The following is a 49,446-nucleotide window of genomic DNA, read 5'->3' as shown; positions in this document are numbered from 1 at the left end:
CTCCCTCGCCCGTCGTTTAGCCAGTCTCATCACTTGTTCACGCTGCCGAGGTTCCGTGCACAGATACCTTCTCGTTCCTGCCGGTGTTGGCGTTGGTGTTGGTGTTGGTGTTGGTGGGACTCTGTTGTCGACCGGGCATTCATCAGTACATGACTTGTCCTTGATGTCCACGCACGGCAGAACGATGACGTACGTCACAGTGCTACCCGCACGGTGTACTGCAGGATTAGCTCCTGACAGAACCTGATCAGGCGGCCATCCCAAACACCGCGGGCACTTCATCGAGAGCGTTAAGAATGCTCTTGGCAATCGGCCGGCCCAGTGACACGCACCCATGATCGTTTTGCGAGGCTGGTTAGCAGAATTTGGGTGAGAGCACGTTTGTGGGCGCTCACCCGCGGCGTACCGAAGCGCGTCGGGCAGTCCCAGGCCTCGGCCAGGCCGACTGCCTGCGCAGCTACCGGGACATCCGTCTCGAAGTATTACGGCGGAGCGGTGTAGATCGAACCTTCCAATCGGGCGAATTCGATCATCAAGCCCCGGTAAGGAATGGGAGCATGGCTTCCAAGAGAACGTAGCGGCCCACAACCTGTCCAAGGCTGCAGCAATGCATTTTTCGCGGTGAGCGCGATGCCGTGACCACCGATAAAAGAGTTCGGCCGTGGTGTGAGTGCGTCCCGTTGTGCGGGATCGTGACGCGGCGAGACTGTTCAGCTCGTTGATCACCGCTTGGCAGCGAAGGGCCCACCGGTGCACGATGGCTGCGTCGGTAGTGAACCCCATTCGCGGCCACAAAAGCGCGATACTACCCTGCCCGTTTCCGCGCAGGGTATCGGCGGAGTGTGGGTGCATCTTCCTCTTCGTGTCAGGGACGTTGTCGGCAAGAAGTAAATTCCACTGGTGACACAGGCTCTTACTTTCGTCGGTCACGATCGGCGCCGCTTTCGTTGCTGGTTCTGACGCGCGGTTTGTGCCACACGGACTCGACGCGGGCGATTTCGTCGTCAGTTGCCATCCGGAACGGTCCGGCGCTTGTCACCTCGACCGAACGCCGGGATTGACCGCGGGTAGCGACAAGGCTGGCGACGATCGACACGGTCAAGATGGAGGCTATGACGAGAAGCGATACCGTGGTGGGGATGTAAAAGACTTCGAGCAGCAGCATTTTCACCCCGACCCAGACGAGGAGTACAGCGAGACCGATCTTCAGATATACGAAGCGGTGCATTAGGTCGGCGAGGAGAAAATACATCGCCCGGAGCCCGAGGATCGCGAACGCGTTGGCGGTGAAGACGAGGAACGGTTCGGAGGTGACGGCGAATATCGCGGGAATAGAGTCGACGGCGAAGACGATGTCGGTGACCTCGACGAGCACGAGTACGGCGAGCAACGGGGTCGCCAGAAGAATCCCGCCTTTCCTAATGAGGAGGCGCTGTCCGTAAAAGGCATCGGTCATCGGTACGTGCCCGCGGAACCAGGTGTAGGTGCGTGATTTCTCGGGGTCGAAGTTTTGATTCCGATGGCGGAGCATCTGAATGCCGGTGAAGACCAGGAACGCGCCGAAGATGTAGAGCACCCAGCTGAAGTTCTCGATCAGGGCAGCGCCTGCTGCAATGAAGATCCCGCGAAAGACCAGCGCTCCGAGCACGCCGAGAAACAAGACGCGGTGCTGAAACTGTGGTGGTACGGCGAATGCGGTGAAGATGATCGCCCAGATGAATACGTTGTCGACCGCGAGTGACTTCTCGATCACGAAGCCAGCGAAGTATTGCTGCCCGAATTCGGCGCCGAATAGCCACCAAATGATTGCGCCGAAGGTGACGCCGGACGCGACCCAGAAGATCGACCATCCCGCGGCTTCCTTCACACCGATGATGTGCGCCGTGCGATGGGCGATGAGGTCGATGGCGAGCATGGCCATGATGACACCAAGAACAGTCAGCCAGGCCCATAGAGGAACAGTCATTGCGGATGCTGCCTTCCGAGGTAAATTCACTCGGAGGTCTGGTCCAGCCTGGTCGGGCCAACTCCGCCGAACCCCGATGACGGGATCGAATTGACGACGAAGCTTCTAGGGATTACTCCCCTCCTGGGGGTAGTAAACCAGACTTCAGCAGCAAAGTCGATAGGTTCAGGCCGGATCCACAATCTTTGTGGAGCTTCCTCGACACCATGCGACTCAGAGGTTTCAGTGTCTGCGGCGGTGAGTTCGGGGAAGATCACCCCTCGTCGAGGGTGTCGGTGGGGTTGTTCATGGTGGCCAGCTAGAGCATTGAGTCGGTGGAGGCGTCGCGGCGTTTGCCGGCTTCCCGTTCGTCGTGCTGCTCGATCAGGATCGATCGGCTTAGGCATAACAGGGCCGCGGGGTCGAGGCACACGCCGACGACGGCGCGGCGCGGCGTTTGACCTCGTTATTGACCCGTTCCGCTAACTGGCTCTTGTTATCAGGCCAAGTTCTCTGCCGCGGTTCTGGTTAGCCTGCTCGCCAACAGGCCCCGACCCCGTTGTGTGGACATCTCACAACGCGGTCGGGGCCACAGCGGAACCTGTTCCCTATGACGGGCCGTCGGAACTCCGAACCGGTCAGTAGGCGCTGCACGATGGGTGTTTCAACGCGACTGGCCCGATTCCCCAGGCGCCGCGTCGGCTGTGTCGCATGAACGGGTCATTTGCCGCGAACGCGCCAGGTCTTGGGCGAATTGTGGCTAGGACCAGCGCAGCAAGACCCAGACCGAGAGCAACCTCGGCGTCAGACCCTGATGCGCTGGTCACGGGCGATTTGATCGCAGTGGAGTCCGCGCTCGCATCACGGTAACCAACCTTTCACCTCTGTCCGACTTCCAGCCCGGTCAGGCTAGCCCGGTGTCCCATTGTGCTGGGGCCGCTGTTATCGGATTGTTCGTGATGGTGTCAACTGCGTCTTCGGGTCCAACCCGATATTGAACCATCATGTCGTGATCTTCGTGCACGGTGTTGTGGCAGTGAATCATGTACCGGCCACTGTGTGGCCCGAACTTCATCAGTACCTTGACGTTTTCATTCTCGCCGACGTAGACAACGTCCTTCGGACCCTTCTCATATGCGAACGGAGCCTGCCCGTTTCGGCTGAGAATCTGAAAGTCGATCAGATGGACGTGCATGGGGTGGTACCAGCCGCCAGCGTTGTTGGCAAATTCCCAAACCTCAACCGAGTTCAGTTCCGGATTCGCCAATACGTCACGGTATCCACTGGCAACGACTTGATCCCACGTACTGCCGTTCACGGTCCACAAACCGTTGTTGCGGTTGACCCGGAATGAGCGCTGGACCGTCGCTGCGGAAGGTTTGAGCGACATCGCCTCACTCGGGGCCAGTTGCACGGGAATCGTGTTCCAGGTGGGATCTTTCGTGTCGACCGGGTCCGGAACGACGTCGAAAGCCATGATCGAATTTGTGAACTCGTAGTCGACGTTGTTTTTGTTAGACAGGTTGCGCAGCTCGATCCGTTGGCCCGCCTTGTATTTACGGAAGTCGATCAGAATTTCATAGCGCTCGGCCGGAGCGTGGCGCCAGCTCGCCACGGACTGGGATACCGGCATCAGTCCGCCGTCGGTGGCGACGACTGTGACGGGATCTCCCGTGCTGAGGGTTGGACGCAACGATCGGGAAATGCAGGCGTTCACGACGCGGAACCGGTAGACGCGCTTCTTGACCTTCATGACCGGCCACGGCCTGCCGTTGACCAAAATCACATCGCCCCAGAGCCCGGAGTGGTCACTGTCATCAAAACCGAGCGATCCATCGACGGCGAACATGGCGTCATTAATGGTCAGGGCTACGTCGAATTCTCCCTGGGGAAGGAGCGCCCGTTCCAGCGGATCGTGCAGGTGGTACTGCGCGGCCAGGCCGGAGTAAACGTTGATCGCGGTGTGATGCACCGCATGATCGTGGTACCACAAGGTGCGGGCCGGTTGGAAATTGGGGTGGCGGTAGTCCTTGCGAAATCCCGGGTTCGTAATGTCATTTGCGTAGCCGTCATATTGTGGCAGCGAGGCGGATCCGTGCAGGTGCGTGGACGTGTAGAGCGGGTGACCGTCGAACGGATGCTTGGCAGGGAGCTGGTTCCGCACGCGCAGCACAGCCTTCGTCCCCTGTTCGACGCTGATGGTGGGGCCAGGAAAAATACCGTTGTACCCAAGAATTGGGGTCTTCAGCCGGGGAAGGATAGCAGCGGTGGCCGCCACCTCCGCGACAGTGAAATACTGCACGGGCGCCCCATCAACGGGATCAATACCCGATCGATCAGGCCGCAAAATGGGCGCCTGAACGAACGGTGTTTGATACGGTCGGGGCAATTCACTTGGAGCAAGAGCGCTCGCGGCTCCTGCTTCCGCATTCCGCAAAGGCAGCGTCAACAAACCCACTCCCACCGCTCCTGCACCACCTAATAACAAAACCTGTCGCCGAGAAATAGTCATGCTTTCAATCCTTTTATATGCTGTTGGATTCAGAACGGTATAACGCATCGGGGCGGGTGACTATGGATCTTTTCTTACAGAAGTGTGACGTCTGGAGCCGGGAGAAAATCAGGCTTTGTGGCTGTTCTCTGGTGCCAAAGCAATAGCTTCATCATGAAATTCAGATAACCAAGGTGGCCCGAATGGTTTCGCCCTGTGCGGCGGTCTGTCTGACCGGGGACGACCATGGTGCCGTGGGAATCGTCAGGCCCAAACCCTCGATCGAGTACTGCGCAGCGGTAAATTTCAAGCCTTGAGGCTCCAGCGCCGTCACCCCGACGACCACCCGCACCCGGTGGATTACCGGGGAATCTTTCCAAGCAACTCCGCTGCAGGCTCGGCCAGCATCCAACCGTGACCCACCAATGAGTCCACGTCGATAATGCGCGCCACGCCCCCATCAGCAGTGACCACAGATACTCCCAGCGGCGTGCGGAGCTCCGTCCTGCTGATGGAGAGAACAATGACCACTGCGACTCCGAGCAGCAAGAGAAGAAACGAACTTACTGCCACCAAACGGCCCCGGTGCTATCAACGCCGACTGAGAAGAGAACCAGTATTGCCAACAGTTTCAAGCGGTCAATGCAACAATTGCATAACATTATGACCGTATCGCCCAGGAATTTAGAATTTGTTACATGGTTTGTCAGACGGTCTGCGTGGTGCGAAAGATCACCGTGCAAGCCAAAGCGACGTGAATTAATCCTGTTCTGCGGATTCTGAAACCGTGGCTTCTTAGTCGCAGTGGTCATTAACGTTATCTCGACAGCTATGTGACCGATTTCTTGTCTATCAATTGTCTTGACATGCCCCATTGAGATCGCATAGATTTTAAGCGCTGCCCTGGACCTTGTCAGTGGATTCAATTACCACGTCTGGGGAGTCCCTTGTCTGCAGTTACTATTCGATCGTTCCGGCCCGCATCGTGACCGACGCCGAGACGGAGCCGCGTTCTCCGGAAAGCAGTATTGGCGGTCATCTGCTACTCGAACGGGTGGCCGCGGGTGACGCACTCGCCTTCGGCTCCTTGTATGACGCCTTCGTCGCCGACACCTATGCAATCTGCCTGAATAAGTGTGCAAACCCGTTACTGGCCGACAAAGCCATGGCAAAAACATGGATCTTCATATGGAGTCACGCCGCCGCCCTCAACGAACAGGCGGGTTCAACGAAATTCATCGTGCTATCTGCTACTTGGACCGTCACCTCGCAGGGCGGCAGATACTTTCCCAGCTGATTACCGGACAGTCAGGGTGATGCATTCCTTCCCCATTCTGAGACTTCTTATGCGTCTGGTCGGATTCTGGTGGACCGTGCTGTTGACGGCGATGTTCGAGCGTTCGAGGTGCTCGTACGGCGGCACGGGCCACTGATACGCATGTACATCATGCGCATCTTGGGCGCAAAAAGCGAGGTGGACGACGTCGTCCAAGAAACATTCATCACGGCATGGGCGAAACTGCCGAATCTAGAGAACCCTGCTGTGGTCAGGACACGGCGTCGGCGCGGCTCATTCGTGGGGGCAACCCGCATAAAGACGGTCCTCGAGTGCTGGGCACTGCTCACTCTTGCCTACTGTTTAGGTGGCCGTTCAGGCTGTCAGGTGCTTTGCGCGGCCGTGAGCGCCTTGGCCTTGCCCCGGTGAGTGGACACCTCACAAAAGAGAATGTTCTTAGCCTGGCGCAGCCACCGGAGCCCCCGTGTCGATCGTGTGCACCGACGGATGCTGAAGCAGACTGACGGTATCGGTGAGCCGGCCCGAGGCGATGGTGGCGTATAGGGCCCGCTGCTAGTCCGAGTCCGTAAATAACGGAGTTGGCGCTGAGCCCTGCAACGACAAAGTCGACCAGCGCGGCAGTTGATGAGTTCAGGCTTGGGACGCGAATTTGCCGGTACCGGCGGTTGCGTATACTCGGTCCCAGCGACACGGGGTGCCGACTGGATGACGGTCGGCTGAGATGACACCCGTTGAACCTGATCTAGTTCGAACTAGCGAAGGGATGTCACGGAGAATTTCGTGTACCAGAGTGGTGCCGAATCTCGTCCTTTCGCCTTACCTAAGGTGAAGAAAATCATGCAAATAGCAGAACAGATTGTCCTGGTCACCGGCGGTGCACGCGGCTTGGGTACAAGCATCGTGCACGCTTTCGCGGCTCAGGGCGCCCGGGTGGTCATTAACTATCGCAACAGCGCCGCAGCGGCGGAGACCCTGGCTGCCAGCTACGGCCCTGAACACGCTTTTGCTGTGCGGGCCGACGTCACCGACCGAGCCCAGGTCGCGGCAATATTCACGCAGGCTCAGGCACATTTCGGGGCCACCGTGACGACGGTGGTCAATAACGCGTTGGCCGATTTCCAATTCAACGGCGATGCCCGCTCCGGCGCTGCCGACATCAGTTGGGACGAGTTTGAGGCGCAGTTCTCTGGCAGTGTCCGCGGTGCCCTGAACACGACCCAGCAGGCGCTGGCCGGCATGCGCGAGGCCGGGTTTGGCCGCATTATCAACATCGGCACGAACCTATTCCAAAACCCGGTGGTGCCGTACCACGACTACACGGCCTCCAAGGCCGCACTGCTCTCGTTGACCCGCACCCTTGCCTCAGACCTTGGCCCGCACAACATCGCGGTGAACATGGTCTCCGGGGGGCTGTTGCGCACCACGGATGCCAGCGCAGCCACCCCCGAGGACGTGTTCGACTTCATTGCCGCGTCCACCCCGCTGCGCAGGGTGACAACCCCCGCCGAATTTGCCGATGCGGTACTTTTTTTTGCTTCCCCCTGGGCGCGGTCGGTCACCGGGCAGAACCTGGTGGTCGACGGCGGCCTGGTGATGAACTAGGGGCGCGCCGCTCATGTCAGCTCCGCGCCAGCTTCACTTCAATGCATTCCTCATGGGTTGTGGCCACCACGGTGCCGCTTGGCGGCGGCCGCAGTCGCCCGCCGACCAGTTGGGAGACATCAGTTTCTATGAACGGCTCGCCCAAAGCGCTGAACGTGGCTTCTTTGACGCCGTGTTCTTCGCCGACGGGCATGCCGTCGGTGATGTGAGTACCGGCCCGCGGTGGTTTCTTGAGCCGTTGACCGCGATGGCCGCGATGGCGCGGGCGACGAGCCGCATCGGGCTGGTCAGCACCGTCTCGGCATCCTTTTACACGCCGTTCCACGCGGCGCGCATGCTTGCATCGTTGGATCACATCAGTAAGGGGCGCATCGGCTGGAACGTGGTCACCTCCATGTTTGACGCCGAAGCCCGCAACCATGGAATGGACGTGCTGCCCTCCCATGATCAGCGCTACAGCCGGGCAGCGGAGTTCATCGAGGTGGCACTGAAATTGTGGGATTCGTGGGAGGACGATGCTTTGGTCCTGGACCGCGGAGGTCTCTACGCTGACCCGACCCGGGTGCGAGCGATCGGCCACTCCGGCGAACACTTCCGGGTGGACGGTCCGCTGACGGTGCCGCGCCCGCCGCAAGGTCGACCGGTATTGTTCCAGGCTGGCGCCTCCGACCCTGGCCGGGCGCTGGCCGCCCGTTATGCCGAAGGAATCTATGCGGTGGCCTATGACCTCGCCAGCGGGCAGGAGTATTACCAAGATGTGAAGAAGCGCATTACCGAAGCCGGCCGCGATCCGGATGCGGTGTTGATCATGCCCGGACTCGTCACTTATGTCGGGTCCACACAAGCGCAGGCGCAGGCGAAGCAGGCGGAGGTCGACGCCCTCCTGCCGACCGAACAGTCGCTCGCGCAGCTGGGAACGTTCGTGCAACAGGATTGCAGTAACTGGGACTTGGATGCGCCGGTGCCGCCGCTGCCGCCGCTGGCAGGCTTCACCGGGCCGCAGGGCCGGTATGCGACCATCCTACGAATTATCCAGGCTGAGCAGCCCACGGTCAGGCAGTTACTGGGCCGGCTTGCCGCCGGCGGTGGGCATTGCACCATGGTCGGTACGCCGGAGCAGATCGCCGACCAAATCGAATTGTGGTTTCATTCCGGTGCCGCAGACGGCTTCAATGTCATGCCGCCGCTGCTGCCGGAATCCTTGGACGAGTTCGTGGACCGGGTGATCCCTGTGTTGCAACGGCGCGGTCTGTTCCGCAACCGCTACACCGCCGATACCTTGCGTGGGCATCTGGGGCTACAACGCCCCACGGTCGGCGCTGACGCTTAGGGTGCCCTGGACGAGCGGGTTTCCTCGTGCAGGGTCGCCAGGAGTGTGCGTTCGTATCCGGCGAACTCTGCTGAGGTGGTCATCGACAGCGCGCGCGGCCGTGGCAGGTCGATGGTCAGGTTCAGCCGCACGGATGCCGGCCGCGCACTGAGAACGACCACCCGGTCGGCGAGGTAGATCGCCTCACGGATGTCGTGGGTGATCAGCACCGCAGTCCAGGCGTTTTGGGACCACACCCCCTGCAACCAGGACTGCATGTCCGTGCGGGTGAGGGAGTCCAGAGCCCCGAAGGGTTCGTCCAGCAGCAGGACATCTCTGCCCTGCACCACGGTGCGCAGCAAGGCCGCGCGCTGGCGCATGCCCCCGGAGAGTTCGAAAGGATGTGCATCTTCAAAACCAGACAGGCCGAAGGCTGGAAAGAGACTGGCCGCCCGTGCTCGGGCGATCTTCTTAGTTTCTCCCGCAACCTCGAGGCCGAGGGATGTGTTCTCCAGAATGCTGCGCCAGGGGAACAACAAATCCTTCTGCGGCATATATGCGAAGTGTTCATGTTGACCGGTGACGACATCCCCGTCGACGAGAATCTCACCGGAACTGGCCGTCTCCAGGCCGGCCATGATGTTGAACATGGTGCTCTTGCCGCATCCGCTCGGACCGATCACGGCAACGAATTCACCCGGCTGCGCCGAGAAGGCGACGTCGTCGAGGACCGACCGTACCTGCCCGTGGCCGAGCGGAAACGACTTACATATTCCGCGCAATTCGATCTTCGGGGGCGTTGCCTCAACCATGCCGGCTCCTACGTTCCTTCGAATGCCAAGGGATGATCGCCCGTTCGGCGACATAGGTCAACAGAAACAGGCACACGCTCACGAACGCGGTCACCGCAACGGCAGCCAACACAAGATCGGTGCGAAACGAGTTCTTCATCATCGCCATATAAATGCCCAGGCCTCGCTCGGCGCCGACATACTCGGCAAAAATGGCACCGGTGACGGCGTAGGCGATTCCGATTCGGAGGGCTGTGAAGAACGAGGGAAGCGCCGACGGAAGACGCACGTACACGAACTGCTTCCACCGGTTGGCCCCCATGCTGCGCAGCAGATTGATCGCGTCTCGATCGGTGCGGTTGAAACCGTCAATCAGTCCGACCGTGACCGGAAAGAAGGTCACCAGGGCGATGACGATGACTTTGGGCAGCATTCCGAACCCGAACCAGATAACTATCAGCGGCGCGATCGCGATGATGGGTATGGCTTGGGATGCCACCAGCAGTGGTACCAGCGCTCGCCGTAGCCCGGGCGAAAAATCGATCAGGATCGCCAGCGTCCAAGCGACGGTCAGGGAGACGGCGAAGCCGAGAAACGTTTCTTGCAGGGTAGGGAGCGTATTCTCCCAGATCGCGGTGCGGGCCTCCCAGCCCTGCTGAAGAATGCGCTGCGGGGAGGGCAAAATCGCCGGTTGCACTCCACCGACCGTTACCGCCACCTGCCAGGTGATCACGAGCGCGGCGAGGATCGCGGCAGGAGGCGCGAGCGCCGAGAGTACCCTCGTGCGGGGCGCTGGAGCCGGCTTCACGGTGATGCTATTTTTCACTAAGGTAGCGCTCGGTGAACAATGTCGACGTGTCCAGCGATGCCGTGAGCGGTTTGCCGTCTTCGTCGGCCAAGAGGCCGGCACCGTAGAGGAAATCGGCCAGGTCCTGCCAAGTGTCTGCCGACTGAGTGCCCACCTTACCGTTGGCATCTTTGAGGTAGGAAGCGCTCAGTTTTTTCTGGCTTTGGTAAACGAGTTCCGTGTTTTCGAAGGCGCCGGGATTGGCATCGATCAAAATCTTAGCCGCGGCATCTGGATTATCGGCCGCGTACTGGTAGCCCTGTTGCAGGGCCTGAACGAACTGAGCAGTGGCGGTGGGGTGCTTGGCTGTCCAGGCCCGGTTTGCCTCGACGATCACCGAGTATTGGTCCGGTACGCCATAATCCTGCAGAGCGAAGAACTTCATCGGGGTGCCACGAAGAGCGGCATCGATACCCTCCCAGGTGGTGAATGCCGAGGTGAAGTCAACTTTGCCGGCATAGAGGGCCTCATAGGCGGAGGTGCCCAGCGTGATTTTCTTGAACTCGCCCGTTCCACCATCGTTCTTGATCACGTCCGAAGCCTCGGTGGGAAAAGTTGTGCTGGGGTCTGCCATGCCGAGGGTCTTGCCGTCGAGGTCCTTGGGGCTGCGAATGTCGTCGCGGCTGGCCAGGACCCCGATCGCCGTAGCGTCGTGCTGCAGCACCGACATCACCGAGATGTTACGCACGCCCGCTGCCGCCGCGAAGGTGGCCGCGTGCTGGAAGCTGATACCGAAGTCAGCTGAACCGGCGTTGATGAGTGCGTCGGGGGATGACTGGCTGTAGGGAAGCACCCTCACCTCAAGCCCCGCCTGCGTGAAGTAGCCCTTCTCAAGAGCGACATACAGCCCGGTGTGATTGGTATTCGGTGTCCAGTCCAAGGCGAAGGCCACCGGAGTCAACGCGATAGACGAGTCGGTGCCTGTCGCCGAGTCTGAGGCGCAGCCGCTCAGAACTGTCGCCGCGGCAAGAGCCAGCGCGACCACCGTCACCCACCGCGACGGCGCACTTTTGGATAGAGATAGTTGCATTGTCGTGCCCTCCTTGATTGCAGAAATATCAGGGCACGGGATGTGAGAAAATTGCCTCCCTGCGCTGGCATGATCCAGATCAGGTTCGACGGTCGAAGATTGATAATCTTCCTCTCAGCCCGGCTCACCGGACTCCCGTGTTCAAGATGAGTGTAACCAAAAAAAGATCAAGCCTGGACGAACAACGTGTTGGTTCACACTCAATGCCTGCATACCAAGTCTTCGAACATCACCATGACGACTCCGACGAGGTCACCACCAGAACCTCGATCAGGCGCAGTGATGTCCGCTACTGTGCCGATCCTGCTGCTGTGGCCGCCGGTACCTCGATCAGGCACCCGGATGCGACGTCGTAGATATAGCCCGGACCGGGATGTTTCTCGGTACGAGCGGATGGCATCGTCAGGCGCGCGCTGTCACGTGGGTTCCACTATCTGATGCGAGCGAGGGCGGGACCGTCAATCGCGGGCGAGGCACAGCAGGGTATCGAGCAGCACGTTCGCACCGTTCTCCACGTCGATCCAGGCAGTGTTCTCCTCGGGGCAGTGGCTGCGTCCATCGATGCTCGGAACGAAGATCATGCCCGTCGGCGCCAGCTGAGCCATGTTTTGCGAGTCATGGCCGGCCCCGGACGGCAGCGAGCTGTACAACAACCCGCGCGCGGCGGCCGCGGTGGCGATGGTTGCCTGGATGTTGGCGTCGAGCTGGACCGGCGGGATCGTGACCTCAAAATCGAACTCCACTGCGACCTCGTAGCGCAGGGCGATCTCCCGGGCCACATCCACGATGGTTGTCTGCAACATGTCCACCAGATCCGCCTCAGCTTCCCGGAAATCCACCGTGACCCGGGCCAGCCCGGGGATCACGTTGGCGCTCCCCGGCTCGACCATCACGATGCCCGAGGTGACGACGGCGCGCTCGCTCACGCGTGAAGCCACTTCGGGCAACGCCACGAGCAGCGCGCCGGCGGCAGTGAGGGCGTCGCGGCGCCGGTCCATCGGGGTGGTCCCGGCATGGTCGGCCCGGCCCCGGAACGACACCACGCCGCCGCCGAGCGCCACGATGCCGGTGACCACGCCGATGTCGTGCCCGAGCTGCTCGAGCGTCGGTCCCTGCTCGATGTGCAGCTCCACCGTGGCGTGCAGCGCGGCGGGGTCTAACTTGGTCGCCGTGGCCGCGTCGAAGTCTCCGCCGGCGGCTGCGAATGTGTCGGCGAACCGGTCGCCGTCCCGACCGGTGAGCGACTCCAGCTCGGTCCGGGAAAATCCTCGCGCGAGTGCGCTCGACCCGAACAGGTGAGCATAGTTGCCCTCCTCGTCGGTGAACATGACCGCCCGCACTGGTCGGTCCAGAGCTGGGCGTTCCTCTTGGATGCGGCGCAGGCATTCCAGCGCGGCGAGCACGCCGAGCGCCCCGTCGAATGCGCCCCCGTTGGGCACGGTGTCGATGTGCGACCCGGACCACACGGCGGGCCGGCCGGCGGTGTGGTCGTCATATTCGGGCGATACGACGATGTTGCCGATGCCGTCCACTTCCGCGCTGAGACCGGCATCGGCGCAGCGCCCGAGCAACCATGCGCGGGCCTCGCCATCCGCAGCCGAGAAGGACGTGCGATCCAGGCCACCGCCCGGCCCGCGGCCGATGCTGCCGAGGGCCTTGAGGTCAGCGACCAGTCGGGGCCCGTTGACCGAGAGTCGGGCTGTTGCGGTGTTCATGCGGCGCCGCCCGGCGTGCCGACCCGCGACAGGACTGCGGTGAGGGCTGCGGTGAGCCCGGCTGCCAAGGCCGGCTCGGAGTCCGGGGCGAAGTGAGGGGAGTGGTTGCCGGCGACGGAATCGGTTGCGTCGATGGTCTGCTGGGAATAGCCGCCGAACATCCAATACACCGAGGGCACGCCGATGGCCTCGGCGAGCAGTCCGAAGTCCTCACTGCCCATCACCGGCGGCACCTCGATGACGCAGTTCGTTCCGAGGGCGCCGCCGAGCTCAGTGATCAGCTGTTGGGTCGCCGCCGGGTCGTTGTAGCAGCGGGGAAATGTGGAGAGCACCTCGATCACAGGTTCGGGGGCTCCGGATGCCTGTGCTTCGGCCGCGATGATGCGGCGCAGCGAGTCCAGTACGCGGGTGCGTACCTCGACGTCAAAGGTGCGCACGTTGACGGTGAACTCGGCAGTGGCGGGGATGATGTTTTCCTTGAGTCCGCCGTGGAAGGTGCCGACCGTGACCACGGCGGCCTTCATCGGGTGCACTTCGCGCGACACGATGGTCTGCAGACGCACGATCATGTGAGCACCGAGCACGATCGGGTCGATCGACTGATCGGGCTGGGAGCCGTGGGCCTGGCGGCCGTGCACGGTCACCTTCCAGGAATCGGCCATGGCCATCGCCACGCCGCTGCTGATGTCGACGGTGCCGGCAAGGCCGGGCCATACGTGCTGGCCGTAAACGATCTCGGGGCGGGGGGCGCGATCCCACAGTCCGTCAGCGAGCATGGCTACCGCTCCCGCCCCGGTCTCTTCCCCGGGCTGGAAGATGAACACGACGGTGCCTGCCCAAGCGGACGGGTGGGTAACGAGGTGCTCGGCCAGTGTCAGCGCGACTGTCATGTGAGTGTCGTGGCCACACCCGTGCATCGCGGGTACGTCGGTGCCGTCGGCCAGGGTGCCGCGGGCGGTGCTCGCGTAGTCGAGTCCGGTTTCTTCCTGGATCGGCAGGCCGTCGATGTCGGCGCGGTAGGCGACCGTGGGACCGGCGCCGTTGCGCAGGATACCGACGACGCCGGTCCCGCCGCAGCGGAAGGTCTCGAGTCCGAGGTCGTCAAGGCGCCGGGTGAGGAACGCACAGGTCTCGGTCTCCTGCATGGACAGTTCCGGATGCGCGTGCAGGTGCCGGTACAGCTCCTGCATTGTGCGGGTCGTGGTGTCGTCAGTCGGGAGGAGGGTCACGGTCATGAGATCTCTTTCGTGGAGTCGGAACGGGGTTTGCTGCGCAGGAACCAGGCCAGCACGGCGGTGGTGACGACGGTGATTCCGGTGGCGAGGTTTGCGATGGTGGGGATGGCGGGCACGAGCACGAAGAAGACGAACCCGGCTGTGCCGATGGCGATAAGCGTGACGCGAGGTTGTTTCAAGGACACTACGAGCTGCACGATGACCCCGCCGATGATGCTGGGGAAGATGTACAGGCGCGCAACGTCGGTGACGTCGGCTGGCACGATATTGACAAGCCAGGAACCCAGTAGGCCGACGAACACCAGCATGAAGAACACGTGCACCATTGCCGCGCCGCAGATGGCCATCAGGGCTGAGAATTCGCCACGCTTGGTGCCAGCCTTAGCGCCGATGGCCGCCTGGGCGACCAGAGCAGAGGGAAGCAGCTTGTTGGCGATGTTACCGATCATGAACGCCTGGTACATCGCCGCCGGGCCAAGGATCGGGTAGTAGGTGATCGGTTCGACCACCCACAGCACCGAGAACACCGCGGCAACGGCCAGAAAAGCGATCCAGACCTGTGTCTGCGTGATGCCAAGGTCGGCGAACAGCACCAGGTAGAGCGGCGCGGCGAGCGACATGACCAATGCGGCGATCATGGTGAGCCGACCCCAGCGGCTGGTCGTGCGGTCGAAGGTCGCCAAAACGGCGGACGGCGTGGAGATCACTGTTGTGGAGGACATGCTGACCTTTCTTGAGGTTGGAGTCAGGCGCCCGGGATGAGGCCGGTGGTGTGCAGGGTGTATGCGACGAAGAGCCCGATCACGATGGAAAAACCAAGACCCCATTCGCGCAGCCAAGCCACGTTGAAACGGTGTGCCAGGAACAGGCACATCCCCATCACCGCGGCCGAGGTGAGAACGGTCAGGATGTGCACGGGAGTTTTGCCGAGCTCTCCGATACCGAGGCTCGCGAACGCTCCGAGGAGAGCCGCAGCGGGAATGATGGCCATCAGGGCGGGGTTCACGCTGCGCAGCCGAGAGTCGCCGCGTCTGAGCAGCGGGGTCAGCACCAGTGTGGCGATCATCCACATGGCGCCGGAGAGACTCATCGCCATAAATGCGACGGCGAACACGCTCTGGGTGTAACTCGCGTCGCCAAGGGCTGCTCCCATGGTGGTGGCGGCAATACTGGCCGAGGCAGTCTCGGTGGCAGCCGACCCGACCAGACCGACGCGCACCAGCACAGCCGGGGTTCCGAACAGGCTGAGCAGGGCCACGCTGACGAGCACTACCGCCAGGGAGGGGCCAATGGCGGCCACGGCGCCGGCGCGGAAAGAGGTTTTCAGCTCGGCCGAGCTGATGCCGGCCGCCGGCGCGGCGATCCGGGCCGCACGTACGTACACGACCGTTTGCAGGATGATGGCGGCGAACACGCCGACAGCTAAAATCCACAGGATTGGCAGGTTGGCGATGGCGAGGATGTCGGTTGAGCCAGGGTCACCGGGCAGAGATGTGATCATAAGTGCTCCAGAGCTGAAATGCGGGTGGGGCGGTGCGTGATGATAGGTTCGGCGCTAAGGAACTCCTTGTATTGTCAAGGAACGGCGTACGAGCAGAGGTGGATTGTGCGGCTACTGGATCCCCTGGAGCGGCGGATCGCGGCCGCGCTGCAGTTCGACGGGCGCAGATCTTGGAGCCAAATCGCCGAAGTGCTCGGCGAACCGGAACGCACTGTCGCCCGCCGAGGCTGTGAACTGATCGAAGCCCGGCTGGTGCAGGTTGCCGGACTCCGCCCACAATCCACATCGGTGATCATCCGCGTGCAGACCGCGCCGGGCACCACTCGCGCGACCGCAAACGCACTGGCGCAGCGTCGGGATTCGACCTTCTCTTACACAATGACCGGCGGCGTGGATTGTGTCGCCGAAGTGCTGACCGAGGCCGATCTGATGCCGGCGCTGCTCACGGACGAGATCCCCGGTACGGTCGGCTTGGTGCGCGCAGTCAGCTACCCCGTGATGCACTACTTTCGCACCATCCGCGGCTGGCAGCCTGACTTGCTGACGGAGGTCGAAGCGGATGCCCTGCGGGCCGGTGTAACGACCGACACGTGGAGTCTGCAGGAGCCGCAGCGGCTGAGCCGGGTCGACAACGAGATTGTGGAGGCGCTTTGCCAAGACGGTCGGGTGTCCTGCGAACGGTTGGCCCGCCTGACTGGTGTGTCCAACGCCACGGCCCGCCGCCGCACGGAATGGCTGCTGCAGAACAACCATGTTTACATTCGGGCGGTCGTTGAACCGGCGAGTGTCGGGCTTCCGGTCGAAGCGTTTTTGTGGATCCGCAGCGACCCGAAGAACGTCGAGGCGGTCGGCCGAGACCTCGCGGCCTCGCCGCTGGTGAGGTACGCAGCCGCGGTCGCCGGTGACTACCAGATCGTCGCGAATGTCACCGCGAAGGACCAAGCCGCCCTCTATGCCTGCGTGACGTCCGCACCCTGGGTTGCTCACACCAAATCGATTGATGTCAGTCTGCTGCTCGAGGCTTTCAAACGTGGCGGACGAGTGCTGCAGCCCGCGCGAATCTGAACACCTCCGACGCATCTCAGCTACCGGTGTGGCACAGATCGGGAGCCTGCCACGCATACCGCGTGGCCTGTTCGAAGCAGTAGCCCACCCGCAGAAGTTCGACGTCCTGCCCGTGGTCCATGACCAGCTGCAATCCGACCGGCAGGCCGGACTCGCTGAAGCCCGCTGGTACGCAAAGCGCGGGAAGCCCGGTCGCAGAAACGACGCAGGCGGAGCGCATCCACTCGAGGTAGTTGTCAAAGGGCACGCCGTCGATCTCGGTCGGATACCGCAGGGCGGCATCGAAGGGAAGCAGCTGGGCAGCCGGACTCGCGAAGACGTCGTAGCGGGCGAAGAAGACGCGGGTCTTCTGCGCCAACCGGGTGCGGGCCAGCGCGGCCGAGACGACGTCGGCTCCGTTCAGAGCAAGGCCGCGCTCGACATTCCAGCGCACCTCGGGTTTGATTTTGTCGCTATGCCGAGCCACGAGATCGCCATAGGACAGGGCAAAGTCGAACGCGCGCACTGTGCTGAACACCTCGTCGGCGTCACGCAGGTCAGGGGCGGCCTGCTCCACCGTCGCGCCGAGGTCTTCGAACACCTGCAGCTTCTGGTGCAGCACGCGCAAAACCTCTTTCTCAACCGGAATGCCCAGACCGAAATCGTCGGACCAGCCGATGACGAGCCCGGTGAGATCGCGCTGCAGCGGCTCCAGAAACCGGCGTGCCGGCACCGGGTTGGGGTACGGTGTGTCGGCGTCTGGCCCGGCAAGCACTGACATAGCCAGGGCAATGTCGGTAACCTCCCGGGCCAGCGGACCGCTGCGAGAGAGCCAGCTCCAGGCGTTGAGGCTCGGCTGCAGGGGGATCACCCCGAGCGACGGCCGAAATCCCACCACATTGCAGAAGGAGGCGGGAATGCGTAGCGAGCCGCCCATGTCGCTGCCGTCGCTTATGGACTGGATGCGCGCGGCCAGAGCGGCGGCGGCCCCTCCGCTACTGCCGCCCGCGCTGAGCGACGGGTCGTACGGGTTGGTGGTCGTTCCGAAAACCTCGTTGAAGGTGTGTGACCCGGCAGCGAACTCCGGCACGTTGGATTTACCGGTGGTGACGACGCCAGCGGCCTTGAACCGTTCGATAATCAGATCGTCGTGGTCGGGAACGTGGTCGGCGAACAGCGGTGACCCGAAGGTCGTGCGCAGGCCCGCGGTGGAATGAGTGTCCTTATGCGTCATCGGAACGCCGTGCAGTGGAGGCAGATCATCACTGCTCAGGGTGCGGGCGTCGGCGGCCACCGCGAGGTGACGGGCCGCCTCACGGTCCTGGGTGACGATGGCGTTGATGCGAGGGTTGACCCGGTCGATCTGGGCGAGGTGCGCGTCAAGGGCTTCGTTGGCCGAGATCTCGCGTCGGCGAATGGCCAGAGCAAGCGCGGATGCTGACAGCTCGGTAATCTGGTCGCTCACGGTTTATCCCCTGCCTGGCCGGTAGACCGGATATCCCGGGTGCGTAGAAGTCTCGTAGTCGGCAGCCGAAATAGTGAACGGAAGTCCGTGAATACGACCGATTAGGCGGAGATAGCCACGTTTTTGACCGATTTCGTCATCACGGGGTGGGCCGGGTCAGGTGTGGAACACCCGCTGCTATATCTCGTCTAGGCGCTCAGACGAAAAAAGTCCGGCAGGAACGATTCTTAGAAGGTCCTGTGACGCCAGGGGTGACTCTAGAGGATGAGCATGAATCTCCGACCACACCGCCGGTTCGCCCGGACCGCTATTCCCGCAGCCGCAGTCATCCTCGCTGTCATCATCAGCGGGCTGGTGCTGGGTGTGTCGGCGGGGTGGACGGCCGTGGAGATGGATGTGCTCCGGCACGTGAATGCGGTCCACACCGCGCCACTCGACGCGGTGGCCCTCGGTCTTGACTGGCTGTTCAGCCCGGCCGTGGGAGCGGCTCTTGTTCTGCTGGCAGCCCTGTCGGTGCTGGTCGCAACCCGGCGACCCGGGGCGGCGATCCACTTCCTGCTGGTGGTGCTGATTCCGACCGTGGGCGCCGACGTGATCAAGTTGCTCGTGCACCGGGCCAGGCCCGATATCCCGTCACTCCCGCACATCTTGCTGCTCGAACCGGGCGGACTCAGCTATCCGAGCGGTCACACCAGCTTGGCCGCCTGCTTCCTCGTTGGCATCGTCATCGTCACGGCCGGTCACCGGCGGCATCCGTTTGTGATGGGAGCGGCTGCAATCGTGGTGCTCGCCACGGCAGCGTCCCGAGTGTATGTGGGGGTGCACTATCCGTCTGATGTGGCGGCGTCGATCGTGTACTCGGTCGCTGCCGTGGCGCTGGTGAACGCGGTCTGGCGGCTTTCACTGTCACACTGGTCCGAACGTCGATCCGACCTCCACGCCGGATCCGTTTACGGAGGAATCACGGATGGCCGCAGAGAGTGAGACGCGCACCCGCCTGCTCCTGATCGAAGACGATCCCCAACTCGGTCCGATGATCAAGAAAGTGCTCACGGAAATCTACGACGTCACCCTCGTCGCCGACGGTGCGCACGGCCTGGCCGCCGGCCTTGCCGGGGAGTACGAGGTGATGGTCATTGACCGGCGTCTTCCGGGGCTTGACGGGCTGAAAATCGTTGAAGCCCTCCGCCGCAAGCTGGTTACCACCCCCATCCTGCTTCTGACGGCGCTGGGGACCACCTTCGACAAAGTGGCCGGGCTCGACATCGGCGCCAACGACTACCTGGTCAAGCCGTTCGAATTCGATGAGCTTTTCGCCCGGTTGCGAGCCATTCGTCGGGTATTCACCGGCGAAGGCCGCACGTTGCTGGTCGGTGAGTGGGAGTATTTCCCGGACAGTCGCACGATCTATTCCCCGTACGACGGGCGCATTCTGTTGACGGTCAAAGAGAACGAGCTGCTCAAACTTTTAGCGGATGCCCCGCAGCGCACGTTCTCCCGGCAGCAAATCCTGCAGGCCGCCTTCAGCGCTTCGGACACCGCCGGAATGGTGGACACGTACGTGCATTACCTCCGGCGCAAGACAGACCCTGAAATTGTCCTCACGGTGCGCGGCGAGGGCTACCGCCTGGGACAACCATGAATCGCAGTAAGCGTTTCGTCGTGGACAGCGATGCCCTCGCCATCCGTCGGGCCTCCCGGGTCGTCGGTACTCGAATCGCCATCGCGTGCGCTGTCGTCGTGGTGGTGGTCATCCTTGCCGTGTTCGTCTACATCCTGTCCGAAATCTCACCCGGTGAGCTGTTTGAACCGGTGCCCGACACCGACAACTTGCAGGTCAGCGCCGTCAAACTGCTACGCGCGGCTGCAGTGTTGGGTGTGGCCTTGATCGTTCTGGCCGGTGTGTTGAGTTGGCAGGTCACTCATCGGGCTGTGCAACCCCTGGGCGAGGTGCTGCGTATCCAGCGGGCGTTTGTCGCCGACGCGAGCCACGAACTCCGCACCCCGCTCGCGGTGCTCGATGCCCGCCTGCAGATTCTGCAACGCACCCTGCCCGCCAACGACCCGTCTTCCTCGGTCGTCGCGGAGCTGCGCAGTGATGCGAAGGACCTCATTCACATCGTGAACGACCTGCTCGAATCGGCCGAAATCGGCGGTGCCGCGGTGCAGCACGCCGTCGTCGTCGATCTGGTCGCGGCCGTGGCTGCCGCAGCGCAGTCGATGGCGCTCATTGCCGTTGACAAACGCGTCACCATTGAACTGGATGCTCCGCAGCCCGCGCCCGTGCGGGTGCCAGCATCCAGCATCACCCGGTGCGTGGTGGCCCTGCTGGATAACGCTGTGCGGTTCGCTCCTCGCGACTCGGCCATCACGGTTAGCGTGGCCGTGACCAAGAAGACGGTGGCGGTCACCGTGCGCGATCAAGGTCCTGGTATCCACGGCATCGACCCTGCCCGAATTTTCGATCGGTTTGCCCACTCCGCCCCGCCGGAAGCTGGCGGCGACGAGTCCCGCACCGGGTTTGGAATTGGCCTGTCCCTCGTGCGCGAAATTGTCGTGCGCTACGGCGGATCAGTATACGTCGTCGATAGCACTGCCGCGGGCACAGCAATCTGCCTGACCGTTCCGCGAGCGAAGTCGGCCTGATCATCGCCGTGGCCGATACCAGTCGTTGGTCGAGCGAAAGACTATGAATTTGTAGATCTCCGGCAACGATTGTTGATTTCTGTGAGAAGTCTTAGACGCCGCCGTGTTCGCTGGTGTTACCGCTCTATCCAAGGAGGAACACTTGTCCACGACCTCAACGCTCTCCTCGACCGTTTCGCCCGTACGGCATCTCCTGACCAAGGTGCCCGAGGTGACGCTCATTTTTTGGGTGATCAAAGTGCTCGCGACCACTGTGGGGGAGACCGCCGCAGACTTTCTCAACGTGGACCTCGGGTTGGGCCTGTCGATCACTTCGGTGATCATGGCGGTCCTGTTGGTTGCCGCGCTGGTCGTGCAGTTCAGATTGCACACCTACACTCCGGCTGTCTATTGGCTGGCGGTGGTGCTCATCAGCGTCGTCGGTACTCTGATCACCGATAACCTCACCGACAGCCTCGGCGTGCCCCTGTGGGTGACGACGGTCGTCTTCTCCATCGGGCTGGCCGTAACCTTCACCGTCTGGATCATTTCAGAGAAGACCCTTTCCATTCATTCCATCTTCACGACGCGGCGAGAGACGTTCTACTGGTTGGCCGTACTGTTCACGTTTGCCTTGGGCACCGCGGCGGGCGATCTCGTCGCCGAGGGACTCAATCTGGGCTTCCTCGTGGCGCTGATCGTCTTCGCCGCCGCCATCGCCGTGGTTGCCGTGGCGTACTTCGTCTTCCACCTCAACGCCGTGCTCGCCTTCTGGATCGCCTACATCCTGACCCGCCCGCTGGGCGCATCCACCGGCGATCTCCTCTCCCAGCCCGTCGCCGACGGAGGGCTGGGGTTGGGGACCACGGGAACCAGCGTGCTCTTTCTGGCCGTGATCCTCGTCCTGGTGATCGTGCTCACCCGCCGTGCCCGCACCACGGATCCACGTCTGACGGCCACGATCTAATCAACGCGTGCGGCAGCGGATGCTCGGCCTGTCTTCAGATGATTCAAAGAAAGTCCTTGCAGCATGAACTCTATGACCGTTACCGCGCTGCCCACCTCCGGATTGCTGGATCCGCAGTCGGTGATCGCCAGCGCCGGCGTCTGGGGTCTCGTCGTGGTCTGCGCGATCGTGTTCGTGGAGACCGGCTTACTCGTCGGGTTCTTCCTGCCCGGTGACACCCTGCTGTTCTTCACCGGCGTGCTCACCTTCAGCGGGGTGATCAGCCAGCCGCTCTGGGTCGTCATTCCGGCCATTGCACTCTCGGCCGCGCTGGGCGACCAGCTCGGTTACACCATCGGCCGCACGACGGGCCGGCGCATCTTCGACCGCCGCGATTCCGGCCTGTTCAGCCGCAAAAGTGTGACGCGAACGCAGGAATTCTTTGAGCGGTTCGGGCCGGCGGCCGTCACGATCGCCCGCTTCGTGCCCGTCGTTCGTACTTTTGCTCCCGTCGCCGCCGGCGTGGGCAAGATGCCCAGGCGGGTGTTCACGATGTTCAATATCGTCGGCGCTGCGCTGTGGACGACCGGGGTTGTGCTCCTGGGGTTTGGGCTGGCTCATATTCCGGGCGTCGCCGATTTTGCCGCACGCTACATCGATCTCGTGCTGATCGGAATCGTCGTGCTCTCCGTGGTGCCCGTTGTCATCAGGGCCGTCGTCACACATCGTCAGAATTCTCGAGTGTGACAGCCGAGGTGCGCGGGGCACTGCGCGGTCTGAGCGTGCGGTGGGAGAATTGGGCGAAGAGGCGCTACGGATTTCGGTGGCCCTGTATAGAGAAGGAAAAACCATGGCGACAATTGAGCTGCTCCACATTGCCGGCTGCCCGAACTCGGAGCTGACCCTCGTTCGGCTGCAGCGCGCCGTCGACAACGCGATGCCCTCGAACACACTGATCACATCCACCCTGGTCGATTCTGCCGAAACGGCCGCACAGGTCCCGTTCGCTGGATCACCGACGATCCTCGTCGACGGTGTCGATCTCTTCCCAACGGATGGCCGCACCACCGACCTCGCCTGCCGCATCTACCACACACCGAACGGCCTGGCCGGATCTCCAACCCAGCAACAAATCGAAGCTGCGCTCGCGGCCCATGGATGACGCTTCAGGGCTCTCCTGTCCCTGCGGCGGTCGCATCTATCCGCGCTGCCGGCTGCACGCGTGAGTGACACGCTCGGTACGGCGGAGATCAATGACGTGCAGACGGTTGACCGTGCGGTCACCTATCCTGCACGGCGCCCTCGGCACGTGGTCGCCGTTCGAAATCTGGAAGAGCCGCGGGGCCTGACGCTCTAGGAAACGGAAGGCCCTCCGAAGAGCATTTACCGTAAGCCGAACGCCGGTCAGCGCTCACCGAAATCAACTTTCATTCGTCTGCAGTATTAGAAATTAACGTTCAGAGTTCACCTTGGGGGCGAGGCGCGTTCACACCGCCTCCCTAACGTCGCAGTTATGACCGAAACAACAATTCCCGCGCTGGCAACATCGTTCAATCCGGGGTCCATCCACACGCCGGAACGTATCCGCGCCAGACTGATCGATTTCAGCCCAGCCGAGCGGCGCGTGGCTGATGCGGTCCTGCGGGACCCCTTTGGCGTCATCCACCTATCGGTAAGTGAGCTGGCCGCGAGCGCCGACACCAGCCCCGCGACGGTCATACGATTCTGCGCGACTCTGGGGCTGCGCGGCTTTCAAGAACTCAAAATCACGCTCGCCAGCGAGTCAATACCGAGCGAACGTCGCGTTCTCGGCGAAATCCAGCCGGGTGATGGGGTCGCCGAAATCACGCTCAAGGTCATGGACACAACTGCCAGAGCAGTTGGTCAGGCCGCGCAGACTCTCGATCTGAGCGTGCTCGAAGCGATCGCCGAGCAGATAGTTGGCGCCCGCCGTGTTCTCTTCGGAGCGGTTGGTACGTCTGCGCCGCTGGCAGTGGACACTGCCTATCGCCTCACTCAGATCGGCATTGACGCTACATTTGCCCTCGACGTGCACACTCAGCATGTCAGCGCACGGATGCTTCGGATCGGTGACGTTTTCTTTGCCATCAGCCACACAGGCTCGACCTTTGAAACACTCGCCACCACCCGCGCAGCGAAACTTTCAGGCGCGACTACCGTCGCCCTGACCAGCTTCTCGCATTCCCCTTTGACTGAGGTGGCAGACCTCAGCCTTGTTGCGGGGAGCGCCGAAACTGCTTACCGCGTTGAGTCGATGTCGAGTCGTATCGTGCACTTCGCCGTGCTGGACGCTCTCTTTGTCACCCTGGCACTTCGCAGCAGTACCAGCTCAGCACACTTGGCCATGACCGAGGATGTGCTGATCGAGCACCGTATATAGCTCCGTCGAATCTTGGAGAGCCTTACCTGCCAACTCGGCCCGAAGCCTGAACAGCCCAAATCACAATATGTAAAGGATCTACCGTGCACGGAATTGTCGTCTACAGCTCGGGCCAACCGGCCGAGGGCATTGCCGTTACCAATGGCCATCACGTTACCCAGACCGACGCCTCCGGCCTGTTCGCCCTGCCCGATGAAGGCTCCTTCGTCGTCATCACCCGGCCAACGGGCCATACCGCGACACCGTGGTGGCACCCGGTTCCGGCAAACCACGAAACCCAGATTCGTTTCGAACTCCTGTCGATGCCGCAGTCTCTTCCGTACGAGTTTGTGCACCTCACGGACACTCATATGACGGTCCCGCAGGACGCGACGGAAGTGGATGACACTCACTCAGGCCTCTACCGCGAAGGAAGCCTTCCCGGCCAAGTCCGTGATTTCCTCACCCGGCTACCGGAGTACGCCCCGAACGCGCAGAGTATCTTCGTTACGGGTGACCTCGTCGACCACGGCGTTACTGAGGAATACGAAGCGTACATTGACGTGCTGACGTCGAGCCCGGTGCCCGTGCACCTCATTCCCGGAAACCACGACCATATGAACGGGCGCCACGGCGCCATCATCAGCCGCAACAACTATCTCACCAATGATGGAACGCCCGAGCTGTATGAACGCTACTTCGGGCCACGTTGGTATAGCTTCGATGTCGCGGGGCTGCATGTGGTCACACTCGATTGGCACACCCATGAGCTCGGTATTGACCACGAGGTGCAGAACGACTGGGTGCGGGCAGACCTTCAGCTTCGGCCAGAGGGCAGCCCATGGATTTTACTGTTCCATGACCAGCCGAATTTCTCCATCATCGAGCAGCTGCCGTGGTTGCCCAAGGCAACCTTTTCGGGCCACTGGCACACGTCGAGAGTCGTCGAGGTTGACGGTACGCTGCACGTAAACAGCCCCACCACGTTCTTCGCAAGCCTCGACTACAGTCCGCCGGCCTACCGTCTTGTCACCTGGGACGGCGAGAACATCACGTTAAAGACGCAGACGCTGCTGACCGTTCCCGTCCCCGACGTCCTCGGCGATGTTGCTACGTCTACTTTTGCGGCAACGAGCACACGGTCTGACAATTCGGCCGTGCTATGGCGGGCCGAACTCGGTGGCGCTGGCCATCGGCAGCGTGCATCCGTTGACGGCGACCTCGTTCTCGCTGGCGGCCAGATCGAGGATCGTGCGGCCGGGACAGTAGAGGCCTTCGATCTAGCCACCGGAGCGCTGGTCTGGCAAGCACACACTGCTTCGGCAGTGAAGACGACGCCTGCCGCCACTAAGAACGTTGTCGTGGCTGCTGAAGTGAGCGGCGACCTGACCGGGTTTGATCGCACCACCGGAGAGGTCATCTGGACCTTGGAATCAAGCGATCCGCTTCGCCGGTTCGCCTGGGGCAGCCCAACGGTTGCCAACGGAGTGGTCTACCTCGGCGACCAGTCCGACTTGCGAGCCGTGGACATCCGCACCGGAGAAATAATCTGGCGTCGCACCGACCTTTCGCCGCATCACAACCTCGTGAACCACTCAGCCCCGCTGCTGATCGATGATCTGTTGGTCATGGGATTCTGGCCCACGCCCGAGCATCCAATTGGTCTGAACGCTCAAACGGGCGAGTCAGTGTGGAACCGGGCCGGCTGGGACGGCACAGATCCCTTCCTTGCGCTGAAGCGGATGCTCATCATGGGCACGGCCAGCTACGATCCACACACTGACGCGGTACTCATGCCGGCGTTTGGCAGCACCGCGCGCGTGAATCGGGCCACAGGCGCAACGATGTGGACGCAGCCGCACCAGGGCGGATTCAGTCCGGCTACGCCGGTCATCACGGATGCGGGATACATCATTACGGTCACGGGGCATGGGCTGCGGCTGCTCGAGCGCGAAACTGGCGACACGTTATGGGACCTGCCGATTGCAGGTTCCGCCCCTTTCCCGATGGCGTCCTATACAAAAATCCCGCACCCCGTTATCGCAGCACCAATCCTGCTCGAGCAGCACCTGGTACTGCCCGGACTTGACGGCATAGTGCGGCGGATCGACCTTGAAGGCAAGCTGATCGGGCAGACGCAACTCGCGTCACCGATCGCCGCAGGTCTCGTGGACGCGGGTGACCGGCTCATTGCCGTTGGCGTCGATGGCAACGTGCTTGCTTTGTCAAAGGACATTGCGTCATGACGACTCTCATGCACGACGAGAAACTTGTCATCGCTGTTCGCCTCCCTGCACAGCCGTTGCGGCGTTCACGTACGAATCTTGTTCCCGCACTATTTCTTCTGCCAGCCGGAATCGGTATCGGTACCTTTGTGATCGTTCCGGCCGTGTTGTCGCTCGCGGCGAGTTTTTTTTCTGTGCCGCTGACCGGCGGCGCGTGGACCTGGGTGGGCCTGGCCAACTACGAACATGTTCTAACCGATGCTGCCGTACTGCAGGCCATCGGAAACACCATCGTGTATTCCGTGATCACGATCGTGCCCAGCCTTGGGATTGGTCTGTGCCTGGCACTGCTTGCGAATTCTGTGGTGCGAGGGCGCGCGTTCGTGCGAACCGCATTGTTTTTGCCGATGACGGCCAACCTCGTGGCCATGGCGGTCGTGTTTCGTTGGCTCTTTGCATTCCAGGGCGGGTTCATCAACCAAGTGCTGGGGTTCGCCGGATTTGGGGCGGTCAACTGGCTCGGCGACACGAGTACATCGCTGCTGACCTTGGCCATGGTTGGCGTGTGGCGGAGCGCATCGTTTAGCATGATGATCTTCTTCGCTGGGCTGGCCACCGTCCCTGGCACCATCCACGAGGCCACCAGGGCCGAGGGCATCCGTGGCTGGACAAAACTCACCCGCATCACGCTGCCCATAATGAAACCGACCGTAGTCTTCGCCACGGTCGTTGCCGTACTTGGCTCGATACAGGTTTTCGACACCGTCAATGTCATGACGCAGGGTGGTCCGCAGGGGGCCAGCGAAACGATTCTCACCATGACCTGGAAACTTGGTTTTGGCTACTTCGATCTCGGGGCAGCGTCCGCGCTGTCCTTCCTGCTACTTGTCGTGCTCGTAGGCATCGGCCTCATCCAACGTCGCGTACTCGCAGGAGGTCACAAATGATTCACGTGTTGCGAGCCGGACGATGGCTGGTGATTACCCTGGCCGTTCTGGTGTCGCTCTTTCCCTTTTACTGGATGCTGCGGACCGCCGTTTCTCCCGCCAACGAGGTGTTCTTTAACGGCATCTCGCTCATCCCTGCGAGCTTTGATTGGTCGAATTTCGCCCGAGCCTGGACAGAAGCCAATCTTGGCCAAGCGATTCTCATCGGTTCTGTCATGACACTGTCAATCCTGGCGCTCCAGCTCATCACCTGCATTCCCGCCGCTTATGTGCTCGCCAAAGTTCGCATGCGCGGAAAAGGCGTCGCCCTAGCGATCGTTATCGGCTGTTTACTCGTCCCTGGGCAGGTCAGTTTGATTCCCATCTTCATTGGAATCAACAGCATCGGCCTGGCAGACTCTCTCCCCGGACTCGTTTTGCCCTATATGACCAGCGCGTTCGGGATCTTTCTCCTCCGACAGCAGATGATGGCCATTCCCGATTCCCTCATGGACGCGGCACGCACTGACGGACTAGGGCACTTCCGAACTCTCCGAAACGTGGTCGTTCCCATGGCTGCACCCGGTATCGCCGCCTTCAGCGTCTTCTCCGTCTTCACGCACTGGAACGACTACATGTGGCCGCTCCTCATTGCCCGCAGCCCCGACCTTGCCACCCCGCCCCTCGCCCTTGCACTCTTTCAACAAGCTGATGCGGGGTTCGACTACTCCGCACTCGCAGCAGGTGCCGCAATCGTGACCGCACCTGTGATCGTTCTCTTTCTCATCGCGCAGAAGCGGTTCGTTCAAGGCATGAGCGGAGCGGAGATTCCAGGATAACCACGCGCTAGATCAGGGTCTGCATTATTCTTCCCGCGATTTTCCCGAAGTTCCGAACTGCAGTTCATACATATAGGAGTTCTTGTTATGTTGACCAAACGACTTTCTCTCTCACTCGGTGCTCTTGCCGCCGGCTCTATCCTGTTGTCAGGATGTGCGGCATCCGGGGTCTCGGTTCCCGCAGCCTCCATCGCTGCGGCAGCCAACATCGCCGATTGCAACCCCGCAGAAAATACCATCACTGTCACTTATGGGCAGATGGCTAATGAGGCCATGGCTATTGCCGTCGCGAATCTGCAGAAGACTTATCCTGACCTCACCATCAACGCTACGCCGCCGTCGACGTCTAACTACAATGAACTCACTCAAACAATTGTGGCTGACATCGCGGTGGGTAATCGTCCCGATCTCATCATGACAGGACTGGGCCAGCTGCAATTCTGGGTTGATACCTACTCTCCGTCACCAATCGACACGTCGGTGTTGCGACCGACCTACAAGACCCAGTTTCTTCGCGCTGGCACGGTCGATGGCACGGTCTATTTGGCGACAAACCAGATCTCCGCTACGGTCTTGCTTGTCAATCAGGACGCGCTGGACTCTGCCGATGCGGGCGAAGCGAAAGACATTAAAACTCTCGACGATCTCGTCGCCGCCGCCGAAAAAGTAACCGCCGATACGGGGCAGCCGTCGGTGAGCATTCCAACCGATGGCCTTCCGGAATGGTTTAGCCAAGCCTTGATCCAGGGTTCGGGAGAAACGTACGTCAACTCCGATGGTACCGCGGGCTTTGGCTCCGAGAAGGCTATCGAGGCGCTCTCCATTTGGCCCACACTTAAGAACAAGGATCTTGAACTTGGCGTAGTGAACAATCAGGACGCCATCGCCCAGTTCATCGGAGGCAATGCGGCATTCCTGATCTATACGACCTCAACTATTGCCACAATTCAGGAGGGCATCGGCGACGCATTCGACTGGATGCCTGTCGATTTGCCCAGCGTTGGTGGGGAAGAAGGTGCCCTGCCCGCCGGTGGCAACGGCTGGATCGTCCTCAGCGAAGACGCCTGCCGTGCAGCGTATTCGAATGCCTTGATCGCCGAGCTTCTCTCTCCGGAGGCCGTCTCCGCCGCCAGCGGCACGTCGTACAGCTATATTCCAGTCGACACGGAAGCGGGAGACGCGCTCCTTGCCAGCGACGCCGCGACGAAGCAGTTGACCTACGCGTGGAGCTACGATAAGCCGCTTACACCGTGGGGTGGGTTCGCCGGAAAGGACACCATGGAGATTTTTGACATTGTGCGACTGATGACGCAGAAGCTCCAGTCGGGTGCCGACGCCACGGAAACGGTGAACGAGACTGTCACGAACATCAACCAGATTGTGAGCGAGTAACAACATGACCGCGGTCAAGATTCTTGGAATTCACAAATCCTTTGCCGAGGTGAAAGCCCTCGACGGGATCGACCTGACCATCGAGGATGGCGAGAACTTCGCCATCCTCGGGCCGTCAGGGTCGGGCAAATCCACGTTATTGCACATCATCGCCGGGCTGGAGGACCCTGACGAAGGAACAGTCGAGTTCAATGGCGTTGCTCAGAATGGAATTCCTCCGCATAAACGAGACGCCGCTATCGTGTTCCAGCATTTCGCTCTCTATCCGCACCTCTCATCTCTGGAGAACATCACGCTCGGCCTGCGTCATGGCCTGGGACTCAACAAACAGGTTGCTAATGCTCGGGCCAACGATGTGGCTGACAGGATGCAGGTCAAACATCTGCTGGACAGGAAACCAAAAGAAATGTCCGGTGGTCAGCGCCAGCGCATCGCTCTCGCTAGAGCGCTGGCGAGACAAAGCGGAATCGTGCTGCTCGACGAGCCACTTTCCGGCCTGGACGCGCAGCTCCATGCCGTACTTCGTCTGGAAATTGCGAGCATTCTGCGTTCCGTTGGTGCCACCGGCATCAACGTCACTCATGATCAGCTCGATGCCATGGCGATGGCCGATCGGATCGCGGTCATCAACCTCGGACAGATCGAACAGCTGGGCACACCCGATGAGCTCTATGCTGTGCCGCAGACACTCTTCGTGGCCTCATTCATCGGATCGCCGCCGATGAACCTTCTGAAAATCGACGAGGTGACGGGCGCGTCTGCTTTTGGACTGCATTCTGCTGCCCAGGCTTCGGGCGCACTCACTCTCGGCGTCCGTGCAGAACACCTCACACTGACGACCCCCTCGGATAGTTCCAGCACGTGGGCGATCACCGGAGTTGTCGGTCTGGTCGAACCGACAGGGAAAGATCGAATCGTACGGTTGGTTAGCGACTCCGGTCATGCCGTTACTTTTCGCTGCGAGGTCGAAGACACTCCCAACCCGGGCGCACGGGTCACGGTGCACTGCGCTCCGAGCCTCGTGCACGCTTACTCTCAAGAGACCGGACGTCGCGTTGGATCGGCAGAGTCGGTCGGGGTCACCCTGCGTCAATCGGTCCTCGTGTAATGGACGCAACCGTAAGCACAATGGAGTTAACCGACACCATGGTCATGTTTGACTGGAATGGCACGGTCGTGCTTGACGCCGATCGTGCCCGGGCGTCGTTGAATTCAGTACTCGAGGCGCGAGACCTGGGAGCGCTCGACACAGATGAGTTCTCTAGAAAATTTCGGCTGCCCATGAAGAATATGTTCCGCGATCTCGGCGTGCATTCACTCGACCTCGCCGTCGCTGAAGCCGAGTGGAACCACCACATGACCCAGACGACCACGCGTCTTCGCGCGGGTACTAATGCTGCTCTCCTGGCGCTGTCAGAGGCGGGGGCTTGGTTGGGCGTCGTATCCGCCGCTTCCGCTACGGCAGTGCAGTTTGACCAGAGATCGTTGTCTGTGCTGCCAGTCTTAGACGTCGTCGATGCCGAGGTCGCAGACAAGGTGGCGCAACTGGTCCTACATCGAGCTCGTCGCACGCACGCATTTTATATCGGCGACACGGAGTATGACATGGTCGCTGCTTCCGCGGCAGAGTACATACCTATTGGCGTTTCGGGCGGTTATTCCTCTGAACAAGTGCTGCGTAAAGCCGGTGCTGCACACATCGTCGGGTCGCTGGGCGAAATCATGGCCCTCGTTGCGCACACCGACGACGGACGCGAGTAACTTCGGCATAAGTGCGTGGCGGGCCCTATCCCGCTACCGTGCCTGCCTCAGCGCGCGGCCCCGTCGTCGTGCTTCAGAGAGGGACTCCCATCCGTTGGAGTCTTTGAAGTGCTCGGCCGTCTGTACGAGCCAGAATACCGCGAAGGCTGCGAGAGCGACTACTTCGACGATGAACACCGAGTTGCCTATTTGCCAATCTTCAGGCCGAATAAATTTTGTCAGAATCAGAGTCCCAGCGATGATATCGAGGAACATGATCACACCGAGGGCAAGGTAGATGCCCGAGTACATTCTCCGGTGGAAAAAAGCTGGTGGAGGTGGCTCCGACTGATTGTCGCGGTCCGCCCACTGGCGCCACGCTTCGATAACGGTCACAGTTGCGATGAGGATGAAAAAGACACCCGCCGCGGCGACATGTCCGTATTGCCGAAACAGATCCTGACCCGGCACATTCCAGAGCGCGAAGTACAAGATCCAGACAGCGAAACCGAGTGCGAGGATCACCCGAAAGGCCTCCGGTACGCGGCGAGACTTGTTGATGTGGTGCCATACGTTCCATCCCAATGCAACTATCATCACGGCAATCGAAATTATCAGCCAAATGTGAAATCCCGTTGCTACATACGGAAGCTGGTCGGCGGGAATGCAGTCAATTGTGCTGGGGCAGTTCGCAAGCTGTGCAGCTGGACCAACCTCACTGGGCAAGACAGGTGTCGGGATGATCGCGATCAGCGGCGCGAGAAGGGCCGCGAGGTTGAGCAGGTAGCTTTGCACGCCTTTCCCCGCGATGGCGAGAAGCGCAAGCGAGGCCGCGCACAGTGCTCCGGTGAACACGATGCGTGCGGGCGTGTAGTAGTAGTGGCTGATCGAGGGAAGTGTCTGCCCATCGTGCACGAGGTAGTCGTCAGGGGTGAAAAAGAAAACGGCGAGGAGTATCGCGACAACCGTTCCGACAATGCCGAACCGGAGAAAGAGGTATGTCTTTTTCAGGACATCGCGGTATTCCAGTGCAATCTTGAGTTGCGCCTGGCTCAGAGGTGCGTTTGTCTCGTTCAGTCTCGACGCCTCTGTCATTTTCCGTGAGTCATCCGAGGTCCACGATTTTTTCATGACCTGAGAGTATCCCGATGGTCGGCCGTGTACTACGGGGATGCGTCAGGCGGCTACCGCTGTCACCAGCCGCGTTGTTTCCACTCGGAGAGTTTGCTCCGCTCAGCTCCGAGCGTTGTGCCTGCTCCATGGCCCGGGTGCACCAGTGTGTCGTCCGGGAGGTAGTCGAAGATTCGGGTGACGACGTCGTTGTACAACGACGAGAAACGCTGGGCATCACCGTTGGTATTTCCCAGTCCGCCAGGGAAGAGCGAATCGCCCGTGAACAGATGCGCGGAACCATGCGGGTCGCGGTAGAGCAGGGCAATCGACCCAGGGGTGTGTCCGCGCAGGTGAATTACTTCGAGGTCAATGCCATCGGTGGACTGGACGTCCCCATGGTGCAAGGGTATGTCTGTGGGCACAGTAATGTCCGCGATGTCGTCGAGACCCGCTGCAGCCGGCGCTTTCGTCAGCTCCCTGACCTCGCCCAGCGCCCGCACATGGTCCCAGTGTGAGTGTGTGGTGATTATGAGGGCCAGCCGGGCGATGGCACTCGTATCTTTCTGTGCATCTTTGAGGAGGGTGAAGATAGCGGGTGCATCGTCCGCGGCGTCGATCAGTACCTGCGCGCCGGTGGATTTCGAGGTGAGTACGTAAACGTTGTTGCTCATCTCGGATACTGAGATGCTGCGAACCGTGAGGGCGGTGAGATCGTGCATAGTCCTGTTCCTATAACCGGTTGCGGGTCTCGTACGGCTGCGTCGCGGGGTTAGCGGTAGATCGTGGGGGAGTCACGTCGACCAACTCCGCGATAACCCGTCCGTTAGCTACTCGGGTACCGTCATTTCTCCCATTTGGCCCCAACCTTCAGCATCGATACGCTCGCTGATGATCTCTGGAGTCTTCACGAGCGCTTGAGGCATAGCCTTCATGGCCGCCGAAAAGTGAGTGCTGTTGACGTGAGATCCTGCGGCATCATCTTGGAATGCCTCGACGAGCACGAACTGGTGAGGATCGTCGACACTGCGCGACCAATCGAACCACAGGTTGCCTGGTTCCTGGCGCGTGGCCTCGGTGAAGTCGCGTGTCAGGTCCATCCAACGATCACTCCACTCTGGTTTCACAGTGAACTTGGCAACGATGAAAATCATGAAATGGTCCCTTTCCTCGGTCACGTCCCGTTGAGTGGCGGCGCTTCCTGAAAACCCGATGGTGAGTTGTTCCAGTGTAGGCGGCGGTCGGTTCCGAGCAGATCACCGAAGCACCTGTCGACTAAAATCGAATCGGACGATCTAAACCGATTACCGCTGAGGAATTGTGACCATGAAAACTCGTAAAGTAGCCATTATCACGGGGGGCTCCCAAGGCATCGGAGCGGGTCTGGTGTCCACATTCCGCGAGCTCGGCTATGCCGTCGTCGCTAATTCGCGCTCCATCACGGCGTCCGAACACTCGGACGTCATTACGGTACCCGGAGATATTTCGGACCCCGCTGTGGCCGGGAAGGTCATCAGCACCGCGATGGAGAAGTTCGGCCGGATCGACACGCTCGTGAATAACGCCGGAATTTTTATCGGTAAACCATTCACCGAGTACACCCAGGAGGACTACAACAACATTCTTCAGGTGAACCTCGGGGGATTTTTCCACATTACGCAGAAGACCATCGCGCAGATGGTCGAACAGGGAGCGGGCCACGTGGTGAACGTGACAACGACGCTTGTTGAATTCGCGAACTCAAGCGCTCCGTCGGCTCTCGCCTCGTTGACCAAGGGCGGACTGTCTTCCGTCACGAAGTCCCTGGCGATCGAGTACGCCGGCCGCGGTATCCGCGTGAACGCCGTTTCTCTGGGAGTCATCCACACCCCCATGCACCCGGAAGAAACACACGGAACGCTCGCAGGGTGGCACCCGGTCGGACGGATCGGCACGATCGATGATGTCACCCATGGCGTCCTCTACCTGGAACAAGCCCCGTTCGTCACGGGCGAGATCCTACACATCGACGGCGGACAAAGCGCCGGAAGCTGAGTCAGCATTCGACGTGCAGACTGCGCTGGCCGTCTCGTCTTCGACTAATGAAAAACGAACAGGAGAGAAACCGATGATCGCGCTTGATAGCATCGCCCGAGTTCGCATCGTGACGGAAGTCTTGGATGCGTGGGCGAACGGAATCCGTGAGCATGACCCGGAACGTGTCGCGTCCCACTTCACCGAAAATGCTCTATTCCAGGGCGTCGCGCCGACGCATTCGATTGGCAGGCTCGGTGTGATCGCCTATTACGATAGGCAGCCTGTGGGCCTCAGTCCCTCGTTTCGAATCCTGGAACACCGCCAACTCTCCGACTCAACGCTGATCTCCTATATCGACGTCGACTTCACCCGTCCCGACGGCGTCGTCATTCCCGTTCACCTGACGGCTGTGCTGGAATACGTCGATGCTTCCTGGCTCATCAGCCATTACCACGTTTCACAGGTCGAATAGCAGCGACTCGTCGTAGCGGATGCCATCAAGAAGCATGGCGATGCTCGTGTAGCGGATTTGCCGGCCTTGGAAGCGTCGGGAACATTTTCGGCGCCGCCCTCGTTGTCGCCATCATGACAACTATTGGAATCATCGGTGCAGGAAACATTGGCAGCCAGGTCGCTCGCAAGGCGATCGAAAATGGTTACGACGTCGTGATCAGCAATTCCCGAGGTCCGGAGACCCTCGCCGAGCTCGTTGCCGAGCTGGGCCCGAAAGCGAGTGCCGGAACCGCGGCGCAGGCCGCTGAGGCCGCCGACGTCGCGATTGTGACGGTGCCGCTCAAGGCTTACGCGGATGTGCCCGTTCAGCAGCTCGCCGGCAAGATCGTCATTGACACCAATAACTATTACTTCGAACGCGACGGACATATCGCCGCCCTCGATAACGGCGAAACGACCGTGACCGGCATGCTGCAAAAGCACTTACCCACCTCGCGCGTAGCGAAAGGGTTCAATCACATTACGGCCGCGGACATCACCGCCGACTCGCACCCGATCGGCGACCCAGCCCGGCGGGCACTGGCCACGTCCTCCGACTTCATCGACGCCTCCGACTTCGTCGCCAAGCTCTACGATGAATTCGGCTTCGACACAGTGAACATCGGCCCTCTCGTCGAGAGCTGGCGTGTCGAGCGCGACCGTCCGGCCTATGGCATCCGTCAGACGGTTGCAGAGCTCGAGGCGAACCTGGCGAAGGCACCGCGCACGGTATAACGTTCGCCGACGGTCACCCTCAGCAGGTGACCGTCGGCGGTTTGCCCCCGAGTGTCGAAAAAGTTCGAACGTGACCCGTCTGGTGCGGTCGATTTTGCGAACAACCAAAGTAGTGCTAGCGCTTGGCGAAACACCGACTTAGGCTGTCGTCATGGCAGCTGGACCTTTGCCTGCCGGGTTGGACGGAAAAGCGTCGGATGCAATGCTGTCGCTTGGCCGTTTCTTCACTCGGTGGGAACAGACAGATGACGGCCGGGCGGTATTTCGCGAAGGCGGCCGTAAGGGCGACGTGTTCTACCGTGACCGGTGGAGCCACGACAAGGTGGTTCGGTCCACCCATGGGGTGAATTGCACGGGGTCCTGCTCGTGGAAAGTCTACGTACGCGACGGCATCATCACCTGGGAAGCCCAGCAGACGGACTACCCCTCGGTCGGGCCAGACAGTCCGGAGTACGAACCCCGCGGCTGTCCGCGCGGAGCGGCCTTCAGCTGGTACACCTACTCGCCGACCCGGGTGCGGTACCCCTACGCCCGCGGCATCCTCGTCGAAATGTACCGTGAGGCCAAGGCCCGGCTGAATGACCCGGTGCTGGCCTGGGCGGACGTCATGGGAGACCCCGACCGTCGTCGCCGCTACCAGCAGGCTCGCGGCAAGGGCGGCCTCGTTCGTATCCCGTGGACGGAAGCGATCGAGATCACCGCTGCGGCCCACGTGCACACGATCAAGGCGTACGGTCCCGACCGCTGCTCGGGGTTCTCGCCCATCCCGGCCATGTCGATGGTTTCCCACGCCGCCGGAAACCGCTTCATTCAGCTCATCGGCGGCGTCATGACGTCGTTCTACGATTGGTACGCTGACCTCCCGGTGGCCAGCCCGCAGGTTTTCGGCGACCAGACCGACGTTCCCGAATCCGGCGACTGGTGGGACGCCACCTACCTCATGATGTGGGGCTCGAACGTGCCGGTGACACGTACACCGGATGCCCACTGGATGACCGAGGTACGGTACCGCGGCACCAAAGTCATCGCGATCAGCCCCGACTACGCAGACAACACCAAATTTGCCGATGAGTGGCTGCCGGCCCAGGCCGGAACGGATGCCGCCCTCGCCATGGCAATGGGCCACGTACTGCTCAAGGAATTCTTCGTCGACCGGAGCGTTCCTTACTTCGAAGGTTACGTGCGCCGCTACACCGACCTGCCCTTTCTGGTGCGGCTCGAGGAACACCCCGACGGGCAGGGCCTCGTGCCCACCAAATTTCTGATGGCGGTCGACCTTCCGGAGCACGCCCAGACGGAGGGAGCCGCGTTCAAGACGGTACTCTTCGACGCGAACACCGGTGCGCCCGTGGTGCCGAACGGGTCGATGGGTTACCGCTACGGCGAGGCCGGACAAGGCAAATGGAACCTGGATCTAGAGGGTGTCGACCCGGCATTGACGCTTCTAGACGGGGCGAACGGCGAGGCAGTGAGCATCCGACTGCCATGTTTTGAAGCGCCATCGGGGGAGGGATCGATTCTCACCCGCGGGGTGCCCGTGCGCCGCATCGCCGGGCATTTGGTGACGACGGTGTTCGACCTGATGATGGCCCAGTACGGGGTTGGCCGTCCCGGGCTGCCCGGCGACTGGGCCACCGGTTACGACGACGTGTCCGCGCCGTACACGCCGGCCTGGCAGGCCGAGATCACGAGTGTCCCGGCGGAGGCCTGCATTCGGGTGGCGCGGGAATTTGCCCGTAACGCCGAGCAGTCCAAGGGCCGGTCGATGATCATCATGGGCGCCGGAATCTGCCAGTGGTTCCACGGCGATGCGACGTACCGGGCGGTACTGTCGCTGCTGATGCTGACCGGCTGCATGGGCCGTAACGGCGGCGGCTGGGCGCATTACGTGGGGCAGGAGAAGACCCGCCCGATCACCGGCTGGATCTCACTCGCCAATGCGCTGGACTGGAGTCGTCCGCCGCGCACGATGATCGGCACCGGCTACTGGTACATGCACACAGACCAGTGGCGGTCCGACGGGTACTCGGCCGACTCGCTGAAATCGCCGCTTGCCACTGGCCACTTCGACGGTATGCACACCGCCGACACGATCGCCCAATCCGCGCGGCTCGGGTGGATGCCGTTCTACCCGCAATTCGACCGCAACCCGCTCGACCTCGCTGACGAGGTGCAGGCCGCGATCGACCGTGGTGAAACAACGGATGCCCCGCGTTACATCGCCGACGCCCTCAAGAGTGGCCGACTCACCCCGGCCATCGACGACGTCGATGCCCCGCAGAACTGGCCACGGACCCTCGTACTGTGGCGCTCGAACCTGTTCGGTTCCTCCGCCAAGGGCAACGAGTACTTTCTCAAGCATCTGCTGGGCACCCACCACAATGTGCTCGGCCAGGACCACGTGAACGCCGCACGACCGCGCGATGTGACCTGGCGGGAGAGCGCGCCCGAGGGCAAGCTCGACCTGCTGGTGTCCGCCGATTTTCGGATGACTTCGACCACGCTGCTCTCAGACATCGTCTTTCCGGCCGCTACCTGGTACGAAAAGCACGACCTGTCCTCGACCGACATGCATCCGTTCGTGCACGCCTTCAGCCCGGCGATCGATCCACCCTGGGAGGCCAAGACCGATTTCGACACCTTCCGCCTACTCGCCGAGGAATTCTCCCGGCAGGCCCGGGTTCATCTCGGCACCCGGCGGGATCTCGTGAGCGTGCCGCTGCAGCACGACACCCCCGGTGAGATCGCACAGCCGGGCGGAATCGTCCGGGACTGGCGGGACGCATCCGTTGCCGCTGTGCCCGGGCAGAACATGCCGGTTTTTTCGATCGTGGAACGCGACTACACCGCAATCGCCGAGAAACTCGCCACAGTGGGGCCACTCGCCGAAGAGCGGGGTTTTACCGTGAAGAACGTGACGTACCACATGGAGCACGAGATCGAACGGCTCGCCCACAGCAACGGAGTAATGCTCGGCGGTGCCGGCGATGGCCGGCCCGCGATCGACACCGACGCGAAATTCGCCCAGGCCATTCTCAGTTTCTCGGGAACAACCAACGGCGAACTCGCCGTGCAGGGTTTTAGGGAGCTCGAGAAGCAGACCGGCATGAACCTCGTCGACCTCGCGGCCGGTTCCGAGGAGAAACGCGTCACCTTCGCCCAGACCCAGGCTGGCCCGGTGCCCGTGATCACGTCACCGGAATGGTCGGGAACGGAAACCGGCGGACGCCGCTACTCCCCGTTCACGATCAACGTCGAACGACTCAAACCCTGGCACACCCTCACCGGGCGCATGCATTTCTTTCTCGATCACGACTGGATCATCGACCTCGGCGAGGCCCTGCCGACATACCGGCCGCCGCTCGACATGCAGCGTCTGTTCGGCGAACCGAAATTCGGGCCCAACGGCACCACCGAGGTCACCGTGCGCTACCTCACCCCGCACTCCAAGTGGTCGATCCACTCCGAATACCAAGACAACCTGTTTATGCTGTCGCTGTCCCGCGGCGGCCCGACCGTGTGGATGAGCCCGATCGACGCGGCCTCCATCGAGGTCGCTGACAACGACTGGGTGGAGTGCGTGAGCATGAACGGGGTACTCGTAGGCCGGGCCATCGTCAGCCACCGGATGCCGCAGGGCGTCGTCTACGTCTATCACGCGCAGGAGCGCACCATCGATGTACCCAAGTCCGAAGCCACCGGGCGCCGCGGCGGCATCCACAACTCGGTGAGCCGACTGCTCGTGAAACCGACCCACCTCATCGGCGGTTACGCGCAACTCTCTTACGCCTTCAATTACCTGGGGCCAACCGGCAACCAGCGAGACATGGTCTCAACCATTCGGCGACGTTCCCAGGAGGTGCGGTACTGATGCGTGTTATGGCTCAAATGGGCATGGTGATGAACCTGGATAAGTGCATCGGCTGCCATACCTGCTCGGTCACCTGCAAACAGGCCTGGACCAACCGGGCCGGAACCGAATACGTCTGGTTCAACAACGTCGAAACCCGCCCGGGACAAGGCTACCCGCGCCGCTACGAAGACCAGGAGAAATGGCGCGGCGGCTGGAAACTCAACAAGAAAGGGCGGCTGGCACTGAAAAGTGGCGGTCGCGTCGCCAAACTGCTCGGGCTGTTCGCAAGCCCGGTGCAACCCGAGCTGAAGGACTACTACGAACCATGGACCTACGACTACAAGACCCTCATCGATGCCCCACTCGGAGATGACTTTCCCGTCGCTCGACCAAAATCGTTGATCACGGGAAAGGACACCAAAATCACCTGGTCGGCGAACTGGGACGACGACCTCGGCGGCGCCCCCGAAATGGGCCACCTTGATCCCATCGTCGAAAAGGTACGCCGCGAATCCGAGGACAAGATCAAATTCGCCTTCGAGCAGACTTTCATGTTCTACCTGCCCCGCATCTGCGAGCACTGCCTGAACCCCTCCTGCATGGCGTCGTGCCCCTCGGGCGCGATCTACAAGCGGGTCGAGGATGGCATCGTGCTCGTCGATCAGGACAAATGCCGCGGATGGCGACAGTGCATCACCGGTTGCCCCTACAAGAAAATCTATTTCAATCACAAAACCGGCAAGGCCGAGAAATGCACCTTCTGCTATCCTCGCGTCGAAATCGGCCTGCCGACGGTGTGCTCGGAAACCTGCGTCGGGCGTCTGCGCTATCTGGGCTTGTTCCTCTACGATGCCGATCGGGTCACCGATGCTGCGGCCGTCCCGGACGAGAAAGACCTGTACGAATCGCAGATGGATGTGCTGCTCGACCCGAACGATCCCGCGGTGGCGGCCGCGGCATCCGCCCAGGGGATACCCGACGACTGGATCGACGCAGCCCGACGCTCACCGGTCTACGCACTCGCGAAAATCTATAAGGTCGCCCTTCCGCTGCACCCTGAGTATCGCACCATGCCGATGGTCTGGTACGTACCGCCGCTGTCGCCGATCGTGGATCTGCTCAGTGACCAGGGTCACGACGCTGAAGACAGCGGAACCCTGTTCGGCGCGATCGATGCCCTACGGATCCCGGTCGAGTACCTCGCGGAGCTGTTCACCGCCGGCGATACCGATCGCATCACCGCGGTGCTGCGCCGGCTCGCTGCCATGCGCGCGTACATGCGCGGCATCACCCTCGGCCAGGAAGCGGATGTTGACATCCCGGCCTCCGTGGGAATGACACCGGAATCGATGTACGAAATGTATCGGTTGATCGCCATCGCCAAATATGAGGAACGCTACGTCATTCCGAAGGCGCACGTGGAGCAGGCGCACGACCTGGAGGAGATGGGCTGCTCCGTCGACTTCGAGGGCGGCCCCGGCATGTACGAGGACTCGCCGTTCGGCGAGGCCAGCGGACGGCCGACACCGGTCGCCGTGGAGAATTTCTATGCTCTGAAGGATCGGCAAACTTCCGACACGGCCAGCAGCGCTGTGACCCTGCGCAACCGGGTGAACCTGCTCAACTGGGACGGCAATGGGGCCCCGGCTGGCCTGTTCCCGGAAACCCGCGACGTGCCGCGGGCGGCAGCGGCCTCTCCGGCCGATCTGGGCGGCCCCAAAGCGGCCGGTGGGTCTAAAGCCGCGCCCGACGCGCCGGTCGTCACGCCATGATGCGCGATCGGGTGGCGTACCAGGCCGCTGGCTGGTGCCTGTCGTATCCCGATGCCCAGCTGGTGGAGCGGGTGCCGCTCATGCGCGCCGCGCTCGCCGAGCAGGGCCGTAAGGCGGCGAAATTCGAGGGCTTCCTCGGGTACCTGTCAAAAACCGACCTCGGCACTCTGCAGCGGCGCTACGTAGAGACCTTTGACCTCAGCAAACACCATCCGCTTTATCTGTCCTACTGGACCGACGGTGACACCCGCCGCCGCGGAGACGTGCTCGCCGCATTCAAAAAGGTGTACCGACAGACCGATTTTCTGACGAACACCCACGGCGAACTTCCCGACTTTCTGCCGCTCGTGCTCGAGTTTGCGGCGATCGCCGACCCCGTCGCGGGTCGGGAGCTGCTTCGGCAGTACCGACCGAGCCTCGAGCTGCTGAGGCTCGCCCTGATCGAACACGGGTCACCCTACGGTGAGGTCGTCGCTGGCGTCTGCGGCACTTTACCGGGCGCTTCCCCGGCCGATCGCGAAGCGGTGCAGCGCATGGCCGGCTACGGCCCGCCAACCGAAACCGTTGGCCTCGAACCATATGATCCCCGGCTATTGCCGCTCAAGGAGGCATAGCCATGGACCTGCTGCTGTGGGGCGTACTGCCGTACGTCATGGTCGCCATCCTGATCGGCGGCTCCGTCTGGCGTTACCGATACGACCAGTTCGGCTGGACGACCAGGTCGTCACAGCTGTATGAAAGTCGCTTGCTGCGGATTGGGTCGCCGATCTTTCACTTCGGCCTGCTCGCGGTGATTGCCGGGCACTTCTTCGGTCTGGTGATCCCGATGACCTGGACGCTCGCGGTGGGCATGAGCCAGGATTTCTACCATCTCAACGCCCTCCTTGTCGGCGGGGTCGCCGGGGTCGGCACGCTCGGTGGCATTTTGATCTTGATCTATCGCCGGCGCAAGACCGGCCCGGTATTTATGGCGACAACCCGCAACGACAAGGTCATGTATGTCGTACTGGCCGCCGCGATCGTACTCGGCCTCTGGACCACCTTGGCGAGCGTGTTCGAGGGCGCCCACGGACATAATTATCGGGAGACCGTTGCGCCCTGGTTCCGCTCGCTTTTCATCCTTCAGCCTGACATCGCAGCGATGGCCGCAGCCCCGTTCTCATTCCACATCCATACGCTCGTCGGCATGCTTCTGTTCACCATTTGGCCGTTCACTCGTCTGGTGCACGCCTTCACCGCGCCACTGCACTACCTGTTTCGGCCGTATATCGTCTACCGCACCCGCGACCAGGTACCCGGCGCGATCAGACCAATCCGACGCGGCTGGGCAGCGATTGGAACCGAAGACCGAGCACGCGACAAAAAATAGCCATGCCTGAAAGTGTGCGGCAGCGTGCCCGGGCCAGCAAGGGGTTCAATCTTGTTCTCGCGACGTTGTCGTCCGTGGTGTGTTTCTGGGCCTGGACGAGTGTGGCCCCCCTCGGGGTGCGCTACAGCGTCGATTTGAATTTGACGTCGACGCAGGCATCCGTTTTAGTGGCCATGCCCGTCTTTGTCGGCTCGATCGGCCGTATTCCGGTGGGTGTGCTCACGGATCGCTTCGGTGGGCCGATCATGTTCACCACGGTGCTCCTGGCCACTGTCCCCGCACTTCTGCTCGTTGCGCTGGCCGGAACCCTGGGGGTCTACTGGGCTCTCGTCCTGTGCGCGCTCCTGTTGGGCGTCGCCGGAACGGTCTTCGCCGTCGGGATACCGTTCGTGAGCAACTGGTATGAATTGTCTCGACGCGGCTTCGCAACGGGAATCTTCGGTGCGGGAATGGGCGGGACAGCACTGTCCGCATTCTTCACACCCAGGTTCGTGGACTGGTTCGGCTACATTGCCACGCACCTGATCCTGGCCTGCCTGCTCGTCGCGACCGCGGTCCTCGTGCGAACCTGCATGGGGAATGCTCCGAGTTGGGTATCGAATTCCCAGCCGTTCGTTCCCAAGCTCTTGGACGCCGCAAAACTCGGTGTGACCTGGCAGATGTGCTTTCTCTACGGTGTGGTGTTCGGCGGGTTCGTAGCCTTCTCGACCTACCTGCCGACCTACCTGCGCGATATTTACGATTTCGACCTGACCGCGGCGGGAACCCGCACGGCCGGATTCGCCGTCGCCGCGGTTCTGCTGCGCCCGGTCGGCGGAATCCTCGCCGACCACATCGGTCCCAAGCCGGTTGTCATCGTGGCGCTGGCCGCGGTCGCTGTTCTAGCCTGGGTGGTGAATCTGCGCCCCGACGGCGAGATACCGGCCGGGCTGACCTTCGTGGCGATGGCTTCGGCCCTGGGGCTGGGCGCTGGGGGAGTCTTCGCCTGGCTGGGGCGAAACTCGCCACCCGCCAAGGTCGGGTTGGTCAGCGGCATCGTCAGCGCGGCTGGCGGTCTCGGCGGGTACTTCCCCCCGCTTGTCATGGGGGCCACCTACAATGCCGCCGATAATGGTTATGCCATCGGTCTGCTCCTGCTGGCGGGAACGGCCGCGGTGGCCCTGATCTTCACCATCGTCGCCGTGCACGAACACCCCAACCAAACGGTGACAAATGAGGCCAACTGATAGCGACGCTGCCGTTTTGGGCGCCGCTAAGCGGTTTACTCAGGGATGATCTTCTCGGCGCGGTAGCGGTCGAACAAAGCTGTGAAAGAGTCGATCGTGCGGTGGTGCGGGGTGAAGCCGGCGAGGCGGCTCTTGGTGATGTCGGTGAAGACCTCGATATTCCGGCCGAGGTCGGCGTCGGTGTGCCACCACGATGCGATGCGCCCTAAGTCGGATTCGACGAGGTTGTACGCGGCAGCGAGTTCGGCCCAGACCGGCTCCATTCCAGCCATCTGCACCTCGAGCGGTCGTGGCTCGTCCACGAAACCAACCGGTTCGACGCCGAAGTATGCGGCGATCTTCGGCCACATCGCTCGCCAGCGGAAGACGTCGCCGTTGACGACGTTGAATGCTTCGTTGGCCCCGGCAGCCGTTGTCGCTGCCCACACCATCTGCTCGGCAAGGATCGTCGCGTCGGTCATGTCGGTGACGCCGTTCCACTGGGTCGCGCTGCCGGGGAACACAAAGGGAATGCCAAGATGCCTGCACAAGGCAGCCTGTGCGGCAAGGGTGAGTCCCATGTTCATGAGGTTGCCGACCGCGTGGCCGATCACGGTGTGCGAACGGTGCACCGACCAGGTGAATCCTTGGCGAGCGGATGCCGCGAACAGTTCGTCTTCCTGTGCGTAGTAGAAGTTCGCCACGTCGAGTCGCAGTTCGTCTTCGCTAAAGGGCGTGTCGGGCATGGTGCCCTGCCCGTAGGCCTCGAACGGGCCGAGGTAGTGCTTGAGGCCGGTGACCAGGGCGACGTGGCGCACTGGTGCGTGGGCGAGTGCAGCGAGGAGATCACGCACCATGCCGCCGTTCACCTCGATGTTGAGTTCCTCGCTGTTCTGACGGGACCAGGCGGTGAAGAAGACCCGTTCGGGCATCTCGCTGGCCAACACTTTGTTGAGGTCGGCGGCGGAGCGAAGGTCCGCCTGAATCCAGCGCACCCCGGGTAAGGCTGGGCCGCTGCGGCGGGCGAGGGCGAGAACTTGCCAGCCTTCGGCAGCTAACTGGTCGACCACGGCGGATCCGGTGATTCCGGACGCTCCGACGACGAGGGCGGTACGGGGTTCAAGTGAAGGAGTCATCGCTACATGCAACCGTGTGCTCTGTGAGGTATTCCTCCTCTGGTACCTGGCGGATGATCACGAGTCGCCTTGCCAGCCGACACTCTGCACACGGTGGTCACGCGCTTATTTACCTAGACAACGTGCAGCTTCGAGGATATTGTGCCCGTGTCGACGTCTGTGTGCGCCGGCTCCCTCGGGATTGCATGACTCTCGTCGCATTGGTGCATCGCACACACAATGTCCTCGCTCAGCACCTACCCGTCACACCGTTCCCCGCGCGACCGTCGTGTTTTCTCGGACATCCACCCGGAAAGCCACATCGAGTCAAGGAGCACGTTGTGAAAAAGTTCGTATTCACCGCCGTTGCCTGCGTCACCGCCGTCTCGTCCGCGATGATCGCAGTCCCGGCATCCGCTGTGGAGATTCCCACCCTTGGTGGGCCCACAGTACTGGCGAGTGGCCTGTTCTTACCGCTTAGTCTGGGCGTTGGGGCGGGCGGAAAAGTGTATGTGTCGCAAAACGCCCTGGGGGCGCTCACCAGGATCAGTCCCGACGGCACCACCAGCGTCATTGCGCGCGCCAACCCCGGCGATGAGCTGGGGGCCGTTTCTGTGCGTAACGGCACCGTTTATTACTCGACCAACACGCAAGACCACACCGCATCGGCGCTGTACTCGCTGCCGTTGGATGGTGTGGCCGCGCCGATTGCCGATCTCTACGCCTATGAGAGCGCGGCAAACCCCGACCAGGTCAACAGCTACGGGTTCGTCGACCTGCCGCAGTCCTGTCTCGACCAGTTCGATCCTGCGGCGCCAACGGCTCCCGTCAGCTATGTCGGAATCGTAGACACCCACCCCTACGCCAGCCTTCCTTTGGAGGATGCCGTCTATGTGGCGGATGCCGGTGCGAACGCCATTCTCAAGGTCGGTTACGACGGAACGGTGAGCACGGCTGCCGTCCTGCCGGCCGGTGACCCGATCATGGTCACTCCCCAGATCGCTGCCGGAGCCGGGTTCCCCGCCTGCACGGCCGGCTTCGGCTACCGGTTCGAACCGGTACCGACCGACGTCGAACAGGGTGGTGACGGTTGGTTGTACGTGACGACCCTGCCCGGTGGCCCCGAAGACGCCAGTCTCGGAGCTCGCGGCGCGGTCTACCGGTTCAACCCGGCTGACGGTGAGGTGCAGTTTGTGCAGGGCGGGTTTGTCGGAGCGACAGGCCTGGCCGTGTCGAAGCGCACCGGACTGATCGCCGTCACTGAGCTGTTCGGCGGCCCGAACGGGACAGGTCAGGTTTCGGTGTTCCACCCGACCCTGACCGATCGAACACTGCAGATCCCGGTCACCTCGCCGTCCGCGATCGAACTCGTCGGAAACAGCGCGTACGTCACGACGAACTCCTTCGTGGCCGGCGCGACCGGAGCTCCGCAAGCGATTGGGAAGGTCGTCAAGCTCTCGGTGAGCCTCGGTGGAGACTAGATCGCAGCATCCGCTACTCCACTGCTCGGCGGGTGAATCGTTTTCCACGGGAGACGATGCACCCGTCATCTCCCTGTTGCATCGGTTTCAAACCGATACCCCATTCCGACCTTGGTCAATGGGGGCACTGAACCATTTTCGGCTGTACCTCGTGATAAGTCCAAGGCCCCTACGCCGAGCACCTCCGCAGTGCGCACCACGTCATCGCACCTCATGCAATAGCACTTCATCACGCTCCATTTCAGGAGCGTGCACCGAGAGAAGGAAGCAATCATGAACAGCAGAATCTGGCTCAAGGCCGGACCAGTCGTCGGGGCAGTAGCGCTCAGCATTCTCGCGCTGACCGGATGCTCGCAGGGAACGACGACCCCGGCGGCCGACACGTTGAGTTCATCCAGCCCGACGAGCGAGGCCACGGTCAAGCCGGCCCTTGCGACCGCGGACAGTTCACTCGGCAAGATCGTCGTCGATACCGCCGGAATGACACTGTATGTCTTCGACAAGGACGTTGCAAACTCCGGCACGAGCACCTGCGAGGGCGAGTGCCTCGTCAAGTGGCCTGCCGTCGTCGCCGAATCCGACACCCCCACGGTCGACGGCGTGACCGGCACGGTCGGTGTCATCATCCGCACGGATGGCACCAAACAAGTCACTCTCGCTGGACTTCCGCTCTACTACTGGGCGGGCGACTCTGCTGCCGGGGACACCACCGGAGAGGGTGTTGGCGGCGTCTGGTGGGTGGTCGCTCCGAACGGAGACAAAATCGCCAGCTAAAGACCGCAATCCGGCCTCTGGCAGACGCCGTACCCATCGACACCACGAAGCGGATGGGGACGGCGTCTGCCGGTAGCGGGCAGAATGGATGGGTGTATGTACTGGTGCGGCAGACAAGTGGTGGCGACGTGCTGGTCGATACGCTTGACGATGTCGGCCGTTCTATTGAGGCGGCCCGCCTCACCCTGACCGAGTTTCGGTCGTTTGTGTCGTCGCTCGAAGCCAGCACTCATGAATCGGCCACCGGTGACCGGGCCGCACCCCGCTGGGTCTGGGAGGACACCGCCCGTATCTACCCGATGCTCCTGGAGGCCGGCATCCGTGTTCAGCGCTGCCACGATCTCCGTCTGTGTCACGTGATCCTGAAAAATTCCGCGCTGACTATGACGAGCGAGCTCGCGCTGGCGGCGCCAGGGCGCTGGGACGTCGCGAGCGTTGGCACGACCGACCGAGCAGAGCCCTTGGCGACACTCTTTGAGTTCGACGCAAACGCGGATTCTGATGCCAGCGGTGAATCCGGCACGGCGGGGGAGTTTCGTCGGCAACTCGACTCGGTGTCGGCCGCTCTCGAACCGGGGCGCCTCCGGCTCTTGCTCGCCGCTGAGTCCGCTGGGGCGCTCGTGGCCGCGGAGATGCGGTACGCCGGGCTGCCCTGGCGCACCGATGTGCATGAACTCCTTCTCACCCGTGAGCTGGGGCCGCGGGTCGCGCCCGGCCTCCGTCCGGAGCGTCTGGAACTGCTGGTCCGGCGCATCCGCTCAGAACTCGGTGATGCCACCCTCAACCCGGACTCCCCCCAGGAGTTGATCAAGGCACTGCAACGGGCGGGGCTCTCCGTTTCCACGACGCGTGCGTGGGAGCTGAAGAAGCTCGAACATCCGGTCATCGAACCGCTTCTGCAGTATAAGAAACTGTCTCGGCTGCTCAGTGCCAACGGCTGGATCTGGATGGAATCCTGGGTAGTCGACGGCCGATTCCACCCGGACTACATGCCGGGGGGTGTTGTGACGGGTCGCTGGGCGACCCGTGGCGGAGGAGCCCTCCAACTCCCCAAGCATATTCGTGGTGCCGTCGTCGCCGACGACGGCTGGAAACTGGTCGTGGCCGACGCTGCCCAACTCGAACCGCGTATTCTCGCGGCGCTGGCCCAGGACATGAGTATGGCCCGGGCGGGTCGTGGCAGCGACCTGTATGCCGGCATCGTGGCCAGCGGAGTCGTCGAGACCCGCGATCACGCCAAGGTCGCTATGCTCGGAGCCATGTACGGGGCCACGACCGGAGAAAGCGGCCGGCTCATGCCCCGCCTGGCCCGCGCCTATCCACGGGCAATCGCTCTCACCGAATCAGCGGCTCGTGCCGGAGAGCGTGGCGAAGTGGTGACGACCCGACTCGGTCGGTCATCACCGATACCAGGACCCGGCTGGCGCGCGGCCCAGGTTCTGGCTTACGACGCGGCTGCAACGGCGACCGATGAGCGACGCGCTCGCAGCCAGGCGCGCGACTGGGGACGCTTCACCCGTAACTTCATCGTGCAGGGCAGCGCCGCCGAGTGGGCGCTGTGCTGGATGGCTGAGATTCGCCGGGAGCTTACGGCTTTGCCGAGCCCGGATCCTTGCAATGAGCATTCGAGCGAAGCGCGCCCGGCAACGGAGGCCGGCCTCAATCCTGTGGTTCCGCGCGGCACCATGGCCGCGCAATCTTCGAGGCCGGCTCCGAGTGCCCGCGCGCCCTTCGACATCTCGCCACATCTGGTGTTTTTTCTGCACGACGAGGTGATCGTGCACACCCCAGCCGCGCAGGCGGAGGCCGTTGCCAACATCATCGTGAATGCGGCCGAGGCTGCTGGCCGGTTGATGTTCGGCGATTTTCCGGTTGATTTCATGCTCACCGTAGCCACCGTCGATAATTACGCCCAGGCTAAGTAGCCCAACTGCGGCACGGTATCACTGAGACGGGGTTGAAACGTCGTGACCGTCCCATCGGTCGAGCGTGTCGAGCCCCACCGACGGTCACAGCCAGCCTGAGCGCCGCCTCTATCCTCACGGCGCGGATATGGATGGGCATCCTTTGACCCATGGCGGGAACAGCGGTTTTTTTTGCTGGGGTGCGCGAAGAGGCGGGCCTCGCGTGCTGTGTGCACGTGGGGCCCGCCTGGTTCCTGCGAGGGAGTTCTGGGGTG

47 protein-coding genes and 2 riboswitches are annotated in these 49,446 nt (G+C 61.9%); of the genes, 32 read left to right on the top strand and 15 right to left on the bottom strand.

The window, feature by feature from the left end; all coding sequences use genetic code 11:
• The first annotated feature begins 369 nt into the window (after positions 1-369).
• Positions 370-501: a hypothetical protein gene (locus CXY83_RS18305; protein ID WP_255408715.1), complete on the top strand. Its 132-nt coding sequence runs from the start codon at positions 370-372 to the stop codon at positions 499-501.
• A gap of 412 nt (positions 502-913) precedes the next feature.
• On the opposite strand, the gene CXY83_RS01240 is transcribed toward CXY83_RS18305, so the two are convergent.
• The 3 genes from CXY83_RS01240 to CXY83_RS18300 all read right to left on the bottom strand — a co-directional run bounded on the left by CXY83_RS01240 (position 914) and on the right by CXY83_RS18300 (position 4,746).
• Entirely contained in the window at positions 914-1,966 is a 1,053-nt protein-coding gene (locus CXY83_RS01240) for a TerC family protein (RefSeq protein ID WP_104195606.1), read from the bottom strand.
• Positions 1,967-2,849: 883 nt separating this feature from the next.
• Positions 2,850-4,247 (bottom strand): multicopper oxidase family protein, encoded by a 1,398-nt coding sequence (locus CXY83_RS01235; protein ID WP_233200503.1) that lies wholly within the window; start codon positions 4,245-4,247, stop codon positions 2,850-2,852.
• Between the two features lie 370 nt (positions 4,248-4,617).
• The gene (locus CXY83_RS18300) at positions 4,618-4,746 is read right to left on the bottom strand and encodes a hypothetical protein (RefSeq protein ID WP_255408714.1); all 129 of its coding nucleotides are present in this window, start codon (positions 4,744-4,746) and stop codon (positions 4,618-4,620) included.
• A gap of 606 nt (positions 4,747-5,352) precedes the next feature.
• Between CXY83_RS18300 and CXY83_RS01230 the strand changes: the two genes are divergently transcribed.
• The 4 genes from CXY83_RS01230 to CXY83_RS01215 all read left to right on the top strand — a co-directional run bounded on the left by CXY83_RS01230 (position 5,353) and on the right by CXY83_RS01215 (position 8,665).
• Positions 5,353-5,733 (top strand): hypothetical protein, encoded by a 381-nt coding sequence (locus tag CXY83_RS01230; RefSeq protein WP_104195604.1) that lies wholly within the window; start codon positions 5,353-5,355, stop codon positions 5,731-5,733.
• A gap of 69 nt (positions 5,734-5,802) precedes the next feature.
• On the top strand, positions 5,803-6,141 hold the full coding sequence (locus CXY83_RS01225) for an RNA polymerase sigma factor (protein ID WP_369831112.1): 339 nt from the start codon (positions 5,803-5,805) through the stop codon (positions 6,139-6,141).
• Between the two features lie 272 nt (positions 6,142-6,413).
• A riboswitch (TPP riboswitch) is annotated at positions 6,414-6,514 on the top strand.
• 56 nt (positions 6,515-6,570) lie between these two features.
• Complete coding sequence (locus tag CXY83_RS01220; protein ID WP_104195602.1) at positions 6,571-7,335, top strand: 3-oxoacyl-ACP reductase; 765 nt, start codon at positions 6,571-6,573, stop codon at positions 7,333-7,335.
• 13 nt (positions 7,336-7,348) lie between these two features.
• Complete coding sequence (locus CXY83_RS01215; protein ID WP_104195601.1) at positions 7,349-8,665, top strand: LLM class flavin-dependent oxidoreductase; 1,317 nt, start codon at positions 7,349-7,351, stop codon at positions 8,663-8,665.
• Here CXY83_RS01215 and CXY83_RS01210 read toward each other — a convergent pair.
• The 3 genes from CXY83_RS01210 to CXY83_RS01200 are packed head-to-tail and all read right to left on the bottom strand — an operon-like array spanning position 8,662 to position 11,312.
• The gene (locus CXY83_RS01210; protein WP_104195600.1) at positions 8,662-9,456 is read right to left on the bottom strand and encodes an ABC transporter ATP-binding protein; all 795 of its coding nucleotides are present in this window, start codon (positions 9,454-9,456) and stop codon (positions 8,662-8,664) included. The genes CXY83_RS01215 and CXY83_RS01210 overlap by 4 nt on opposite strands.
• Entirely contained in the window at positions 9,449-10,261 is an 813-nt protein-coding gene (locus CXY83_RS01205; RefSeq protein WP_104195599.1) for an ABC transporter permease, read from the bottom strand. Before CXY83_RS01205 ends, CXY83_RS01210 begins: the two co-directional genes overlap by 8 nt.
• A complete protein-coding gene (locus CXY83_RS01200) occupies positions 10,251-11,312 on the bottom strand; it encodes an ABC transporter substrate-binding protein (protein WP_104195598.1) in 1,062 nt (353 codons plus the stop codon). Before CXY83_RS01200 ends, CXY83_RS01205 begins: the two co-directional genes overlap by 11 nt.
• Positions 11,313-11,351: 39 nt before the next feature.
• Positions 11,352-11,461: riboswitch (TPP riboswitch) on the bottom strand.
• Between the two features lie 54 nt (positions 11,462-11,515).
• Here CXY83_RS01200 and CXY83_RS17540 point away from each other — a divergent pair.
• Positions 11,516-11,668 carry a hypothetical protein gene (locus CXY83_RS17540; RefSeq protein WP_158251792.1) on the top strand — a complete coding sequence of 51 codons (153 nt, stop codon included), beginning with the start codon at positions 11,516-11,518 and terminating at the stop codon, positions 11,666-11,668.
• Between the two features lie 102 nt (positions 11,669-11,770).
• Here the strand turns inward: CXY83_RS17540 and CXY83_RS01190 are convergent, their stop codons facing one another.
• The 4 genes from CXY83_RS01190 to CXY83_RS01175 are packed head-to-tail and all read right to left on the bottom strand — an operon-like array spanning position 11,771 to position 15,763.
• On the bottom strand, positions 11,771-13,027 hold the full coding sequence (locus CXY83_RS01190) for a Zn-dependent hydrolase (protein WP_104195597.1): 1,257 nt from the start codon (positions 13,025-13,027) through the stop codon (positions 11,771-11,773).
• Entirely contained in the window at positions 13,024-14,262 is a 1,239-nt protein-coding gene (locus tag CXY83_RS01185; RefSeq protein ID WP_104195596.1) for an amidohydrolase, read from the bottom strand. Before CXY83_RS01185 ends, CXY83_RS01190 begins: the two co-directional genes overlap by 4 nt.
• Complete coding sequence (locus tag CXY83_RS01180) at positions 14,259-14,984, bottom strand: hypothetical protein (RefSeq protein ID WP_104195595.1); 726 nt, start codon at positions 14,982-14,984, stop codon at positions 14,259-14,261. Before CXY83_RS01180 ends, CXY83_RS01185 begins: the two co-directional genes overlap by 4 nt.
• Positions 14,985-15,007: 23 nt before the next feature.
• A complete protein-coding gene (locus tag CXY83_RS01175) occupies positions 15,008-15,763 on the bottom strand; it encodes a DUF5058 family protein (RefSeq protein ID WP_104195594.1) in 756 nt (251 codons plus the stop codon).
• A gap of 105 nt (positions 15,764-15,868) precedes the next feature.
• Between CXY83_RS01175 and CXY83_RS01170 the strand changes: the two genes are divergently transcribed.
• Positions 15,869-16,828: an Lrp/AsnC family transcriptional regulator gene (locus CXY83_RS01170; protein WP_104195593.1), complete on the top strand. Its 960-nt coding sequence runs from the start codon at positions 15,869-15,871 to the stop codon at positions 16,826-16,828.
• Between the two features lie 16 nt (positions 16,829-16,844).
• Here CXY83_RS01170 and CXY83_RS01165 read toward each other — a convergent pair whose 3' ends face one another.
• The gene (locus CXY83_RS01165) at positions 16,845-18,272 is read right to left on the bottom strand and encodes an amidase (protein ID WP_104195592.1); all 1,428 of its coding nucleotides are present in this window, start codon (positions 18,270-18,272) and stop codon (positions 16,845-16,847) included.
• Positions 18,273-18,542: 270 nt separating this feature from the next.
• Between CXY83_RS01165 and CXY83_RS01160 the strand changes: the two genes are divergently transcribed.
• From CXY83_RS01160 to CXY83_RS01100, 14 genes are all read left to right on the top strand, one after another.
• Positions 18,543-19,256, top strand: coding sequence for a phosphatase PAP2 family protein (locus tag CXY83_RS01160; protein ID WP_158251791.1), 714 nt, complete (start codon positions 18,543-18,545; stop codon positions 19,254-19,256).
• Positions 19,240-19,914 (top strand): response regulator transcription factor, encoded by a 675-nt coding sequence (locus tag CXY83_RS01155; RefSeq protein ID WP_104195590.1) that lies wholly within the window; start codon positions 19,240-19,242, stop codon positions 19,912-19,914. The genes CXY83_RS01160 and CXY83_RS01155 overlap by 17 nt, the downstream gene beginning before the upstream one ends.
• Entirely contained in the window at positions 19,911-20,918 is a 1,008-nt protein-coding gene (locus CXY83_RS01150) for a sensor histidine kinase KdpD (protein WP_104195589.1), read from the top strand. Before CXY83_RS01155 ends, CXY83_RS01150 begins: the two co-directional genes overlap by 4 nt.
• A gap of 142 nt (positions 20,919-21,060) precedes the next feature.
• Complete coding sequence (locus tag CXY83_RS01145; RefSeq protein WP_199184847.1) at positions 21,061-21,864, top strand: hypothetical protein; 804 nt, start codon at positions 21,061-21,063, stop codon at positions 21,862-21,864.
• A 72-nt stretch (positions 21,865-21,936) separates the two neighbouring features.
• Positions 21,937-22,590, top strand: a complete 654-nt coding sequence (locus CXY83_RS01140) for a DedA family protein (protein WP_158251790.1) — start codon at positions 21,937-21,939, stop codon at positions 22,588-22,590.
• A 103-nt stretch (positions 22,591-22,693) separates the two neighbouring features.
• Positions 22,694-23,005 (top strand): hypothetical protein, encoded by a 312-nt coding sequence (locus CXY83_RS01135; RefSeq protein ID WP_104195586.1) that lies wholly within the window; start codon positions 22,694-22,696, stop codon positions 23,003-23,005.
• A 60-nt stretch (positions 23,006-23,065) separates the two neighbouring features.
• Positions 23,066-23,200 carry a hypothetical protein gene (locus CXY83_RS18295; RefSeq protein WP_255408713.1) on the top strand — a complete coding sequence of 45 codons (135 nt, stop codon included), beginning with the start codon at positions 23,066-23,068 and terminating at the stop codon, positions 23,198-23,200.
• 156 nt (positions 23,201-23,356) lie between these two features.
• On the top strand, positions 23,357-24,244 hold the full coding sequence (locus CXY83_RS01130; protein WP_104195585.1) for a MurR/RpiR family transcriptional regulator: 888 nt from the start codon (positions 23,357-23,359) through the stop codon (positions 24,242-24,244).
• 83 nt (positions 24,245-24,327) lie between these two features.
• Positions 24,328-26,469 carry a PQQ-binding-like beta-propeller repeat protein gene (locus tag CXY83_RS01125; RefSeq protein ID WP_104195584.1) on the top strand — a complete coding sequence of 714 codons (2,142 nt, stop codon included), beginning with the start codon at positions 24,328-24,330 and terminating at the stop codon, positions 26,467-26,469.
• On the top strand, positions 26,466-27,395 hold the full coding sequence (locus tag CXY83_RS01120; RefSeq protein ID WP_233200502.1) for a carbohydrate ABC transporter permease: 930 nt from the start codon (positions 26,466-26,468) through the stop codon (positions 27,393-27,395). Before CXY83_RS01125 ends, CXY83_RS01120 begins: the two co-directional genes overlap by 4 nt.
• Positions 27,392-28,213 carry a carbohydrate ABC transporter permease gene (locus CXY83_RS01115; RefSeq protein WP_233200501.1) on the top strand — a complete coding sequence of 274 codons (822 nt, stop codon included), beginning with the start codon at positions 27,392-27,394 and terminating at the stop codon, positions 28,211-28,213. The genes CXY83_RS01120 and CXY83_RS01115 overlap by 4 nt, the downstream gene beginning before the upstream one ends.
• An 87-nt stretch (positions 28,214-28,300) precedes the next feature.
• Positions 28,301-29,605, top strand: coding sequence for an extracellular solute-binding protein (locus CXY83_RS01110; protein WP_104195583.1), 1,305 nt, complete (start codon positions 28,301-28,303; stop codon positions 29,603-29,605).
• 4 nt (positions 29,606-29,609) lie between these two features.
• Complete coding sequence (locus tag CXY83_RS01105; RefSeq protein WP_104195582.1) at positions 29,610-30,713, top strand: ABC transporter ATP-binding protein; 1,104 nt, start codon at positions 29,610-29,612, stop codon at positions 30,711-30,713.
• Between the two features lie 20 nt (positions 30,714-30,733).
• The gene (locus tag CXY83_RS01100) at positions 30,734-31,366 is read left to right on the top strand and encodes an HAD family hydrolase (protein WP_158251789.1); all 633 of its coding nucleotides are present in this window, start codon (positions 30,734-30,736) and stop codon (positions 31,364-31,366) included.
• 33 nt (positions 31,367-31,399) lie between these two features.
• On the opposite strand, the gene CXY83_RS01095 is transcribed toward CXY83_RS01100, so the two are convergent.
• From CXY83_RS01095 to CXY83_RS01085, 3 genes are all read right to left on the bottom strand, one after another.
• The gene (locus CXY83_RS01095) at positions 31,400-32,476 is read right to left on the bottom strand and encodes a hypothetical protein (RefSeq protein ID WP_146069800.1); all 1,077 of its coding nucleotides are present in this window, start codon (positions 32,474-32,476) and stop codon (positions 31,400-31,402) included.
• Positions 32,477-32,538: 62 nt separating this feature from the next.
• A complete protein-coding gene (locus CXY83_RS01090; protein ID WP_104195579.1) occupies positions 32,539-33,177 on the bottom strand; it encodes an MBL fold metallo-hydrolase in 639 nt (212 codons plus the stop codon).
• Positions 33,178-33,285: 108 nt separating this feature from the next.
• Positions 33,286-33,609 (bottom strand): putative quinol monooxygenase, encoded by a 324-nt coding sequence (locus CXY83_RS01085; protein ID WP_104195578.1) that lies wholly within the window; start codon positions 33,607-33,609, stop codon positions 33,286-33,288.
• A 172-nt stretch (positions 33,610-33,781) separates the two neighbouring features.
• On the opposite strand from CXY83_RS01085, the gene CXY83_RS01080 reads away from it, so the two are divergent.
• The 8 genes from CXY83_RS01080 to CXY83_RS01045 all read left to right on the top strand — a co-directional run bounded on the left by CXY83_RS01080 (position 33,782) and on the right by CXY83_RS01045 (position 43,918).
• Positions 33,782-34,489, top strand: coding sequence for an SDR family NAD(P)-dependent oxidoreductase (locus tag CXY83_RS01080; RefSeq protein ID WP_104195577.1), 708 nt, complete (start codon positions 33,782-33,784; stop codon positions 34,487-34,489).
• A 13-nt stretch (positions 34,490-34,502) separates the two neighbouring features.
• The gene (locus CXY83_RS01075) at positions 34,503-34,943 is read left to right on the top strand and encodes a nuclear transport factor 2 family protein (RefSeq protein WP_158251788.1); all 441 of its coding nucleotides are present in this window, start codon (positions 34,503-34,505) and stop codon (positions 34,941-34,943) included.
• Positions 34,944-35,056: 113 nt separating this feature from the next.
• A complete protein-coding gene (locus tag CXY83_RS01070) occupies positions 35,057-35,698 on the top strand; it encodes an NADPH-dependent F420 reductase (protein WP_104195575.1) in 642 nt (213 codons plus the stop codon).
• Positions 35,699-35,849: 151 nt separating this feature from the next.
• Positions 35,850-39,569, top strand: a complete 3,720-nt coding sequence (locus CXY83_RS01065; protein WP_104195574.1) for a nitrate reductase subunit alpha — start codon at positions 35,850-35,852, stop codon at positions 39,567-39,569.
• The gene (narH, locus tag CXY83_RS01060; RefSeq protein WP_104195573.1) at positions 39,569-41,323 is read left to right on the top strand and encodes a nitrate reductase subunit beta; all 1,755 of its coding nucleotides are present in this window, start codon (positions 39,569-39,571) and stop codon (positions 41,321-41,323) included. The genes CXY83_RS01065 and narH overlap by 1 nt, the downstream gene beginning before the upstream one ends.
• Positions 41,320-41,937 carry a nitrate reductase molybdenum cofactor assembly chaperone gene (gene narJ / locus CXY83_RS01055; RefSeq protein ID WP_104195572.1) on the top strand — a complete coding sequence of 206 codons (618 nt, stop codon included), beginning with the start codon at positions 41,320-41,322 and terminating at the stop codon, positions 41,935-41,937. The genes narH and narJ overlap by 4 nt, the downstream gene beginning before the upstream one ends.
• Before the next feature lie 2 nt (positions 41,938-41,939).
• Positions 41,940-42,692 carry a respiratory nitrate reductase subunit gamma gene (gene narI / locus CXY83_RS01050; RefSeq protein WP_104195571.1) on the top strand — a complete coding sequence of 251 codons (753 nt, stop codon included), beginning with the start codon at positions 41,940-41,942 and terminating at the stop codon, positions 42,690-42,692.
• Between the two features lie 2 nt (positions 42,693-42,694).
• Positions 42,695-43,918, top strand: coding sequence for an MFS transporter (locus CXY83_RS01045; RefSeq protein ID WP_104195570.1), 1,224 nt, complete (start codon positions 42,695-42,697; stop codon positions 43,916-43,918).
• Between the two features lie 35 nt (positions 43,919-43,953).
• Here the strand turns inward: CXY83_RS01045 and CXY83_RS01040 are convergent, their stop codons facing one another.
• Positions 43,954-45,033 (bottom strand): SDR family oxidoreductase, encoded by a 1,080-nt coding sequence (locus tag CXY83_RS01040; protein ID WP_104195569.1) that lies wholly within the window; start codon positions 45,031-45,033, stop codon positions 43,954-43,956.
• A 320-nt stretch (positions 45,034-45,353) separates the two neighbouring features.
• On the opposite strand from CXY83_RS01040, the gene CXY83_RS01035 reads away from it, so the two are divergent.
• The 3 genes from CXY83_RS01035 (at position 45,354) to CXY83_RS01025 (ending at position 49,192) form a co-directional block, all read left to right on the top strand.
• A complete protein-coding gene (locus tag CXY83_RS01035; protein WP_158251787.1) occupies positions 45,354-46,493 on the top strand; it encodes a ScyD/ScyE family protein in 1,140 nt (379 codons plus the stop codon).
• A gap of 273 nt (positions 46,494-46,766) precedes the next feature.
• Positions 46,767-47,267: a hypothetical protein gene (locus tag CXY83_RS01030; RefSeq protein WP_104195567.1), complete on the top strand. Its 501-nt coding sequence runs from the start codon at positions 46,767-46,769 to the stop codon at positions 47,265-47,267.
• Positions 47,268-47,359: 92 nt separating this feature from the next.
• Positions 47,360-49,192 carry a bifunctional 3'-5' exonuclease/DNA polymerase gene (locus tag CXY83_RS01025; RefSeq protein WP_233200500.1) on the top strand — a complete coding sequence of 611 codons (1,833 nt, stop codon included), beginning with the start codon at positions 47,360-47,362 and terminating at the stop codon, positions 49,190-49,192.
• Positions 49,193-49,446 lie beyond the last annotated feature (254 nt).

The organism is Cryobacterium sp. M15, assembly GCF_002929675.1.
Taxonomy (GTDB): domain Bacteria; phylum Actinomycetota; class Actinomycetes; order Actinomycetales; family Microbacteriaceae; genus Cryobacterium; species Cryobacterium lyxosi.
The sequence above is the reverse complement of the archived record's forward strand: the minus strand, read 5'-3'. Positions and strand labels throughout refer to the sequence as shown.

Bases quoted from the DNA above. Each gene is read 5' to 3' on its own strand.
- CXY83_RS01200 (WP_104195598.1), bottom strand. From the start codon at position 11,312: ATGCAACTATCTCTATCCAAAAGTGCGCCGTCGCGGTGGGTGACGGTG.
- CXY83_RS01040 (WP_104195569.1), bottom strand. From the start codon at position 45,033: ATGACTCCTTCACTTGAACCCCGTACCGCCCTCGTCGTCGGAGCGTCC.
- CXY83_RS01220 (WP_104195602.1), top strand. From the start codon at position 6,571: ATGCAAATAGCAGAACAGATTGTCCTGGTCACCGGCGGTGCACGCGGC.
- CXY83_RS01110 (WP_104195583.1), top strand. From the start codon at position 28,301: ATGTTGACCAAACGACTTTCTCTCTCACTCGGTGCTCTTGCCGCCGGC.
- CXY83_RS01100 (WP_158251789.1), top strand. From the start codon at position 30,734: ATGGAGTTAACCGACACCATGGTCATGTTTGACTGGAATGGCACGGTC.
- CXY83_RS01120 (WP_233200502.1), top strand. From the start codon at position 26,466: ATGACGACTCTCATGCACGACGAGAAACTTGTCATCGCTGTTCGCCTC.
- CXY83_RS01175 (WP_104195594.1), bottom strand. From the start codon at position 15,763: ATGATCACATCTCTGCCCGGTGACCCTGGCTCAACCGACATCCTCGCC.
- CXY83_RS01210 (WP_104195600.1), bottom strand. From the start codon at position 9,456: ATGGTTGAGGCAACGCCCCCGAAGATCGAATTGCGCGGAATATGTAAG.
- CXY83_RS01095 (WP_146069800.1), bottom strand. From the start codon at position 32,476: ATGAAAAAATCGTGGACCTCGGATGACTCACGGAAAATGACAGAGGCG.
- CXY83_RS01085 (WP_104195578.1), bottom strand. From the start codon at position 33,609: ATGATTTTCATCGTTGCCAAGTTCACTGTGAAACCAGAGTGGAGTGAT.
- CXY83_RS17540 (WP_158251792.1), top strand. From the start codon at position 11,516: ATGCCTGCATACCAAGTCTTCGAACATCACCATGACGACTCCGACGAG.
- CXY83_RS01135 (WP_104195586.1), top strand. From the start codon at position 22,694: ATGGCGACAATTGAGCTGCTCCACATTGCCGGCTGCCCGAACTCGGAG.
- CXY83_RS01190 (WP_104195597.1), bottom strand. From the start codon at position 13,027: ATGAACACCGCAACAGCCCGACTCTCGGTCAACGGGCCCCGACTGGTC.
- CXY83_RS01155 (WP_104195590.1), top strand. From the start codon at position 19,240: ATGGCCGCAGAGAGTGAGACGCGCACCCGCCTGCTCCTGATCGAAGAC.
- CXY83_RS01115 (WP_233200501.1), top strand. From the start codon at position 27,392: ATGATTCACGTGTTGCGAGCCGGACGATGGCTGGTGATTACCCTGGCC.
- CXY83_RS01090 (WP_104195579.1), bottom strand. From the start codon at position 33,177: ATGCACGATCTCACCGCCCTCACGGTTCGCAGCATCTCAGTATCCGAG.
- CXY83_RS01180 (WP_104195595.1), bottom strand. From the start codon at position 14,984: ATGTCCTCCACAACAGTGATCTCCACGCCGTCCGCCGTTTTGGCGACC.
- narJ (WP_104195572.1), top strand. From the start codon at position 41,320: ATGATGCGCGATCGGGTGGCGTACCAGGCCGCTGGCTGGTGCCTGTCG.
- CXY83_RS01045 (WP_104195570.1), top strand. From the start codon at position 42,695: ATGCCTGAAAGTGTGCGGCAGCGTGCCCGGGCCAGCAAGGGGTTCAAT.
- CXY83_RS01185 (WP_104195596.1), bottom strand. From the start codon at position 14,262: ATGACCGTGACCCTCCTCCCGACTGACGACACCACGACCCGCACAATG.
- CXY83_RS01160 (WP_158251791.1), top strand. From the start codon at position 18,543: ATGAATCTCCGACCACACCGCCGGTTCGCCCGGACCGCTATTCCCGCA.
- CXY83_RS01030 (WP_104195567.1), top strand. From the start codon at position 46,767: ATGAACAGCAGAATCTGGCTCAAGGCCGGACCAGTCGTCGGGGCAGTA.
- CXY83_RS01215 (WP_104195601.1), top strand. From the start codon at position 7,349: ATGTCAGCTCCGCGCCAGCTTCACTTCAATGCATTCCTCATGGGTTGT.
- CXY83_RS01130 (WP_104195585.1), top strand. From the start codon at position 23,357: ATGACCGAAACAACAATTCCCGCGCTGGCAACATCGTTCAATCCGGGG.
- CXY83_RS01065 (WP_104195574.1), top strand. From the start codon at position 35,850: ATGGCAGCTGGACCTTTGCCTGCCGGGTTGGACGGAAAAGCGTCGGAT.
- narH (WP_104195573.1), top strand. From the start codon at position 39,569: ATGCGTGTTATGGCTCAAATGGGCATGGTGATGAACCTGGATAAGTGC.
- CXY83_RS01240 (WP_104195606.1), bottom strand. From the start codon at position 1,966: ATGACTGTTCCTCTATGGGCCTGGCTGACTGTTCTTGGTGTCATCATG.
- CXY83_RS01070 (WP_104195575.1), top strand. From the start codon at position 35,057: ATGACAACTATTGGAATCATCGGTGCAGGAAACATTGGCAGCCAGGTC.
- CXY83_RS01080 (WP_104195577.1), top strand. From the start codon at position 33,782: ATGAAAACTCGTAAAGTAGCCATTATCACGGGGGGCTCCCAAGGCATC.
- CXY83_RS01150 (WP_104195589.1), top strand. From the start codon at position 19,911: ATGAATCGCAGTAAGCGTTTCGTCGTGGACAGCGATGCCCTCGCCATC.
- narI (WP_104195571.1), top strand. From the start codon at position 41,940: ATGGACCTGCTGCTGTGGGGCGTACTGCCGTACGTCATGGTCGCCATC.
- CXY83_RS01140 (WP_158251790.1), top strand. From the start codon at position 21,937: ATGACCGTTACCGCGCTGCCCACCTCCGGATTGCTGGATCCGCAGTCG.
- CXY83_RS01105 (WP_104195582.1), top strand. From the start codon at position 29,610: ATGACCGCGGTCAAGATTCTTGGAATTCACAAATCCTTTGCCGAGGTG.